The organism is Acidisoma sp. 7E03 (genome assembly GCF_054665075.1).
In genome coordinates this window covers 168,923-224,400 of record NZ_BAAFHE010000005.1, presented here as the reverse complement: position 1 = coordinate 224,400, position 55,478 = coordinate 168,923, and the positions used below count along the sequence as shown (strand labels likewise).

Sequence of the window (55,478 nt, the reverse complement as noted above, 5' to 3'; positions counted from 1 at the left end):
GGCGTGATCGGGTCGAAGCCGCCGAGCAGGGCCTCCGTCGCGTCATGCAGCAATTCGCGCCGCGCTTCCGCCGGCGTCAGCGGCCGCTCTGCCGCCGTTTCGCGCAGCGCCAGCACCGTCAGGCTGTGCTGTGCGACCGAGAGCGGATGATTCCAGGCCGAATAGCCCGCCCACCGGAAGGTGCGGGACAGACCGATCGCTAGATCGCGGTCCGTCCAGGCATCCGGGTCCGGAGCCAAGAGATTGAGGCGCTTGCCCGACGGCAACAGCACCCAGGCGCGCACCGGCTCCATGCTTCCTCCTTCCCGACCCGTCACCTCTGGCATGGATCTTGGATGATGACCAGCCATGACCTCTGCGATCCAGGCCAGCCCCTATCCCTTTCCCTTCGATGGCGTGATCAGCCCGGCCGACACGGCCCTGGTCATCATCGACATGCAGACGGATTTCTGCGGCTTCGGCGGATATGTCGATCGGATGGGCTATGACCTGTCATTGACGCGAGCGCCGATCGAACCCATCGCACGCCTGCTCGCTGCCATGCGGCAGGGCGGATACCCGATCATCCACACCCGCGAAGGCCATCGCCCCGACCTGTCCGACTTGCCTGCGAACAAGCGCTGGCGCTCCCGCCGCATCGGCGCCGGGATTGGTGATGACGGGCCCTGTGGCCGCATCCTGGTGCGCGGTGAGCCGGGCTGGGAGATCATCCCCGAACTGGCGCCTCTTCCTGGTGAAATCATCATCGACAAGCCGGGCAAGGGCTCCTTCTACGCCACCGACCTCGAGCTTCTGCTGCGCACGCGGGGCATCCGCAATCTCATCCTCACCGGCATCACCACCGATGTCTGCGTTCATACCACCATGCGCGAGGCCAATGATCGCGGCTTCGAATGCCTCATCCTCGCCGATTGCTGTGGCGCGACGGATGCCGGCAATCACGCGGCGGCGCTCAAGATGGTGACGATGCAAGGCGGCGTCTTCGGCGCCGTCGCCGAAAGCGGCGCGGTGCTTGCCGCGCTCGCAGCGTGAGCGCGCGGCGCAGCCGATGAAACGATTCGTCCGCATCGCAGGCAAGCGGCTGCTCGGCGCGGTGCCGAGCCTCATCGGCGTCGTCATCGTCACCTTCCTGCTATCCCACGCCCTGCCGGGCGATCCCGCCGTGCTCTTCGCAGGGCCGGCGGCGGACGCCGCCTCCGTCGCCCAGGTGCGCGCGCATCTCGGTCTCGATCACAGCCTGCCGCAGCAGTTCCTCACCTATGTCTGGCAGCTGGTGCACGGCGATCTCGGCCAGTCTTTGACGACAGGACAGCCCGTGCTGACGGATCTCATTCAGCGCCTGCCGGCATCCTTGGAACTCACCTTCGTCGCGCTGATCTTCGCCATCGGCGTCGCGGTGCCTTTGGGCATCTGGGCGGCAACGCGTCCCGATAGCTGGATTGATCATCTCTGCCGCGGCACCGTCACCATCGCCGCCGCCTTCCCCACCTTCTTCGTGGCGCTCCTGCTCGTCTATCTCTTCTACTTTCTGGTTCCGCTCGCGCCAGAGCCTGTCGGCCGCCTGAACGACGTCTATTTCACCGCGCCCGATCCGATCACCGGCTTCTATCTCGTCGACTCCCTGCTCGAAGGCCAATGGCAGACCTTCGGCGGCGCGCTCGCGCAAATCATCCTCCCCGCGATTTCTCTCGGTCTCTTCGCGCTCGCCCCCATCGCGCGCATCACCCGCGCCGCCATGCTCCAGGCCCTCGCCAGCGATCATGTCCGCACCGCCCGCGCCTGCGGCCTCTCCCGCCGCCGCATCCTGCTGACCTACGCGCTGCGCAACGCCATGCTGCCCGTGGTCAACGTGCTCGGCATGGTCTTCTCTTTCGTCCTCGGCTCCAACGTTCTCATCGAAGACGTCTATGGCTGGCCGGGTGTCGGTGCCTATGCGGTGAAGGCCGTCATCTCCTCCGATTATGCGGCGGTACAGGGCTTCATCCTGATGATGGCGGTGCTCTACATCTTGCTCAATCTCCTGGTCGATCTCGTCAGCATGCTGGTCGATCCCCGTGTCCGGTTCGAGGGCTGAGCGATGAGCGGTACAAGCGTCCTGGCCCGCACGCGCTATGCCCTGTCGGAAAACAAGCTGACGCTTCTTGCGGCAGTTCTCTTCGGTATGCTCATCTTCTGCGCGATCTTCGGACCGCTGCTCGCGCCCTACGGCCCGCTCGTGACGAGCGAGAGCGCCCGCATGCAGCCGCCTTCCTGGGCGCATCTCTTCGGCACGGACTCACTGGGGCGGGACATTTTCAGCCGTGTCCTCATCGCGACGCGCCTGGATCTTGGAATGGCCATTTCCGCCGTCTGTCTCTCCTTCGTCATCGGCACCGGGCTGGGCGCCATCGCCGGCTACTGGGGCGGCTGGGTGGATACGATCTTCGGCCGGGTGATGGACACCATCATGGCTTTTCCACTCTTCGTCCTCGCCATGGGCATCGTGGCGGCGCTCGGCAATAACGTGACGAACATCATCATCGCGACGGCGGTGATCAATCTGCCCTTCTACGGCCGCTTCGCGCGGGCCGAGGTGAATGTCCGCCGCGACCTCGCCTATGTCGAGGCTGCCCGCATGGGCGGCAATGGCGCGCTCCGCATCCTCTGGGGCCATATTCTGCGCAACATCCTGCCCACGATGCTGGTGCAGGCCTCGCTCAACATGGGCTGGGCCATCCTCAACGCGGCCGGCCTCTCCTTCATCGGCCTCGGGGTCCGCCCACCCACGCCGGAATGGGGCATCATGGTCTCGGAAGGCGCCAGCTACATCATCTCCGGCGAGTGGTGGACCTTCGTCTTCCCCGGCGCCGCGCTCGTCATCGCCGTTTTCTGCTTCAATCTCCTCGGTGACGGATTGCGGGACATTCTCGACCCGAGGCGCCGCACATGAGCCCGCCCCTGCTCACGGTCGATGACCTGGTGCTCGATTTCCGCACCCGCAGCGGCACGGTGCATGTGCTGGACGGCGTTTCCTTGGAGCTGCAGCGCGGCGAGATCCTCGGTATCGTCGGCGAAAGCGGCTCGGGAAAATCCGTGCTCGCCTATGCCATGATGGGACTGCTCGATCCCGCGGCCCGCATTCCGCGCGGCGGCATCCGCTTCGCAGGGCGGGACATGCTGGCGGAAAGCGAGCGCGCGTTGGCGGAGACGCGCGGCCGCGAAATCGCGATGATCTTTCAAAGCCCGCGCACCGCGCTCAACCCCATCCGCCGCGTCGGCCATCAGGTGCAGGACGTGCTGCTGCGCCACGCCAATGTCTCGAAGACGGAAGCGCGCAGGCGAGCGATCGAGGCCCTCGCCCGCGTGCGCATCCCCGATCCCGAACGGCGCTTCGATGCCTATCCTTTCGAACTCTCGGGCGGCCTCTGCCAGCGTGTGATGATCGCCATGGCCATGGCCTGCAATCCCTATCTGCTGATCGCCGATGAGCCGACGACGGGGCTCGACGTCACAACGCAGGCGGTGGTGATGGATCTGATCCGCGACCAGGTGCGGCAGAGCCATGCCTCCGTTGTGCTCATCACCCATGATCTCGCCCTCGCCGGGGAATATTGCGACCGCATCGCCGTCATGCATGCCGGCCACATCGTCGAATCCGGCACGACCGACTCACTGCTGACGGCGCCCCGTCATCCCTATACCGCCCGGCTGATCGGGGCTACGCCCGGCGGCCATGCCCGCATCGAAGATCTCGCCGCCATTCCAGGTGCGCTGCCCGATCTCCGGCGCGATCTGCCGCCCTGCCGCTTTCTGGAGCGGTGCGACCGGCGGGAAGACCGCTGTGACACCCTGCCGCTGCCCGCGACCGCCGTGGCGCCGGATCATCTCGTGCGATGCTGGAACCCGCTATGACGCAGGCATCTCCCATCATGGAGGCTGTCGGCCTCAGCAAGCGGTACCCGGCCGGCGGCGGCACGCTGCATGCGGTGGATGCGGTGGATCTCACCATCCGCGTGGGCGAAAGCGTCGGCCTCGTTGGGGAATCGGGTTGCGGAAAATCGACGCTGGTGCGCCTCCTGGGCCGGCTCATCGAACCTTCAGACGGCGCCATCCTCTTCGAGGGACAGGACATCGCGCCCGTGCCGCTGCGGCGCTTCGTGCATGAGCCGGCGCGTGGCCGCATCCAGGTCGTTTTCCAGGACCCGACGGAAAGTCTCAATCCGGCACTTACCGTCTTCGACTCTGTCGCGGACCCGCTGCGCCGCTTGGGGAACGTTCGCAACCGCGCGGTGCTCGCGGCCCAGGTGCGCGAGGCGATCGCCCTCGTCGGCTTGCCAGCGGAGATGGAAACGCGCCTGCCGCATCAGCTCTCGGGCGGTCAGCGCGCCCGCGTCGGCATCGCGCGCGCCATCGCGCTGCGGCCCTCGCTCCTCATTCTCGACGAGCCGACGAGTGCGCTCGACGTCTCGGTCCAGGCCGTCATCCTGCGCCTGCTCGCCGATCTCCGCGCCAAGCTCGGGATGAGCTATCTCTTCGTCTCGCATGACTTGAACGTCGTGCGGCTGCTCTGCACGCGCATCGTCGTCATGTATCTCGGTCGCGTGGTGGAGGAAGGGCCGACCGAGGCGCTCTTCCACGCGCCGCGCCATCCCTATACCCGTGCCCTGCTTGCCTCCATCCCCGATCCCGCCCGGCGCGGCGCCACACCCTGGCGGCTCGAAGGCTCCGCCCGCAGCCCGATCGATCCGTCCCCCACCGTCTGCCGCTTCTATGGCCGCTGCCCGCGCCAGGAGGCGCGCTGCGCGGAGGTGATGCCGCAACTGCGTCTGGTGGGGCCATCCAGCCACAGCGCCGCCTGCCATTTCGCCGAGGAGATGCCCGCATGAGTGCGTCCAATGACATTGCCCGCATGGATGCGGGAAGCCTCGCCGCCGCCATCCGCGCGAAGGAACTCTCCGCCATGGAGGTGACGGAGGTGGCCCTCGCGCGCATGGAGGTGCTGGAGCCGCATATCCACGCTTTCTGCACGCCGACACCGGAGGTTGCGCGGTCCGCGGCGGCGGCCGTGGATGAGGCCATCGCCGCCGGCGAGCCGGTCGGGCCGCTCGCCGGCGTGCCGATCGGCATCAAGGACCTCGTTGCTACCAAAGGCATCCGCACCGTCATGGGCTCGGCGGTCTACCGGGATTTCGTACCCGATGAGGACGACGTGGTGGTGGAGCGGCTGAAGGCCGCTGGCGCGGTCATCCTCGGCAAGACCAACGTGCCGGAATTCGGCTATAGCGGCGTCGGCCACAACCCGGTCTTCCCCACCACCCGCAACCCCTGGAACCTTGCGCTGACACCCGGGGGATCGAGCGCCGGTTCCGGCGCCTCCGTCGCGTCCTTCGTCTCGCCCTTCGCCATCGGCAGCGATGGCGGCGGCTCCATCCGCATCCCCGCCGCCCATTCCGGCCTCGTCGGCATCAAGGCGTCCATGGGCCGCGTGCCGCTCTATCCCGGCTGCAAGGACGAGCGCTATCCCGGCGTCTCCAGCTGGGAAAGCCTGGAACATATCGGTCCGATGAGCCGCACGGTTGCGGACTCCGCCCTCATGCTCAGCGTCATCGCCGGGCCCGATCCGCGGGATCGGCTCTCCATCCCCTGCGCGGACGTGGACTGGATCGCGGCTGCGCGGCCTGCCGATCTGCGTGGCCTGCGCATCGCCTATAGCGCCGACTGGGGCTATGCCGCGGTCGACCCCGACGTACGCCGCGTGGTGGGTGAAGCCGTTTCCGTCTTCGAGCGCGATCTCGGCTGCATCGTCGAGGAAGCGCATCCGGGATGGGAGGACCCGGCGGAAGCCTTCTGGTCCTTGGTTGCGATGGAAAGCGATCTCGTCGGGATGCGGGCCATGGTCGAGGGCCGGCGGCGGGAGATTTCGCCGCATCTTCTGGCCTTGCTGGACCGGCCCTGGACGGCCGAGGATTTCACAACGGCCAATATGGTGCGCAAGAGCGTCGCGAACCGCATGTGGCGCTTCATGCAGCGCTACGACCTGCTGCTGACGCCAACCCTCGCCGCACCCCCCTTCCCCGTCCATATGCAGGGGCCGGAGATCATCGAAGGCCGCATGGTGCGCTCGGCGGACTGGCTCTGTTTCACCTTCCCCATGAACATGACGGGTCAACCGGCAGCCTCCGTGCCCGCGGGCTTCACCACCGATGGCCTGCCGGTCGGCCTGCAGATCACCGGACGGCATCTGGCCGATGCCAGCGTCATCACCGCCGCCGCCGCCTTCGAGGCCGCGCATCCCTGGGCCGGCCGGGAGCCGCCTCTCTTGGCGGAGCTGGGTCTGTGAGCCCATGGCATCCTGAGACCGGCAGTCTCGACTTCGCGACCCTCACGCGTGCCTATGACCAGGGGCTGACGCCGACCGAGGTCGTCCGCGCCGTCTTCGCGCGGATCGATGCCCGGGGCAAGGATCCCGCCTGGGTTCTGCTCATGCCGCGGGATGTGGTGATGGCGCGGGCCGCGGCACTGGAAGCGGAAGGCCGGCGCGGCCGCCCGCTCTGGGGCCTGCCCTTTTCGGTCAAGGACAATTTCGACATCGCGGGCTACCCGACGGCCGAAGCCTGCCGCGCCTATGCCCGCATGGCGGAGCGGACGGACCCAATGGTGCAGCGCCTCGTCGATGCCGGGGCCATCATCATCGGCAAGACGAACATGGATCAGTTCGGTGTCGGCATCAACGGCACCCGTACGGATTACGGCATTCCACGCAACACTTTCGATCCGCGCTTCATCTCCGGCGGATCGACCTCGGGTGGCGGTGTCACCCTCGCCGCCGGTCTCGTGAGCCTCGCCCTGGGCGGCGATGCAGCCGGCTCCGGCCGTGTGCCCGCGGCGCTCAACAATGCCGTCGGCCTCAAGCCCACGCCCGGGCTCGTCCCCCTCGGCGGCGGCTCGCGCGCGGGCATGAGCGCCAGCCACAATGTCATGACGCTGACGGTGCCGGATGGTGTCATCGCAACCCGGGTGATGATCGGCTACGATCCGGAAGACCCGCTCTCCCGGCCAGAGGCCGATCGCTTTCATCTGCACCTTTCCCCGCTTCCGGAAACCTTCCGCTTCGGCGTTCCGTCCCGCGCCACGCGTATCTTCGCGGGCGATACCGAGGCCGAGCGGCTGTTCGATGCCGCGATCGCACGGCTCGAAAGCCTCGGCGGCACGGCGGTCGCGCTCGATTTCACGCCCTTCTACGCGGCGGCGAAAATGCTCTACGAGGATGCCTTCATCGCCCGGCGCTATGCCAATCTGCAGAGCTTCTTCGATGCGCATGAGGCCGAGATTTTTCCGGCCACGCGCGAGATCATCGGCTGGGGCCGCCGCTATTCGGGTGCGGATGTCTTCGTGGCCCAGCAGAGCCTGGCGCGGCATGCGCAGCGCATCCGCCATGCCACCGCGGATCTCGATGTCATCGTGACGCCGACGACGCCTACCACCTTTACGGTGGAAGAAATGCTGGCCGACAACATCGCCCACAATGCCCTGCTCGGCACCTATACGAACTTCGTCAACCTGCTCGACCTATGCGCCGTCACCGTGCCGATGGGCTTCCGCGCGGACGGCCAGCCGCTCGGCATCAGCTTCGTCGGCCGCAGCTTGGACGACAGCCGCGCCGCGAGTTTCGCCCACGCGTTCCATACCGCCCTCGGCGGCACCCTGGGTGCCACCGCAACCCCCCTCCCATCCCCTCTGGAAGGAGCCTTCGCATGACGCCGATCAGTCGCCGTGGCCTGCTCGCCGGGTCCATCCTCTCGCCGGTTCTCCTCGCTGTGGGCGGCCGGGCCGCCTTTGCCAAGACACCGGCCGATGTTCTGGTCGTGGTCGGCGAGCAGGGCACCAATTCGCTCGACACCATGGTGCCCGTCGCCAATGACTATAGCCGCATGGTCAACTGGCAGGTCTATGACCGACTGGTGACCCATGGCGCCAAGACCCTGCCGAACGGCACCGTCACCTACGACGTGACGAAGGTGGAGCCGGAGCTCGCCGAAAGCTGGGAGATCCAGGATGACGGCAAGACCTTCATCTTCCATCTGCGCAAGGATGCAGTCTTCCATGATGGCGCGCCGGTGACGGCGGATGACGTCAAGTGGTCATTCGATCGCGCAGTCTCCGTCGGTGGCTTCGCCGCCGTGCAGATGGGCGCAGGCGCCATGACGAAGCCTGAGCAATTCTCAGTCGTCGATCCGCATACCTTCAAGATCACCTTCGACGAAGCGAACAAGCTGAGCCTGCCGGATCTCGTCGTGCCCATCCCCTGTATCGTCAATTCCAAGCTCGCCCTCAAGCACGCGACTGCCTCCGACCCATGGGCGCTCGATTGGGTGCAGCACAATGATGCGGGCGGCGGCGCCTTCAAGGTGGCGAGTTGGCGACCGGGCACCGAAATCGTCTTCACCCGTTTCGAGGACTGGAAATCCGGCCCGCTGCCGAAGCTCAAGCGCGTCATCTACCGGCAGATCCCCTCCCCCGGCACCCGCCGTGCCCTGTTGGAGAAAGGCGACGTCGACATCTCCGTCGGCCTGCCGCCGAAGGACTACGCGGAACTCGCCAAGATCGGCAAGCTGCAGGTCATCGGCACGCCGATCCAGAACGATCTGCTCTTCATCGACATGAACGTGAAGATGAAGCCCTTCGACAATCCCCTGGTGCGCCAGGCCATCGCCTGGGCGGTGCCCTATCAGTCGATCATGGATGCCGCCCTCTATGACCGCGGCGTGCCCATGTTCGGCGGCGACCCGTCGAAGCCTTATCCGCCGGAATGGCCCATCGTCTCCCACTACAACACCGATCTTGATCGCGCCAAAAAGCTACTGGCGCAGGCCGGGTTCCCCAACGGCTTCGAGACCACCGTCTCCTACGACCTCAGCCAGGCGACGACGCGCGAGCCCATCGCCCTTCTTCTGCAGGAAAACCTCGCGAAGATCGGCGTGAAGGTGACGATCAACAAAGTGCCTGGCGCCAACTAGTTCGCGCAGATGGCTTCGAAGACCATGCCCTTCGTCATCACCGAATTCTACGGCTGGCTGGTGCCGCCGGAGTATTTCTTCTACTGGAATTTCTACGGCAAGAACAACGCCGTCTTCAACACGGCGGATTACAAGAATCCGAAGCTCGATGCGCTGATCGAGGATGCCCGCTTCCAGTCCGATCCGGCGATCTATGCGGCCGATCTGGTCAAGATGAACGACATCGTCATGAGCGACCTGCCGCGCATCCCGCTCGCCCGGCTCTTCTGCGACGTCGCCATGCAGCAGAACGTCCATGGCTATGAATACTGGTTCCACACCCATCTGGACTTCCGCAAGATCTCCAAGTCATGAGCCATCCCCTGCGTGCGCCGAACGATGCTTTCGGCGCTTTCATCCCCGGCTGCCCAGTCTGGGCCACGGGCGCCGCCTCCGGCCCGCTTGCGGGCCGGAGCTTCGCCGCCAAGGATCTGTTCGACGTCGCCGGTCTCGTCACCGGCTGCGGCAACCCGGACTGGGCCGCGAGCCATCCGCCGGCCATCGCCCATGCCGATGCCGTCCGGGCCCTGCTCGATGCCGGCGCAACCCTCGTCGGCCGCACCGTCACGGATGAAATTTCCTTGGGCCTCCTCGGGCGCAACCAGTTCCACGGCACGCCGGTCAACCCGCGCGCGCCCGAACGGCTGCCCGGCGGTTCTTCCAGCGGCTCGGCGGCCGCCGTGGCCGGCGGTCTCGCCGATCTCGCCCTCGGCACGGATTCCGGCGGCTCCGTCCGCGTGCCTGCGAGCTTCTGCGGCCTCTACGGTCTGCGCCCCACCCATGGGCGCATTTCCGTCGCCGGGCTGATGACGCAATCGCCGAGCTTCGACACGGTGGGCCTCTTCGCGCGCGATGCCGCCTTGCTCGCAAAAGCCTATGGTCTGCTGCTGGATGACGAGGCCCGCACCGGCGCGGTCGAGCGTGTGCTCATCGCCTGGGATGCTTTCGCCATCAGCGATGCCGCGGTGCAGGCGGCCTTGCAGCCCGCCCTCGCACGGGTGAAGGCGGTCTTTCCGGCCGAAGAGATCACCTTGTCCGAGGAAGGCCTGCCGGCATGGGCCGAACGCCAGCGCCGGTTGCAGCAGCATGAGTTCGGTCGCACCTTCCGCGCCTGGATCGATGCCTTCAATCCGCGTTTCTCTTTCGAGGTCGGCCGTTCCCTGGCGCTGGCAGCGCTGGTGACGGAGGAGGATCTCTCGGCCGAGCGCGCCTTCCGCGCCGAGGTGAAGACGCAGATCATCGGCCGGCTGGAGGGCCGGCGGCTGCTCTGCCTGCCGACGACGCCCATCCTGCCGCCGCCGCGCGGTATTGCGCTCTCCGCCATGGCGGAAGCAGGCCGGCGCATCACGGAGCTGACCGGCATCGCCGGCCTCACCGGCTTGCCGCAGATCAGCCTGCCCCTCGGCGAAACGCCGGACGGCATTCCGGTTGGCCTGTCATTGATCGGCTGGCCGGGCGCGGACGAGGTCTTGCTGGAGACGGCGGAGCGGCTGCAAAGCGGAGCCTAAGTCACTGGCCCTCGTGGCGGAGCCAAGCGCGGTTGCGCCGCACGGCGGCTGCGGGATCGGCCGCAGCCGTGGCCGATTCCTCCTCCACCACCACCCAGCCATTGAAGTGCGGCGCCTGGGCCACGGTCTCGATCACGACGGGCACGTCGCACACGCCCTCGCCCAGCATCGCCCAGGCGCCCGCCTCATCGACGTCCTTGAGGTGCAGGTAGCGGATGCGGGAGGCGTAGCGGCGCAGCACATCCAGCATGTCCGCGTGCCCGCGCAGGATATGTCCCGTATCCGGCACCCAGCCGATCAGGGCCTCGTCGACGCGCGCGAAGATCGCATCGTAATCGGCGCGCGTGAAGAGCAGCGTGTCGTGATGCGAACTCGGATGCAGCACCGTGGGCACGCCGGCGCGCCGGCCCGCCTCCCCAGCCGCATTGTAGAAGGCCGCCGCCGCCGCAAATTTCTCCGCCCGCGGCCCGGGGGACATGATGGTCGCGCTGCCGAAGGAGAGAAGGGCGCCTGGGAAGGCGGCGACGAAGCGCATCGCCTCCTCCGCTACCGCGAGATCGGCGGCGAGCCGCGCGGGCTCGGTGAAGCCGCTGTCGCTGCCCATGGCGAAGGCCACCAGCGTCAGCCCGTGATCCTTCAGTGCGCGCGCAAACTCCACGGGTCGGCCGGCATAGGGGCCGATCATCCGATCGGTAATCTCGATCCCTTCATAGCCGGCCTCCGCGATCATGCGCAGCAGGGCATCCGGCCCGTCCCGGTAGGACTCGCCGAGCATCTCCCAGGTGTAGGTCTGGCAGCCCACTCGGATCTCAGCCATCGCGCGTTACTCCTTCAGCCCGCCCATGGTCAGGCCCTGGATGATGTGGCGCTGAAAGAACAGCACCAGGATGATCAGCGGCAGCGTCACCACCATCGAAGCGGCCGAGATATCCCCCCAGGGCACGTAGTAGATGTCCGTAAAATTGGCGATGCCCACGGGCACCGTCTGGTGCTGCTCGTTGGAGGTGAAGGCGAGGGCGAAGAGAAACTCGTTCCAGGCGGCGATGAAGGCGAGGAGCCCGGTGGTGACGAGGCAAGGCAGCGAGACCGGCAGAATGATGCGGAACAGCAGGCCGAGCGTGGAGACCCCGTCCACGCGCCCGGCCTCGTCCATCTCCCGCGGCAGGGTCTCGAAACAGCCGAAGAGCACCCAGGTGACGAGCGGCAGGCCGAGCGCCAGATAGACGATGACGAGGCCGCGATAGGTGTCGAGCAGGTCGAAGCTCGATGCGATGAGATAGAGCGGTCCCACGATCGCGATTTGCGGAAACATCGAGACCGAGAGAATCACCATCAGCAGGCCGAACCGCCCGCGCAGGTTGAGGCGGGAGAGGGCGAAGGCCGCGAGGATGCCGAAGAAGAGGCAGAGTGCTGTCGTGAAGACCGCGACGATCAGCGAGTTGCGCAGATAGAACAGCAGGTGCCGGTGGAAGAAGGCGTTCTCGTAATGCACCCAGGTGAAGGGATGCGGAATGAAGGCAGGCGTCGCTGCCGTCAGCGCACGGTCGAGCTGGAAGGAGGTCGAGAGTTGCCAGAGGAACGGCCCGGCAGACCAGATCAGCATGATGAGCGCGCCGCCATAGACCAGCCCGCCGCGCAGAGCCGTCTGTCGCCGGGTCATCGGTTGACCCTCAGCTGCCGGATGATGAAGACACAGAAGCCGAGCGCGATCACCCCTTCGGTCAGGAAGGTCGCCATCGTCATCGCCGAGCCATAGCCGAAGCGCAGCGTCGAAAAGAGCACCTTGTAGCTCAGGGTCGAGAGGGTTTCCGTGGAGTCGGCGGGGCCACCCCCGGTCAGCACATAAACGAGGTCGAAGATGCGGAAGGCATCCAGCGCGCGAAACAGCCCGGCGATGAGCAGAGTGGGCCAGAGCAACGGCAGCCGCACATGCCAGAAGGTGGACCAGGCATTGGCGCCATCGATGCGGGCCGCATCCGTCAAGGTCGGCGAGATGGTCTGCAAGCCGGCAAGCAGCAGCAGGGCCATGAAGGGCGCGGTCTTCCACACGTCGGCGAGCACGATGGTGCCGAGCGCCGTCTGCGCCGACCCCAGCCAATCGACATTGGCCGACAGCAACCCCGCCCTGACGAGAAGGTAGTTGATGATTCCATGCTGACCATCGAAGAGCCAGCCGAACATCTTGGAGCTCACCACCGTCGGCAGGGCCCAAGGCACCAGCATCACGGCGCGCAGCAGTGCACGCCCGGCGAAGCGTTCGAAGAGCAGAAGGGCCATCAGCAGGCCGATCACCGTCTCGAGCAGCGTGGAGGCGACGGTGAAGAGCAGCGTATGGCCCCAGGCGTTCCAGAACTGCCCGTCATTGACGAGGGCAATGTAGTTGCGCAGGCCGACGAAGGCATTGGCATTGGTGATCAGCGAGGTATTGGTGAAGGACAGCCATATGCCGTTGGCGATGGGGTAGAGGGATACGGCTGCCAGGGCCACCAGGGCCGGAAGCAGCAGCAGCCAGGCGACGAGGGCCAGGCGCAGCCCGCCGCCCAGAAATGGTCCGCGCGGCGCACGGCGCTGCGCGGTGAGCGCTCGGCGCTGGCTGACCCGCAGGTATCGGGTGGGCCCGGCCGAGACGGCGTTTTGCACCCCGGGCATGGCGTTGCTCCCCTCGTGCATGGTCTTGCGCCACGTCACGACGGCAGGTTCTCGCAAAGCCCATGCACGGTTAAGCGTAAAGCTGCGCTTTTGCGCATCATCCCCTTGTGATTTTACGGCGGTTGGCGCAGAAAAGCGCAGCCCGAGCATAACGGGGGACAACAGGCCATGAAACGGCTGGGAATCGGCATTGTCGGCTGCGGCAATATCGCGACCATCTACATGCGCAATGCGGCGCTCTTTCCTGGCCTGGCGCTGCGCGCCTGCGCCGATCTGCGCCCCGAACAGGCGGCCCGCCGCGCCGCCGAACACGGCATCCGCGCCGCCTCGGTGGACGCCCTGCTGGCGGCGCCCGACATCGATCTCGTCATCAACCTCACCGTGCCCGCGGCGCATGCCGCGATCAGCCAGGCGGCCCTCGCCGCCGGCAAGCACGTCTTCACCGAAAAGCCGCTCGGCGTTTCGACGGCGGAAGGCCGCTCCCTCCTGGCCCTGGCGGAAACGCGCGGCCTTCTTCTGGGCGCCGCACCCGATACCTTCCTTGGGCCCGCCGGCCGGCTGGCGCGGCAGATCATCGATGCCGGGCGCATCGGCCGGGTCGTCACCGGCACCGCCTTCATGATGGGTCGCGGCATGGAGCATTGGCATCCCGATCCGGCCTTCTACTACCAGAAGGGGGCCGGGCCGGTGCTCGACATGGGTCCCTATTACGTCACCATGCTCGTCCATCTCCTGGGGCCGGTGCGGCGGGTGATGGCCATGGGCACGAGCAGCGCGGAGACGCGGCTGATCACGGCCCCAGGGCCGCTGCAGGGCACGCACTTTGCCATCGGCACGCCGACGACGCATCTCGCGCTGCTCGAATTCGCCTCCGGCACCATCATCACCTTCGGCGCAAGCTGGGATGTGTTCCGCCACAGCCATGCGCCGATCGAGCTGCACGGCACCGCGGGCTCCCTCCGCCTGCCGGACCCGGATACCTTCGGCGGCACCGTCTCGGTCAGCGATGCCGGAGCGCTGTGGGAGGACACGGCAACCGAGACGCGTCCCTATGGCCAGATCAACTGGCCCGATGCCGCGCCGGATCGCGCGAATTACCGCATGCTGGGCGTCGCGGATCTGGCTGCCAGCCTCCGCGAGGGTCGCCCGCCGCGCGCCTCCGGCCGTCTCGCTCTGCATGTGCTGGAAACGCTGGAGGCCATTCTCGTCGCGAGCGAGACCGGGGCGCCCGTCTCCCTCACCACCACGGCGGACCAGCCGGCCCCGTTCGACGAAGCCGAGGCGCGCGCCCTCCGCGGCTGATCTCTTGCGAAGGAAGATCGATGGCCCAGCTTTCCCAGGATGCCGCGACGGTGCTGCAGCTGATGGCGGCAGCAGGCGCGCCGCGCATCGAAACCCTGCCGCCGGCCGAAGCGCAGCGGCAATTCCTCGAAAACGCCCCGCAGCTGCAAAGTCCGCGCGAGCCGGTCGCGGCCGTCACCGACAGCAGCCTCGCTACGCCGGCCACGGAGATTGCGCTGCGGATCTATCGCGGCCATGGCTGCCCAGAGGAAGGCGCGCCTTGCCTCGTCTATTTCCATGGCGGCGGCTGGGTGCTCGGCAGCCGCGATACGCATGACGGCATCTGCCGCTGGATCGCCAATCTCGCAGAAGCTTGCGTCGTCTCCGTCGAGTACCGGCTGGCGCCCGCAGCGCCCTTTCCGGCGGCGATCGAGGATGCGATGGCGGCCGTCCGCCACGTCGCCGCGCAGGCGACCATCCTCGGCGTCGCCCCCGGCCGCATCGCGGTGGGCGGAGACAGCGCCGGCGGCAACATCGCCGCCGTCATGGCGCTCGCCGCGCGCGCGGGGCAGATCCCGCCGCTCGCCTTCCAGATGCTCTTCTATCCGGTGACGGATCTCTCGGGTGAGCAGGAAAGCTACCGCAGCCGGGCCGAGGGCTACGGCCTCACCACCGCTGCCATGCTCTGGTTCCACCGCCAGTACCTGCCCGATCCCGCCCTGGCGGCGGACTGGCGGGCCTCCCCGCTCCGCGCGCCGAACCTCGGCGGTCTCGCCCCGGCCTTCGTGCTCACCGCCGGCTTCGATCCCCTGCATGACGAAGCTAGGGACTATGCGGCCCGCCTGCGTGCGGCGGGCGTGGCCGTGGTGCTCGACGAAAACCCCGATCAGATCCACGGCTTTCTGAGCATGGATCGCTTCATCCCGGCGGCGCGGCCAAGCGTCGCGCGCGCGGTCGCCGCCTGGCGGCGGACGGAGGACTGACGGCTTTCCTTCCCTAACAAGAATCTCTGCAAAGGAGACATCCATGATCCATTCGCATCCGCCGCGTTCCGCCGGTGGCCTTGGGCGCCGCGCGGCGCTGGCAACCGCAGGCGCCGCCCTCAGCACCAGCCTGCTGCCCCGCCGCAGCCGGGCGGCCGACCGCACCGAAATCACTTTCGCCAGCGCGAATTTCTATGGGCGGCAGACGATCGCCCAGGTCGTGGACGTCTACAACCAGTCGCAGGGCAAGGTGCACGTCACCTTCGTGCAGCTGCCGCCACCCTCCTCCTCCACCCAGGTGCATCAGGCCCTCGTCCAGCAGCTCGCCCGCCGCAACGGCACGCCCGACGTCTTCACCCAGGACGTGATCTGGATCGCGGAATTCGCGAGCGCCGGCTGGGCGCTGCCGCTCGATCAGTACGTGAGCAAGGCGGTTCAGGGCCAGTATTTCCCAGGCTTGATCCAGGCTTGCACCTTCGACGGCAAACTCACGGCTCTGCCCTGGCACGTCGATTCCGGCATGCTCTACTATCGCAAGGATCTGCTCGCCCAGGCCGGCGCCGCGGTGCCCACCACCTGGCAGGACCTCACCGAAACCGCGCAGAAAATCCAGAAGGCGGGCGGCGCCAAATTCGGCTATCTCTGGCAGGGTAAGCAGGCCGAGGTTCTGGTCTGCGACACGGTGGAGGTCGTGGGCTCGGCCGGCGGCGCCATCCTGGCGCCCGATGGCAAAACCGTGCTGATGGCCGAACCGCCCGCGGTTCAGGGCGTGCAATTCCTCCATGACACCATCCACACCTCCAAGATCAGCCCGCAGGACGTTCTGAGCTGGGACGAGGAGCCCTCCCGCGGGCCCTTCACCGCCGGTGAAGCCGTGTTCCTGCGCAACTGGTCCTACGTCTACAAGATCGCGCAGGACCCCAGCGCCTCCTCGGTGGTGGACAAGGTGGGGGTGGCGCCGCTGCCGCATTTCCCGGGGCATGCGAGTGCGGCCTGCCTCGGCGGCTACCAGTATGGCGTCAACGCCCATAGCAAGAATCGCGAAGCGGCGATCGATTTCATCACCTGGATGTCCTCACCCGAGACGCAGCTGCGCTTCGCGACCGGTCTCGGCCTCGCCCCGACACGGCCGAGCGTCTTCGACCAGCCTGCCTTGATCCAGAGCCAACCCTTCATGCACACGCTGCGCGACGTTTTCGTGGGCGCGACCCCGCGGCCGGTGACACCGCAATATCCGCAGGTGACTCTCGCGCTCCAATCAGCCGTCTCCCGTGCGCTGGTCAACGGCCGGGTTCAGCAGGAACTCAGCCGGGCGAAGACCGAGCTTCAGGGCATCGTCGGCTAAGCTGCGCCGCCGCCGGGGACGACGACGAGTTCGACCCCCGCCTGGGCCACCGCCTCGGCAATCTCCGGCGGCGGTGGCGCATCCGTGACCAGCGCATGGATGCGCCCGAAGGCCGTGACATGGGCGAAGGCAGCCGCCCCGAATTTCGTGCTGTCGGCAAGCACGATGACGCGGCGCGCCGCTTCCATCATCTCGACCGTCACCTGCGCCTCTTCCAGCCGGCTGATAGACAGTCCCGTGGGATCGACGCCGGTCACCCCGACGACGGCGGTATCGACGCTGATGCGCGCCGATCCCGCGATTTTCACTGGCCCCACCGTGATCTGCGCGCTTTCCCAATAGGCGCCGCCCAAGATGTAGACGGCGCGGGCCACGCCGCGCGGCACCAGGGGCGGCAGCATCAGGTTGTTCGTGACGATTGTGAGATCCTGCAGCCGCCCGAGTTCGGCTGCGAAAGCGCAGGTGGAAGAGCCGCCGTTGAGGATCAAGGTCTCACCCTCGCGGATCAGCGCGGCGGCGGCCCGGCCGATGCTGCGCTTGGCGGCAGTATGTTCGCCCACCCGCGACTGAAAGCGCGTCTCGCGGCCCACCAGCCCATCGCCCGGCAGCGCGCCGCCATGGGTGCGCGTGAGCAGGCCCTGGCGTTCGAGCAGTTGCAGGTCGCGGCGGATGGTGTCGCGCGACACGCCGAACATCGCCGTCAGCTCCGCGACCGTCACATGCCCCTTGCCGCGCATGACGTCGACCAGCCGTCGCTGTCGTGAGCCGGGAAGCAGGACATCGTCGCTGGTATCCATCTCGGCCTCGTCTTTCACCACGCTGTCTTCACCGCCCTGTTATCGCATAATTTTGCAGATTTCCAATTGACCGTGCGGCGTTCTGCGTTGAATGTTGCATAAAACCGCAGCGATCCACCAGAGATCGTTGGAGAGCCAGCGTGCGGCGGGGGATGGAAGCGTGCAGAATTCATGGTGTGAGGCCTATACGAGCTTGCAGCGGCGCACCACCGGCTATGTGCGCGAGGCGCGTTGGACGATGTGCGGCCTCTCGCTTTGCGTCGACGCCTTCACGCAGCTTGAGGACTCTACCCTCACCTGTCTGGCAGATGGGCCGCCACAGGCGCAGGCACTCGCCGCCGAACTGCGCCAGCGTGCCCTGAAGGGAATCGGCGGCGAGCTCCGCGTCGATTGGCCGGAGGGGCCGGCCTGGCTCAATGCGCATCTGCCGCTGCGCATCGCGCTCGGCGGCACGGCGGCCCACGCCGCGCGGGTGCTCACTTTGCTGGGCGCGCCGGCTCTGCTCGCCCTCGAACATCGCACGCCGGAACAGCTCGCCGTGCTCGACCCCGACATGCTGCTCGCGGCCGACAGGCCGATGCGCGCAGCCGAGGTCGCCCCGGGCGGCGAAGACCGCCCGCGGGTCTATGTCTTCGAATACATGGCAGGCGCCGTGCTCGGCGGCACGCCGCTTCCCCGTTCCTCGCGCATCATTCTGCGCTGCCACGATTTCGACCTGGAGCAGGATGCCGCCTTCCTGCGGCTGAGCCCTGATTTGCTGCGTCAGGATGGCGGCCTCGGCGCCGGCGTTCTGGCGGGCTTCAGTTCCCTCGGCGGCGGCGCGCGGCTCGAGGCCGGACTCGCCCAGGGCCGCGCCCTCGCTGCCGCCTGGGCGGAGGCCGGCATCGGCCTCATCCATCTCGAACTTGCGGGCTACGAAACCCCGGCCTGGCGCGACCAGGCGATGGCGGGCCTCGCCGGCAGCGTGACCTCGATCGGCATGAGCCTGTCCGAGTTTCGCGATCTCCTGCCGGGGGCCGTCTCCCTCGAGGATGGCCTGCTCGAAATTGCCGCGCGCTTCCGTGTCGATCGCATCGTGGTCCATGCCGATGACTGGGCCATCGCCGCGACCCGCAGCGACCCTGAGCGTGAGCGCGAGGCGCTCATGATGGGCTGCCTGCTGGCCAGCGCCCGTGCCGCCGCCGGCCGGCTGACCGTGCCGGACGGTTTGCCCGCCGGCGCACGGTTCGCGGACCCACCGCCCGAAAGCCGACGGGGGGACTGGCACATCGTCTCCTGCCCTAGCCCCTATCTCCGCCAGCCACGCACCACGCTCGGTCTCGGAGACACCTTCATGGCTGGCTGCCTGCTCGTTCTCGGCCAGCCCAAGCACCCCACAGTCGGCCGCGCCCCGGCGCCGCCGTCCCCGCATCACCCTGCCGACCCTTGGGAGTCCTCACATGACACGCCTTGACGAAAAACTCAGCCGCATCCGCGGCGGCCAGTATCGCCGCTCGGATTTCATCATCGCCGACGCCAAGGACGGCGACATGGGCTCCGGCATCACTACCTGCGGCCCCCGCTATGATGGGACGGGCGAGGCGCGCGGATGGAAGACGCGGCGGGAGTATCTCGACCAGATTGCCGCCGTGGTGCGGCAGGACATCGTCGACATCATGCTGACCTCGGCGTCCAATCTCGAAATTCTGCGCGCGGAGGGTGTCTATGCCGGGTCGCGGGTGAAGCCCGCCATCCGCGCCAATGACGCGACGGATTGCTGGGGCGGCGTGCAGGGCGGCAGCTACACGGCGCAGATGTCGCGCCCCTTCCGCAGCGCAAACCTGTCGCACGTCATGTATGGCCGGCCGGAGGCGCCGGCGGGCAGCCCCATCACCGGCACCGATCTCGGCCTCTACTCCATCACCTTCAACAACGATCTGGATGCCGATCTGCGCTCGCTCGAAGCCTTCGCAGCCTTTCGGGCCGAGGCTGGGCGGCTGGGCTTCAGCTATTTCCTGGAGGTTTTCAATCCCAATGCACCGCAGGGTTTGAGGAAGGAGGCGATACCTGCCTTCGTCAACGACTGCCTATTGCGCTGTCTCTCCGGCCTCACCCAGGCGGAACGTCCACGCTTCCTCAAGATTCCTTTCAACGGACGCGCGGCGATGGAGGAATTGGCGGCCTATGATCCTTCGGTCGTCATCGGCGTGCTGGGCGGCGGGGCCGGCACCACGCGCGACACCTTCGAGCTGTTGTTCCAGGCGGAGAAAGCGGGCGCCCGACTCGCACTCTTCGGTCGTAAGATCAACCTGGCCGAATCGCCCCTGGCCATCGTCCGCTTCATGAGAGCCGTCGCGGATGGGGAGATCGCGCCGGCGGAGGCCGTGCGTGCCTATCACGCGGCTCTGGAGGCAGAAGGCGTGCGGCCACGCCGCCCGCTCGATCAGGACCTCGAAATCACCGAGGCGGTCTTGCGCGCGTGACGGATGGGAGCGGTGCGTCCGGCAGAAGAAAGGAGAGCGCCGCTTCACAGGGCGCTTCCAGCTTGAGCGCCGCCAGATCGTCGGCCCGGGAGCGGCCGAGATTGACGACCGCAATCGGCAGCCCTGCTTCCGCCGCGGTGAGCACGAAGCGAAAGCCCGACATGACCATCAGGGAGGATCCCACGATCAGCATGGCGTCCGCTTGCGCCAGATGGGTCCGGGCGCGCTCCACCCGCAGAAGCGGCACGTTCTCGCCGAAGAAGACGACGTCGGGCTTCAGCACGCCGCCACAGCGCGGGCAAGGCGGCACGGCGAAGCTTGCACTGTCGACCTCAACGGCCGCATCACCGTCCGGCGCTTGGGCGGCCTCCACCTCGGCCCAATCGGGGTTCAGCTCCGTCAAGGCCCGTTGCAAGGCCGCACGCCGCAGCCGATGCCCGCATGCCGTGCAGATCACCTGGTCGAGCCGTCCGTGGAGATCGATCACCCGCTGGCTGCCTGCCGCCTCGTGCAGACCGTCGACGTTCTGCGTCAGCAGCACCTCGCAGCGGCCTTGGGCCTCGAGCGCGGCGAGGGCTCGATGCGCACGGTTGGGCTTGGCGCGGGCAACCTGCGGCCAACCGGCCATGCTGCGTGCCCAATAGCGCTGCCGCTTGAGTGGATCGCCCATGAAGGCCTGATAGGTCATCGGCTGGGCGCCCTTCCAGTTCCCCTCGCGGTCGCGATAATCGGGAATGCCGGAGGGGGTGCTGCAACCCGCACCCGTCAGCACGAACAGCCGCCGCGACCGGGCAATGAACTCCTCGAGATCGGCAGGGCTCGTCATGACTCGAGCTTAGCCGGCTTCGCGCCGCATCTCCAGCCCGATGGTCAAGCCCTCCGAGCTCGGATAGGCTTGCCTGTCCCAGGAGCACCTCCGTCATGAGCCGCCTGCCCGACCCCACGCATGCCGATCGCATTCTCGCCGCCGTCGACCGCAACTTCGAGCGCCAGCTTGCCGACACGGCAGCGCTCGTCGCCGTGCCGAGCACGCGGGGCGCCGAAAGCCCGGCGCAGGACCTCATGGCCGACCTGCTGCGTCGCCGCGGCTATGCCGTCGATGACTGGGCGATCGCGCTCGACGATGTAAAGGACCTGCCGGATTGCGGAGTCATCCAGCATGATTTCTCGCGCGCCCGCACCGTCGTCGGCACCTATCGCCCTGCCGTCGAAAGCGGCCGGTCGCTTATCCTGCAAGGCCATTGCGACGTCGTGCCGACGGGCCCGCGCGCAATGTGGCACAACGCGCCCTTCGACCCGGTGGTGAAGGACGGCTGGATGTACGGGCGCGGGGCTGCGGACATGAAATCCGGCACCATCGCGGCCCTGTATGCTCTCGACGCGATCCGCGAGGCCGGCCTGGCGCCGCAAGGCCGCATCCATCTGCAATCGGTGATCGAAGAGGAAAGCACCGGTGTGGGTGCCCTCTCCACCTTGCAACGCGGCTACCGCGCGGATTGCGCACTGCTGCCGGAACCGACCGATCAGCGCTTCAACGGCGTCTGCGTCGGCGTCATCTGGTTCCGTCTTAAGGTCAGTGGCGAGCCCACCCACGTGGCCGTCGCGGGCGAGGGCTCGAACGCCATCCGCGCCGCATACCACGTCATCCTGGCGTTGGAGGCACTGGAAGCCTCTTGGAACGAGCGGGCGCGGCACGATCCGCTCTATGGCGCGATGGAACATCCCATCCATTTCAACCCCGGCATCATCAAGGGCGGCGATTGGGCCTCGTCGGTTCCATCCTGGTGCGACGTCGACTGCCGCATCGCCATCCTTCCCGGTTGGGACGTCAATACCTGCCGCCAGGAGATCGAAGCCTGCGTAGCCGCCGCCGCCCGCAGCCACGCCTTCCTCGCCAACAATCCACCGCGCGTCGAATGGTCAGGCTACTTGTCTCATGGCTACGCCTTGAGTCCGCAACCTGAGCTCGAAGAGCTGATGCGCGCCGCGCATGAGGCGACGAGCACCCTGCCCTTCGAGCATCGCAGTTCGACGGCGCTCAACGATGCCCGCTTCTACACGCTCTACTACGGCATTCCCGCCTTCTGCTACGGCCCGCACGGCGAGAAGATCCATGGTTTCAACGAGCGGGTCGATCTGCGCTCCTTGCGCGAAACGACGAAGGCGCTCGCACTCTTCGTCGCGGGCTGGTGCGGTGTGAGCGAAGGCGGCTGAGGGTCTCCCGGCCCGGGAGACGACCCTTCCGCCGGCAACCCTAGGTCGCAGGAAGGGGCTTGACGGCGGAGGGCGAGCGCGCGCAGGTTGCCGCCAACGACCAAGAACGCCAGAGGAGCGCCATGAAGGTTAAGCGCTTAATCTGCCCGTCGTCCGGGCCCTGAGCGATGCCGACGCTGAGTGACGTGGCGCGACGCGCCGGTGTCACGACCGCGACCGTCTCCAACGTCATCCGGGGGCGCGGATCGGTCGGCGCCGAAACTGCGGCGCGTGTCCGCGCCATCGTCGCCGAGCTTGGCTACCGTCCTAATCTCACCGCGCGCGCACTCGCAGAAGGGCGGGCGCCGACCCTCGCCCTGCTCGTCGCCAGCATCGCCAACCCCTTCTACCCGGAATTCGCCCGCGCGGCCGAGCGGTGCGCACGCGCTGAAGGCCGCTTCCTCATCGTCTGCCACACGGATTCCGATCCCGACATCGGCCTCGCCTATCTCGATCGTGTCTCCGCCGGCATCTCCGAAGGTGTGCTCGCAATGGCGGGCAATATTCGCCTGCAGGATCTGGCAGCCGTCACCGCGCGCGGCGTGCCCGTGGCCCTCGTCATGTGGGAGGAAAGCGACGAAGCCATCCCCCTGCCTGCGGTCACGGTGGATTTCGTCATGGCCGGCCGCCTAGCGGCAGAGCATCTCCTCGCTCTCGGGCACCGGGAGATCGGCATCGTCACCGCGGGCTCGGCAGAGGGAATCAAGCCGCACGCCAAGCGCCTGAGCGGCGCACTGGCCGCCTTCGCCGCGGCCGGCTGCCCCGTGCCACCCGAACGGCAAAGCTTCACCAGCGACACGATCGCCGGCGGCTATGCCGCCACCTTGGCGCTTCTCGAAAAAGCCCCCGCGATCACGGCAATCTTCGCGAGCAACGATCTCATCGCGATCGGCGCCATGCAGGCCGCCGCCGCTCTCGGCCGGCGCGTTCCGGCGGATCTCTCGGTCATCGGCATCACCGATATCCAGCTGGCTGCCCAGATGAACCCCTCTCTCACCACGGTGTCGTTGCATGCGGCCGAGGTTGCCGAATCCTCGGTCCGCTTCCTGCTCGACATCGTCAAGACGCCGGCGGACGGGACCGCCGCCTGCGAAGGACCGAAGCCGGTGCTCAAGCACCGGCAGTCCACCGCGCCACCGCCCGCCTCAGAACCATAACGCAGAACCGGATAACCGGGCTTCAACAAGGGAGGAAGGATATGGACGATTTCAGCAAGCGCATCCGCGATCGCGGGTTGAGCCGCAGACAGGCCCTGGCCGGCGCCGGGCTCGGGCTGCTTTCGGCGGCGTCGTTCGCCGCAAGCCCCGCCGCGCGCGCAGCCGACCCCGTCACGCTCACCATCTGGTCCTGGGTGCCCAACATGCAGGACGAGGCCAAGCTCTACATGCAGGCCAATCCGGGCGTGACGGTCAACGTCGTCAACGTCGGCCAGGGCAATCCGCACTACGCCAAGGTGCAGAACGCCTTGCGTGCGCATCACGGTGGTCCGGACCTGGTGCAGATCGAGTTCGACAAGGTTCTGACCTTCCGCCAGCTCGACGCCTTTTCCGATCTCGCCCCCTACGGCGTCAACGATTTCAAGAAGGACTACGTCGACTGGGCCTGGCAGCAGGTGAGCGACGGCACGCATGTCTATGCCATGCCCTGGGACAGCGGCCCGATCGGCCAGATCTACCGCAAGGACATCTTCGACGCCCACCAGATGACGCCGGCGACGAGCTGGGATGCCTTCGCCGAACAGGCGCTGAAGCTCCACAAGGACACGCCGGACACGCTGCTGACCAACGCCACCTTCACCGAAGGCGCGTGGTCCAATGCGCTGCTCTGGCAGATGGGGTGGCGTCCCTTCACCGTTGATGGAACGACCATCGGCATCGATTTCTCGAACGATGTCAGCCGCCGCTTCGCCGCCTATTGGCAGAAGCTGCTCGATGCGGGTGCCGTGGATGCGAAGCCGGGCTTCGTTACGGAATGGTACCAGTCCTTCGACAAGGGCCGCTACGCCATCTGGATCGTCGGCGCCTGGGGCCCTGTCTTCCTGGAGCAATTCGCCAAGAGCAGCGCCGGCAAGTGGCGGGCTGCCGCCATTCCGCAGTGGAGCACGAGCGGCGCGCCGGTCTCCGCCAACTGGGGCGGCTCCACCCTCGCCCTTCTCAAACAGAGCCGCCATCAGGCGGAAGCGGCCAAGCTCGCCATCTGGCTGCTGCACAGCGCCAAGTCGACGCGGCAATTCGCGACCGAGCAATATCTGTTCCCGACCAGCCTTGCCCTTCTCAATGACCAGTCGTTCCTCAACACGCCCTATCCCTTCTACGGCAACCAGCCCGTGAATCAGGTCTTTGCGGAGTCCGCCAAGAACGTTCATGCGGACTTCCAGTGGAGCCCGTTCCAGGAATACGTGCAGACGCAGATGGCGAGCGAATTGGGCGCGGCCGCCAATGGCCGGGGCACCTTGCAAGCGGCGTTCGACCGGCTGCAGAAGCGCTTCGTCTCCTACGCCCAGCAGCAGGGCTTCACGGTCAAGACCTGAAGCACCCGCGCAGGAAGCGGCACGGCCAGAGGGAGGATGGGATGACGGATCTACGGACATCTTCGATGACAGGAAGCCTGCGCCGCAAGCGCAGGCGCGTCGCTCTCACCCCATACCTCTTTCTGGCCCCCTTCCTGCTGCTCTTCGCCCTGGTTCTCGTCCTGCCGCTGGCCATGGCGCTCGATCTCAGCCTCTTCCGAGACACGCTCGCGCGCGGGACGATCTTCGTCGGCCTCGCCAATTACGCAGACATCCTGAGCGATCCCGGCCTGTGGCAGGGTCTCGGCCACGTCCTCCTCTTCGGTCTCGTGCAGATCCCGGTCATGCTGGGCCTCGCCTTGGGGCTCGCGCTCATCCTCGACAGCGGCGTGCTCTGGGGCCGCAACCTGTTCCGCATCGTCTTCTTCCTGCCCTATGCGGTGCCGAGCGTGATCGGCGCCTTGATCTGGGCCTATATCTACGGACCGTCCTTCGGCCTCTTCACCCGCGTCGGCCATGCCTTGGGCGTCGCCATGCCGAACTTCCTCGGGCCGCAATGGATGCTCGCTTCCCTCGGCAACGTCGTCACCTGGGAATACACCGGCTACAACATGATCGTGCTCTACGCGGCGCTGCAGGCCGTGCCGCGGGACGTGGTCGAGGCTTCCTGGCTCTGCGGCGCCACGCCCTGGCAGGCGGCGCTGCGCATCCGCGTGCCGCTGATCGGCCAAGCCTTCCTGCTCACCCTCGTCTTCTCCATCATCGGCACGCTGCAGCTCTTCAATGAGCCGTCCATGTTCCGGCCTCTCGCGCCTGACATCGTCAGCGAGTCCTACACGCCCAACCTCTACGCCTATGCGCTCGCCTTCACCGATCAGCGCTTGAACGCGTCAGCCGCCCTCTCCTTCATCCTCGGCGCGATCGTCGCCGTCTTCTCCTATGTCTTCATGCTCGCCGTCGGTCGGCGGGGGACGGAAGCGGCATGAGCATGACCGTCGACAGCCAGCAGGTCACCGGCATGACAGCCCACGCCCCACATCGCTCCGCCGCCGCCCGCCAACTCCGCCGCACCCGGATGCTGACGACAAGCCTGCTCGGCCTCTTCCTCGTCTATACGCTCGTGCCACTGCTCTATGTCGTGATCTCGGCCACCAAGACGGATCAGGGCCTGTTCGAGAGCTTCGGCCTCTGGTTCGCGCCGCACTTCGCGCTCTTCAGCAATCTCGAACGGCTCTTCACCTTCCAGAGCGGCGTCTTTGGCCGATGGCTGGTCAACACCGCCTTCTATTCCGTCACCTCCGCCGTCGGCGCCACCCTGCTCTCGGCCGCCGCCGGCTACGCCTTTGCAAAATTCCGCTTCCTCGGCCGCCGCGCCCTCTTCGCGCTCACGCTCGGCGCCATCATGATTCCGCAGACGGCGCTCGCCATTCCGCTCTTCCTGCTGATGAGCCGGATCGGTCTGGTCGATACGCCCTGGGCAGTCATCCTTCCCTGTCTCGTCAACCCCTTCGGCGTCTATCTGATGCGGGTCTATGCCGAGCAATCGGTGCCGGACGAGCTGCTGGAAGCAGCGCGCATCGATGGCGCCAGCGAAGCGGCAATCTTCTTCGGCATGGTGCTGCGGCTGCTCTCGCCGGCACTCATCACCGTGCTGCTGCTCTCCTTCGTCAGCACCTGGAACAACTACTTCCTGCCCCTCGTCATGCTGGAATCGAACCAGCTCTTCCCGCTCACCGTCGGTCTCGCGACCTGGTACCAGAATGCGAGCGCGGGCGAAGGCGGCCAGGCGCTCTTCTCTCTCGTGCTCACCGGTTCCCTCGTCTCGATCGTTCCGATCGGCTTTCTCTTCCTCACCATGCAGCGCTTCTGGCAGGGCGGTCTCGCCGCCGGCAGCGTGAAGTAACGCCGTATCCGCGCCAGGAGGCTCGTTTTGTCCACTCATCTCTTCCGCTTCGGTGTCGACTACTATCCCGAACAATGGCCCGAAGACCGCTGGCCCACCGATGCCCGCATGATGCGGGAAGCAGGCTTCAACACCGTCCGCCTCGCCGAGTTCGCCTGGAGCCGGATGGAACCGCGCGAGGGTCAGTTCGACTTCGCCTGGCTCGATCGGGCAATCGCGGTCCTCGCCGCCGAGGGGATGGACGTCGTCCTCGGCACGCCCACCGCCTCGCCGCCGATGTGGGTCATGGCGAAATACCCTGATGCCTATCGCGTGCTGGAGGATGGGCGGCGTCTCACCTTCGGGCATCGCCGGCACTACTGCCCCAACCATCCCGGCTTCCAGGCGCTGTCCCGAGTCATCGTCACCGCCATGGCGCGGCATTATGCCAACAATCCCGCCGTCATCGGCTGGCAGACGGACAACGAGTTCGGCGATCGCTGCTACTGCGACAACTGCGCCCGTGCCTTCGCGCAATGGCTCGGGCGGCGGCATGGAGACGTGGAGACGATGAACGCCCGTTGGGGCACCGTCTTCTGGAGCCAGGAATACGCGGATTTCGCCGAGGTCGTGCTGCCCAGCCGCATCGCCCGCGCGCCCAACCCCGGTCTGCAGCTCGACTATTTCCGCTTCGCCTCCGATTCCTACGTCGCCTATCAGGACATCCACATCGACATCCTGCGCCGCGAATGCCCGAACCAGTTCATCACGCACAACCTGATGGGCTTCAAGTTCGACCAGATCAACTATTTCGATCTCGCGGCGCCGCTCGATTTCGTCTCCTGGGACAATTACCCGCGGCTCGCCTGGACGATGGTGGAGGAGGTGGACGTGCCGGGCGTGGCGCTTGCGCATGACACGATGCGCGGTCTCAAGAACCGCGGCTTCTGGGTGATGGAAGCACAGAGCGGCTCTGGCGGATGGGAGGATGTCTCCGTCATGCCGCGGCCGGGGGAAGTGCGTCTCTGGGCGTGGCAGGCCATCGCCCATGGGGCGGATGGCATCATCTTCTTCCGCTGGCGCACCGCCCGCTACGGCGCGGAGCAGTATTGGCACGGCGTGCTCGACCATCACGGCGAAGCTGGGCGGCGCTATCGCGAGGTAGCCGGCATGGGCGCGGAACTCGCCCGCCTTGGCAGCGCGGTGCTGGCCACCGCGCCGGCGCCGAAGGTCGCAATGATCCTATCCTATGACAGCCGCTTCGCCTTCCAGGTCCAGGGCAACAATCCCGGCTTCTCCTACCCCGCGCATCTCCAGTCGCTCTACGCGGCCTTTCACCGCCTCGGCATCGAAGTCGCCGTGGTGCCGCCGGAGGCCGACCTTTCTCCCTACCGTATCGTGCTCGCACCCGCCTTGCACGTTCTGCCCGAGGGCGTCGCCCAGTCGCTCGCCGCCTACGTCTCCGGGGGCGGCATTCTTCTCGGCACCGCCCGCAGCGGCGTGAAGGATATCCACAATGCCGTCGTCAACGCCCATCTGCCCGGGCTGCTCCGCGGCGTCTTCGGTCTTTCCGTCGAGGACTATGATTCGCCGGCGATCGGCGTCAGCATTCCACTCGGTCCCGCGGAAGGCGCAGGCGGCCTCGGCCACAATGCGGGCTCTGCCGCCTTGGCCACCGGCTGGGCGGATGTCCTCGCTCTCGAAGGCGCGGAAGCCGTGATGACCTATCAAGCCGAATACTATGCCGGCCGCACGGCCGTCGCGCGGCATCGGCTGGGCCAGGGCCAGGCAATCTATGCCGGCACCTTCGGGGATACGGCGCTCCACGCGGCCCTCGCCGGCCTGTTGCTGGAGGCCGCCGATCTCACGGGCGAAGCCATCGCCTTGCCGCCCGGGGTGGAACTCTGCCGGCGCGAAGGTGCCGCGGGGGGGCCGCCGCTCGTCTTTCTGCTGAACCACGGGGCGGAACCCGCGTCCCTCACCCTCGTGAGGCCGCACGAGGATCTTTTGAGCGGCACGGCCGCCGGCACCACCATCACCATTCCGCCGCGGGACCTGCGCCTGTTGCGCCCCGCCGTTTGAGCTTCATCTGCATCGCACGGAGGCCGCCATGCTTGGCGTCTGCTACTATCCCGAACATTGGCCCGAAGAGAAATGGGCGACCGATGCGGCGGCGATGCGCGCCCGCGGCATCACCTATGTCCGCATCGGTGAATTTGCCTGGAGCCGCATGGAACCGCGCCCCGGTCAGTATGACTGGGCCTGGCTCGATCGCGCCATGGCCGTGCTGGGCGACGCCGGCTTGCGTATCGTCCTCGGCACCCCCACCGCGACACCGCCACAGTGGTTGACCGATCTCTATCCGGGCATCCTGCCCGTAGGCGCGGATGGCCGCGTCAAGGGCTTCGGTTCCCGCCGCCAGTATACGACGAGTTCGCCCGACTGGCTGCGCGAGACGCGGCGGATCGTGACGGCGATGGCCGAGCGCTACGGCACCCATCCCGCCCTTGCCGGCTGGCAGACCGACAACGAGTTCGGTTGCCATGACACTACGCTGTCCTACGGCCCGCATGATCTCGCGGCCTTCCGCGACTGGCTGCGCCGCCGCTATCAGACTCCGGAGGCGCTGAACGAGGCCTGGGGCAACGTCTTCTGGTCGATGGAGGCGCGCGGGTTCGAGGACGTGCCGCTGCCCGTCGCTGCCGTGACGGAAACCAACCCTGCCGCCCGGCTCGATTATCACCGCTTCGCTTCCGACCAGATGATCGCCTACAACCGGCTGCAGGTGGAGATCATCCGCGCCCATTCCCCGGGCCGCTTCGTCACCCACAACTTCATGGGCTTCTTCCGTGCCTTCGACCATTTCAAGATGGCCGAGGATTTGGATTTCGCCTCTTGGGATTCCTATCCGCTCGGCGCTCTGGAAGTCTCCAGCCTGCCGGAGGCAGAGCGTCTCAGATGGGCCGAAACCTCGCATCCCGACGTGCCCGGCTTCAATCACGACGTGTATCGCGCCGTCGGGCGCGGCCGCTTCTGGTTGATGGAGCATCAGCCGGGGCCCGTGAACTGGGCGCCGTGGAACCCGGTGCCGGCGCCGGGCATGGTGCGGCTGTGGAGCTGGCAATGCTTCGCCCATGGCGCGGAGGTGCTGAGCTATTTCCGCTGGCGACAGGCCCCCTTCGCGCAGGAGCAGATGCATGCCGGGCTCAACCGGCCGGATGGTGCGCCTTCGGCGGGCGGGCTGGAAGCGGCCGAGGTCGCGCGCGAACTGGAAGCGCTTGGGCCGCTGCCCGCCATGGCACAGGCGCCGGTCGCACTTCTCTTCGATTACGAGGCCGGCTGGATCACCGACGTGCAGCCACAGGGGGCGGATTTCCGCTACATGGATCTCGTCTTCCAATGGTACAGCGCGTTGCGGCGCCTGGGCCTTGACGTCGACATCGTGCCCCCGGGCGCCTCGCTCGCCGGCTACCGCTTCGTCGCCGCCCCATCCCTGCCCCATGTCAACGAAGCGGCGGCCGCGGCCCTTGAGGAGGCAAGCGGCGTTCTGCTCATCGGCCCGCGCAGCGGCTCCAAGACGCGCTATTGCACCATCCCGGAGACTTTGCCGCCGGGACCCCTGCAAACCCTGCTTCCGCTGCGCGTTGCCCAGGTGGGCTCGCTGCGCCCCGGCCTCACCGTGCCTGTCTCGGGCGATGGTCTATCGGGCCAGGCCACACGCTGGCGCGAATGGCTGGAGACCGATCTGCCCGCCCGCCTCAGCTTCGCCGATGGCGGCAAGGCGCTGGTAAGCCAGGGCAACCGCCACTATCTCGGCGCCTGGCTGGACGAAGCGCTGCTGCAATCCGTCATGCGCGACCTGCTCACCGAAGCGGGGGTCGAGACAGTGGCGCTGCCCGATGCCATCCGCCTGCAGCGGCGCGGCCCCCTCACCTTCGCGCTGAATTTCGGAACCGAGGCCTGGGCGGTGCCGGAGGCCGCGTCCAAGCACTTCGTGCTCGGCGGCGGCACCGTGCCGCCGCGCGGCCTCGCCTGCTGGCGGGGGTGAACCGGGTGAAGGGGTGAGCCACACTCACCCCTTCACGGCGCCGGCGGTCAGCCCCTCCACGATATAGCGTTGCGCCAGCACGAACATCAGGATCGCGGGCAGGATGGTCAGCGTGATGAAGGCCAGCACCAGCTGCCAGGCGGTTGAGTATTCACCCTGGTAATCCATCAACCCCAGCGGCCAGGGGTAGAGATGGGCGCTGTCGAGCATGATGAGCGGCACGAGGTAGTTGTTCCAGCTGCCGACGAAGGCGATGATCCCGACGGTCGAGAGGATCGGGCGTGACAGCGGCAGCGTGACGTGCAGGAAGTAGCGGATATAGCCGCAGCCATCCACCAGCGCCGCATCCAGCAATTCGCCCGGCAGTTGCCGGAAGGCGTTGCGCATCAGCAGCACGCCCATCGCGAGACCGAAGGCCACCTGCGGCAGGATGACGCCCCAGGGCGTGTCGACGAGGCCGAGCTGGCGAACGCGGATGAAGAGCGGCAGGATGGCGGCCGCCGCCGGGAACATCAGTCCGAGTACCATATAGTTGAAGAGGAAACGTCGGCCGAAGAATTTCAGATGGGCGAAGGCGAAGGCCGCGGTCGAGGCCAGGCACAGCGTCAGCACCACGGTCAGGCTCGCGAAGAGCAGCGAATTGCCGAGCACGCGCCAGTAGCGCAGGCTCGCCAGAATGTCCCAGTAGTTGCGCCACAGCCAGAGCCGCGGCAGGCCGAGGGGATTGGTGCGGAGCTGCCCGAGATCCTTGAACCCGCCGAGCACGGTCGCGGCCAGCGGCAGCAGCACGATGCCGGCGACGATGATGAGAATGCCGAGGCGCCACACGGCAAAGGCCCGCGCCTGGCGACGCCGGCTGCGGAGGCGGTCGGTGGCTCTCGGCACCGCTTGCGGTTCGCCCATGGCGTGATGTCGGGACAAGGGAAGATCACTCATCGCGCATCAGGATCCGCTGGTAGAAGAGGGCGAAGGTGACGCAGACGAGGAACAGCACCACGCCCACGGCGGAGCCATAGCCCACGCGCATGCGGGTAATGCCGAAGCTATACATGAAGGTGACCATGGTGTTGGTCTTCTCGAACGGCCCGCCGCCCGTCAGCGGAATCACCATGTCGAAGAGCTGCAGGGCGCCGATGACCGAGAAGAACACCGAAAGTTTGATCATCGGCGCGAGCTGCGGCAGGGTGATGGCGCGGAAGCGCTGGAAGGCACCGGCACCGTCGATTTCCGCCGCCTCATACAGCTGGCGGTCGATTCCCTGCAGCCCCGCGATGTAGAGCATCATGTGAAAGCCGAAATACTTCCAGACGACGACGATGATGATCGCGGTGAAGGCGAGGCTCGGGCTTGCGAGCATGAAGAGCGGCGCGCCGCCCATGGCTTGCGACAGCGCCGAGACCGGCCCGTAATTGCCGTCGAAGATGAAGCGGAAGATCAGGCCGGCCGCGACGTCGGCCAGCACATAGGGCAGGAAGAAGATCAGCCGGAAGGCAACCGCCCCCCAGGCGCGGCGGGCGAGGAGCAGGGCCATGCCGAGACCCAGGGGAAGCTGCGCGGCGATCGAGAAGACGATGATGAGGAGATTGTTGGTGAAGGCGGTGCGAAAGGCGCCGCTCTCCCACAGCCGCAGGTAGTTGCGCAGGCCGATGAAGTCGTGTGGCCAGCCGAGGCCATTCCACTTGAACAGGCTGAACCACGCCGCCTGGCCAAGCGGCAGGATGACGAAGATGGTAAAGAGCAGCACGGCCGGCGGAACGAAGACGAGGGCGGTGACGAGCGCGCCATGATCCCGCCGGATGGTCTGGGCCGTCGCCATGGCTTTCTCCCGCTTCCGCCTCAGCCGCGCCTCACTGCTCGTCTTCCCAGGCCTGCTGCACGGCGGCGGCGCCCGCTTTCGGCGTCATCTGTCCTGCCGCAACCGCGACCGACATATCGTTGACGACACGGCCGACCGACGGGCCGAGCGCCTGGTCGAAGAAAATCTGCAGCGCCGTCGCATGCTCGAGCGAAGTTGCGATCTCGCGGATGATCGGGTTCTTGATGGCCGCACTGGTGCCGGCGAGAGCCGGGATATAGTAGCCCTCGGCCGCGGCTTCGTCCTGATATTTCTTCTGGAAGAAGAAGGCGAGGAAGTCGTCGGCCGCAGGCGGCGCGTTTTTCGTCACCAGCCAGCCATTGACGCCGCCGAGCACGTCGGTCGCGAGGCCTGGCGTGCCGGCGATCACCGGGAAGCCGAAGATGCCGATGTCGGATGTGGCAAGCCCCTTGCCGTCCGCCGCATTGGTCGCCTGTGTGTTGAGCAGCCAATTGCCCATGAGCTGCATGGCGGCCTTTCCGTCACCGAACTGCCCCGCGGATTGCAGAGCGAGGGTGCCGACATAGCCGGGCTGAAAGGGCTTGAGGGCGGCCAGTTCCTGCAGCCGCTCGCCCGCTTCGACGAAGGGAGGTGCGGTGAAGCCGCCGTCCTTCCCAGCCTGCGCCTCCTTCACCACGTCGGCCCCGCCTTCCCGCATCGCGAGATAGGACCAGTAGAAATGCATCGGCCACTTCTCGCCGGCACCTACCGTGATGGGCGTGATGCCGGCTGCCTTGATCTTCTTCACGGCGGCGAGCAGGTCGCTCCAGCTCTTGATGCTCGCCGCGTCCACCCCCGCCTTGGCGAAGAGGCGCTTGTTGTAGAAGAAGCAGACGTCGCTGTGCAGAATGGGCAGGCCGTAATACTGGCCATCCACCTTGTAGGCCGCGGCATCCGCCGGGTTCATCTGCGGCACCACGGCTTGCGCTGCGGCGCCGAGCGGGCGGAGATAGCCGGCGTCGATCTGCGCGCGCATCACCCCGCCGCCCCAGCTCCAGATGATGTCCGGACGGTCGTTGCTCTGCAGCATGGTTGGCAGCTTCGCCTTGTAGGCCTCGTTCTCCAGATACTGATATTGGATGGTGACGTCCGGATGGAGCTTCTCGTAATCCGCCGCTATCCTTTGCCATAGGGCGACTTCGCCCGGCGTCGTCTCCTCATGCACGATCTTGATGAGCGTGCCTGCCTCGGCCGACAACGGCGCGAAGGCGCCGAGCAGGAGGGCGGCCAGCGACGCGGTGCCGAGGAACGCTTTGAGCATGACGTTGTCCCCATCGATGGCGCCCTGGGCGCTCTTATTTTGTGACGCGTATTAATTCTGCCGAGCACAGCCCCCTCGTGTCAAGCAGCGAAGCGTTCTTCGCGCATGCATCAACGTTTCTGTCGTTGACAGGCTTTGCCGCCCCGGCACTTAATGCGGACCACGATGAAAACCGCCGATCCAGAGTTGATGCGCGCCATCAATCGCTTCCACGTGATGGATGCCATCCGTCGCGAAGGGCCGATCGCGCGCGTGGAACTCTCCGACCGCACCCAGCTCAGCCCCACCACCGTCTCGGCCATCACCGCCGCCCTGCTGGATGACGGGCTGATCGTGCCGCGCGCGGTCGGCACGCTCCGCGCCTCCCCGAACGAAGCGCGCGGGCGCCCGCGTGTGCTGCTGGAACTCAATCCGCGCGCCGCCTTCGTCGTCGGCGCCAAGCTCGCGCCCGATCACGTCACCGTCGCCACCACCGATTTCTGTGCGGAGACGCTGGCGAGCCTGACCATGCCCATCCGCATCAGCCGCCAGCCCGTCTCCGTCATTGCCGATCTCCTGGAGGACGGCGTGCATCGCTGCATCGCCGATGCCGGGCTCGCCATCGAGCGCATCGCCGGTCTCTGCGTCGGCCTGCCCGGGCGCGTTGAACGCGCAACGGGCCTTTGCCAGGCGAGCCCCATCTTCAGCGAGAGCAACGTGCCCTTCGCCGCCCATCTGCAGGAACGGCTCGGCATCGGCACCATCATCGAGAGCAACGTCAACCTCGTCACCATGGCGGAAAACTGGTTCGGCGATGCCCGCGGGGTGGAGGATTTCCTCGTCGTCAGCCTGGAGCACGCGCTTGGCCTCGGCATCATGTATCGGGGTGATCTCTTTCGCGGCGCCCAAGGTCTCGGGCCGGATCTCGACGGGCTGATCCTGGCCCCTGCCACCGGCGGCGGGGCGCCGCAGCGGCTCCAGGCCGTCGCCTCGGAAGCCGCCATCCTCGCGGAAGCCGAGACGCTGCTCACCACCGCTGGCCATCGCGCCGCCTTCCGCGCCGGCCGTGGCATGGCCGTGGTCGCCGCCGCGGCCGAAGCGGGGGAGCCGCGCATCCTCGCCCTTCTGCAGCGCGCGGGGGAGGCTCTGGGCTTCGCCATCGCCAATCTCGTGCAGCTCTTCGCCCCGCGCATGGTGGTGCTGGCCGGCGAAGCCATCGCAAGCGCGCCGGCGCTGCTCGAAGCCGTGCGCAGCCGCCTCGCGGAGCTGCTGCCTGCGGCCTATCAGCCCCTGCCCGAACTCGTCGTGCATCGCTGGAGCGAGGATTCCTGGGCGCGCGGCGCCGCCGCCCTCACCTTGCGCGATCTCTACGGCGCCCCTTGGAACACCACAGGCCCGGCAAGACCCGGCTGACGCCGGCCACGCGGGGAGGAAAGAACAAGACCATGACAGAGCAAATCGGTATCGGCATCATCGGCTGCGGCACCATCAGCGCAGCCTATCTCAAGGCGGCCTCGGCCTTTCCCATTCTCGCCATCCGCGGCCTCGCCGATCTGCGCATGGAGGCGGCGGAAGCGCGCGCCGCGGAATTTGGCCTCCGCGCCATGACCGTCGAGGCGCTGCTGGCCGATCCCGCCATCGACATCGTCGTCAACCTCACCATCCCGGCCGCCCATGTCGAGGTCGGCCTGCGCGCCCTCGCCGCCAGCAAGCACGTCCATTCCGAAAAGCCGCTCGCCATCACCACCGCGGATGCGCAGCGTCTTCTCGCAGCGGCGGAAGCCAAAGGGCTGCGTGTCGGCTGCGCGCCGGATACCTTCCTCGGCGGCGCGCATCAAACCTGCCGCGCCCTGGTGGATGCAGGCGCCATCGGCGCCCCCGTCGCCGGCACCGCCTTCTTCCTCTGCCCCGGCCATGAGCGCTGGCACCCGGCGCCCGCCTTCTACTACGCCGAAGGCGGCGGCCCCATGCTCGACATGGGCCCCTACTACATCACCGATCTCGTCAACCTGCTCGGCCCGGTCGCGCGCGTCGCGGGCGTCGCCACCATGCCACGGGAAACTCGCACCATCACCAGCAGCCCGCTCGCGGGCACCGCCATCCCGGTCAGCGTGCCCACGCACGTCGCCGGCACGTTGCACTTCGTCTCGGGCGCCGTCATCTCCATCGCCATGAGCTTCGACGTGCCGAAGCACCGTCATCTGCCGCTGGAACTCTACGGCACGGCGGGGGCGATGATCGTGCCCGATCCGAATTTCTTCGGTGGGGACATCGAAGTCGCCAAGACCGGTGAGGACTGGGAGAAGGTCAAGACACGGCACGCCTATGCGGACGGGAACTACCGCATCCTCGGCGTCGCCGACATGGCCCAGGCCATCCGCGAAGGCCGGCCGCACCGGGCCAGCGGCGCGCTCGCCTATCACGTGCTCGAAGTCATGGAAGCCTTCACCCGCTCCTCGGACAGCGGGGGCTTCGTCACCATCGAAAGCCGGCCGGACCGGCCCATGCCGATGCCGGAACACGGTTTCTCATCTTGAAAGGACAGAAGACGATGCGTGAAGCTCTGATCGTCTGGGGCGGCTGGGCCGGGCATGAGCCTGAGCAGGGCGCCCATATCGTGAGTGAGATGCTGCGCGAGGCCGGGTTCACCACCTATCTCGAAAACACGACGGAAGCCTTCGCCGATCCGGCCATCGCCGAACTCAGCCTCATCGTGCCGATCTTCACCATGTCGAAGATCGAGAAGGAGGAGTTGGACAATCTCACCCGCGCCGTGGAAGGGGGCGTCGGCCTCGCCGGCTATCATGGCGGCATGGGCGATGCCTTTCGCGAGGCGGTGGAATACCAGTTCATGGTGGGCGGCCAGTGGGTCGCCCATCCCGGCAACGTCATCGACTATACGGTCGACATCACCAAGCCGGAGGACCCGGTGATGCAGGGCCTGCCGCGCCAGTTCCCCTATCGCTCCGAGCAGTATTACATGCATGTCGACCCGTCGAACGAGGTGCTCGCAACCACTACCTTCAGTGGCGAGCACGCGGCCTGGATCGAGGGCGTGGTGATGCCGGTGGTGTGGAAGCGGCGGCATGGCCGCGGTCGCGTCTTCTATTCCTCCCTCGGGCATGTCGCGCAGGAATTCGCGGTGCCCGAGATGCGCGAAATCCTGCGCCGCGGCATGCTGTGGGCGGCGCGGGACTAAGGGCGGCCCGGCCGCCGGTCGAGTGCGAGGTAGAGCGCGCCGCCCAGCACCGCCGCGCTGACGAAGGAGAGGTCCACGCCATGCGCGAGATGGGCCAGGGGCCCGGCGAAGAAGGCGGTGTCTGAGAACAGCAGGCCAACCACGATGGCCGCGAGCCAGGAGAGCACGGCGGCCGGGTTGAAGCCACCGGCATACCAGTAGCGCCCGCGCGGCCCGCGGCTCTCGAAGGCTTGCAGGTCGGACACTGCGAAGCGCCGCCCGTGGCGGAGATAACCTATGACGTTGATGATGCTCCAAGGCGTCACCAGCACAGTGACGATGGAGCAGAGTGCGAGAATGGCGCTCGCCGCGTTGAAGACGATGAGGCCGAGATAGGCGAGGACGAGGCCCACCAGGCTGAAGATGATGCCGACCTGAATGCGGGTAAGCCGCCACAGCACCGCCTGCAGGTCCAGCATGCCGTTATAGACCACCATGCCGCCATTCGCGGCATTGCCGATGAAGCCGATGAGGACCAGCGGCAGGATCAGCGCATGCGGCAGATGCAGCAGCATCTGCGCCGTCGGGTCGAAGGGATCGCTCACCGCAAAGCCGATCACCACGCCGCAGCCGCAGGCGATGAGGCAGCCCAGCACCATGCCCCAGAAGGGCCAGTGGAAGACGCGGCGGCTCGGCGTCGCGCTCGGGATGTAGCGCGCATAGTCCCCGGCAAAGGGCGCGTAGGAGATCGCATTCGCAATGGTCACCGTCACTGCCAGCGCCCAGCTCGGCCACCAGCCGCCCAAGACCAGCGGCGTGCCGTGCGGCGCCGCATGCGGCAGGCAGAAGCCGGTCAGCACCAGCAGGCCGAGAAGGCCCGACCAGGCGGCGAAACGCTCGCCGGCCACCAGGGTCGCATGGCCGAAGATGCCGAGACCGAGGACGACGACGGCGAGGAAGAGCAGCGCCACCGTCAGCGGCGTCTGCCCCGTCGGCAGGCCGAAGAGCAGATGGGCCGCCTGCACCAGCGGCGGTGCGCTGATCCATAGCACCATCGCGAAATAGCCGAGGTCGATCACCTGCGTGATGAAGGAGCCGACGTAGCGGCCGCGAATGCCGAAGAAGGCGCCGCTCGTCACGGTGCCGTTGGTCCCCGCGCGCGGACCCATCACCGCCATGGCAGCGACGAGCAGGGAACCGATCACCGTGCCCAGCAGAATGCTGGAGAGGGCACCGAACCAGCCAAGGCCGAAGGCGACCGGCAAGGCACCGATGACGATCGAGCCATAGGTCATCTGCGTGCCGAAAAAGACGAAGCCCATGTCGTGCGGCCGGGCGTGCCGTGCTGCCTCGGGAATGAAGCCGATGCCGCGCCGTTCGATCCGCCCGACCGCCTCTCCCTCCCGCAGTCGTTCGGCATTCGGCTCAGGCATCGGTCACTCCCTCTTCATCCATCCGCACGGGGTCTGGACGGGCGCGCGCCTGCAGCCGCATCGTGGTGCCCTCTTGCGAGAGGGTGACGCGGCCTTGTTTCGCGAGTTCCAGACCAGCGGCAAAGGTGCTGGTCCATCGCGACCGCGCGCGCAAGCCCCGGCCGGGTTCCGGCGGCGGCAGAAGATCGGGCAGAGGAAGCCCCCCGGGGGTCGCCTTCAGCCGCTGCAGAATGCGGGCAGCGGCGTCCGCGACGCTATGCAGCGGCGGGAGCTGCGGGCTGTAGACCGGCGCAGCCACGGTCTGGAAGCCCTCGAAAACCGCGATGCTGGCCCAGAGAAACTCGATGACGTCCGGCTCGGCGGCTGCGCCGGACCCTGCCTCGCCCAAACGCGCAGGCCACAGATCGCGGCCCAGCTGCGGCCGATTGTCCAGCCAGGCGGCGAGGCGGCGGGCTGCGTCGAGCGCCAAAAGCCGGTCGCGCAAGATCACGGCGTCCGCCTCTGCCGCGCGGCGCTCGTCGCTCTCCGCCGGGAGCAGCAGGCGCGCCCGCCATTCGACGATGCGCGCGGCCATGATCAGCCAGTCGGCCTTCTCAGGCAGCGGCACCGGCGCCTGCATGGCCTCCAGCAATTGCGTCACCAGCGCATGGACGGGCAGGTGCTCCAGCGCGCGTCCTTCCGTGCGAACGCGATCGAGCAGGAGGCCGAGCGGCCCGTCGAAATCGCCGACCGCGACATGCGGCCCCTGCCAGGCGGCTACCTCGCCGGCTTGGGTCATGCGTGGCTGGAGAAGAGGAGCATGGGCCAGCGCGCGCGGAGGGCGTCGAGCTTTAGCGCAGCGCCGCCGCGCGCCCAGAAGTCGTAGCCGATGCGCTCGGCGCGCTTTTGCTGCGGCCGAGCGGTCTCCGCGACAAGCGTCACCCGGCGGAGTTCCAACACGCCCCAATGGGCGAGGCACCAAGCGACGGCCTGATCATCACTCTGGCCCAAGGTCAGAACCGCCGCAGGCACGGGCAGCAGGCGATGAAGATCCAGCGGACAGACGACACGCGCGGCTGGCTGCGTCACTACCTCGGTCGAGACCCGCGCCTGATGCGCCAGCACGGCCTCGCGATAATGCCGGGCCAGGCGCCGGCACCCTTCGAGCGAGAGGTTTCGTCCCTCTGCCGGCACGCGCAGCGCGGTGTGAAAAACGTCCTCCTCCAGGCGCTCTGGGTCCATGCTCCAGGGCGTGATGCCGGGGCCCCGCGCCGCCTGTGCGAAAGCGTCTCGATCGGCGTGGGGGCCTTCGACGAACAGCCGGCCGTGCTGCCACGCGGTCGCCCCGTCAGCCGCGCGGGCTCGCCGGCGGCCGCGCGGCCGCGGCGAAGAGGGCCGTGGCACGGACGCCGTCTCCGCGGCATCCGGCGCCGGCGCCGGCGCCCAGGGAAAGCGAATCTCCATCACGCGGCCCCTAGGCCGGCAGCGCGCAGGCTGCGCCGGTCCTTATATCGGGTGTGGCGCATGATCTCGGCCTTGCCCAGGCCGCGCTCCTGCGCTTCGGCAACGAACCCGGCGCGCAGGGCATGCGCACTCAACCGTCGAGCCTCCTCGGCGTCGAAACCGGCAAGCGCCACCCGATGGTTCAGAATGCGGCGCACGGCGTCTGGATGCAGGCTGCCGCCGCCGATCCGCCCACTGCGGCTGATCGGCCGGAACAGCGCGCCGGCCGTGCGGCGGGCCAGGGCCTGCCAGGCGCGCCAGGCACGCACGGGGCAGAGCGCGTCCTCCTCGCTGCGCGGCAAAGCCACCGCCGCCGCCGCCGATGCGCCCTCCCCTCGTCCACGGATCTGCAGCACCAGGCCCCCGGGTTGCTCTACGACGTCCTCGACACGCAGGGCGACGATTTCGGAGCGGCGCAGCGCGCCGGCGAAGCCGAAGAGCAGCACGGCACGGTCACGCCGTCCCCGCGCGGTCTCATCGCAGGTCGCGAGCAGACGGTGCAGCAGCGCGCGGGTGAGCGGTGCGGCTTTGCCGGAGGGGGCGCGTGCCCGCAAAGCCGCATCCCGAAGGGCCGCGCGCAGGGCGGGATGGCGCGGGTCCCAGGGCAAGGCGTTGAATCTGTGCATCGTGCCGATCGCCGCGAGGCGTCGCCGAATGGTGCTCGCCGTATGGTCCGGCGCGAGATCTGCGAGATAAGCCGTGAGCGTGCGCATCGCTGCGGGAATGGGCGTGTGGCCATGGGCGCTGCACCAGGCGGCGAAATGGGCCCAATCGGCGCGATAGGCGCGTTGGGTTGCGCCGGCCAGAGCGGCGGACCGAGGCGCATCCTTGGCCTGGTGAGACTCGTCGATCGAAGAGCTCGGCATGCCGAAATTTCGCCGTGGACTATGAGGATGACAAGCGGAATTGCGTTAGGCGCGATAATTCTTATTGTATCGCTCGCTACCAATGAGGCGCTACGGTGCCAACGCCGCAGGCCCATCATCCCGATCCGCCATGGCGGCCTTGGCGTCCCGAGCACCCTGCCCTATATTCTGCCCCAGATTAGGGCAATATGTGAGGCACACCCGTGTCAGCGACCACCTTCATCCATGACACCGCCACGCCGGACGGCATGATCGCCGCTGACCGGCTGAGCTCCATGCTACACATCACGCGGGCGGAGCTTGCCGTCAGCCTGGGCCTGTCGCGCGATGCCATCGCCAAGGCCGCCCGGGTCTCCACCCCGTCCACCCAGGCGCGGCTGCGCGACATCGTCGAGATCCTCAACCGGGTCTGCCCCTGGGCCGGATCGCCTCAGCAAGCCTACGCTTGGTACCGCTCGCAGCCCCTGCCCTCCTTCGGGGATCAGACCGCGGAAGCCCTCGTCAAGGAAGGCCGCGCCGAGGCGGTGAAACGCTATCTCGATCGGATCGCGGTCGGCGGCTACGCGTGAGGTTTCGCGGCCAGGTCTTCCGCGCCCATCATCCGCGTTGGGCCTTCTCGCCGCTCTCCGGCGAGGGCGCGGCGCGCCATGGCGGCCGTTTCAACCCGCCGGGCATGCCGGCGCTCTACACCGCGCTCCGAATGCAGACGGCCTGGGCCGAGGCTCAGCAGGCCTTTCCCTTCAAGGCCCAGCCGATGACGCTTTGCGCCTATGAGGTGGACTGCGCGGAGGTCGCAGACCTCACCGATCCAACCCAGAGGACGGCGCTTGACGTGGGGCAGAGTGACCTCGCCTGCCCTTGGGAAGATCTCGCCTCCCGCCGCCTCATACCCCCCTCCTGGGCGCTTGCGAGGCGCCTGGCAGCTAAGGGTATCGCCGCCATCGTGGTGCCGAGCTTCGCCGCCGGCGCCACCGCCGCTGACGTCAACATGGTCTTCTGGCGCTGGGGGCCGGAGCTGCCGCACCGGGTGGTCGTCATCGACGACGAAGGCCGGCTGCCGCGGAACGACCGATCCTGGGAGCCTGCATGAGCGGTTCCGAGTCGAGTGAGCAGGACGCGCAAGGCGGCGGTGATTCGGCCATCCGCGGCGTGGACTTTACTGGGAGACGTCCCCAGCCCTGGGGTGGACTTTACTGGGCGGGGGCGTGGACTCTGCCGGTACGCCCGATTTCGGAAGACGAAGGGAATCAAAGCTCTAGGCGATTCCGTCCCGTGGACTTTGCTGGGCATAGTACAAGTATAAAAATCAAATAATCCAAACCAGTAGCTTGCCCCGCTAAAGTCCACGGTGACATTCGTCCCGTAATCGCTCAATCTGCATCGCATGGGGAAGGTGCACGACATTCTGGAGGCGAAAGGCAAGCAAGGCGCTTTGCTGGCCGACTTCGAACGCGTCGTGGTGGAAGCCGCCGCACAGTATCTGGGCGACGAAGAAAACAGCATAGGGTTTCTGTACTCCGGCTGGTGCCAGGCCGCCCTGCCCCACCGCAAATTGGCGAATGACGCAGGCTGGCAGATCGAAAGCGAGCGGATGGCTCTGGTGGTGGAGCCGGGCATGCGCCCGACCCCCAGCGGCCGCCCCGAAGCCGTCGGTGTTCCCTATGGCAGCCGTGCTCGACTGATCATGATCTATCTGCAAAGTGAGGCCATTCGCACCCAATCCCGCGAAATCTTGCTCGGCCGCTCGCTGCGGGAATGGCTGACGAAGATGGGGATTCCCGTCGGCGGCAAAAGTCTGAAGGACGTGCGGGACCAGTGCGAGCGCATCAGCCGCTGCCGCCTGAGCCTCACGATCCGCCAGGGCAGCCGCATCGGCATGACGAACCAGAACGTAGTCGATACCGCGATGTTCCTGGAAACAACCGAACCCGGCCAAGGCAGCCTTTTCGTCGAAACAGCGCGGCTCTCTGAGGGCTTCTACGAGCAGTTGCAGCGCCATCCGGTGCCGCTGCAGGACGCGGCTATCCGCGCAATCGCCAATAATTCCATGGCCTTGGATGTCTATGCCTGGCTCGCCTATCGGTTGCATTCGCTCGACAAACCGCGGCCGATCTCCTGGAAAGCCGTGAAGACCCAGTTCGGCGCCGGTTATGCGCGGATGGACCACTTCAAGATGAATTTCCGCCCCACCTTAGCCTTGGCGCTCGCCGTCTATCCGGATGCCCGGGTGGAAGAGGACGCGCATGGCGGGGGGCTGGTGCTCTACCCGTCGCGTCCGCCGGTGCCAAGCCGGCTGGTCGCCATCCCCGGACGGGGCGGCTCCCAGTAAAGTCCACGAGGCCGAGCAAGCCGCTCAGGCGGGGCTGACCCAAGGGTCAAGCCCCGTTTTTTGTGCTTGATAGGGTTGAAATCGCTGGTGTTTTCGGGGGGCTGAGCAAGCAGCTCCCAGTAAAGTCCACATGCACACGGCCGGCTGTACGAGCCGGCACCCAGTAAAGTCCACGGGATCTGACGGCCCGTCAGCGGCTCATCGAGAAGCCGAAATTCGGCTTTTTGCGGGGCCCGGCCTGGTATTCTTCGTAAAGCGCATCCAGCCGTTCCAGCAGAAAGGCGCCGAATTCGGGCGCCACAGCCCGGTCGATCGCGAGCGTGAAAGCCTGGGCGCTTTCGGTGACCATGGCGACGCGCTGGCCGTTGCGGGCGACCCAGGGATGCGGCTTGCTGCGCGGGCTGACTGTGGCGGCGCGCGTCAGATGCTGGAACAGCATCTCGAAGCGACGGTCGGAGGGGGCGGCAGTGAAGCGTTCGCTCTCCAGCAGCGGATCGACCGGCCGTTCCCGCACCCGTTCGACATAGGCCTTGGACAAGGCGAGCCAGCGATCTCGCCCGGCGGAGGGCGCCGGCCCCACCGCTTCCACGATGTCGGTCGGCAGACGGTTGACGACGGAGATGAGGCGCGAGAGCGTCGTTTTGTCGATGGAGAGCGCCTGCATGATCGTCTCCCGATCGTGCCCCGCCTCTTCCAGGGATTGGGCAAATCGCCCCCGCTCGATGAAGGAGAGATCGGCACGGGCGCTGTTCTCCTGGCCCTGGGCGATGACGAGGTCGCGGTCGGTCAGCGGCTTGACGACGGCGCGCACGGGGCGGCCGAGTTCGGTCGCGGCGGCCAGCCGGCGATGGCCGAAGGCCACTTGGTAGCGGCCCTTCACCTCGGGATGCGGTCGGACGAGGATCGGGCTTTCCTGGCCCTTTTCGGCGATGCTGTCACGGAGCGCCCGGTAGCTGTCGTCTTGCGGCTCCATGCGGTCGGCGATGGGTGACCGGTCGATGAGCGCCGTATCGATCTCGACGATCATCTCCCCTGAGGCGAGCTTCGCCTCGAGCGTCCGCGCCGCCTCCGCCCGGGCCGCCAGGTCGTCGATGGTGCGCGTCACCGCGCCGAAGGCGCCGCGGCTGGAGAAGGCGGAGGAGGGCGCGCGTGGAGCGGTGGGTGCAGAGGGAGGAGCGGCCGGCGCCGCTTCATGCGGCGCAGCCCCCTCCCCTTCCTCGGCCGGCTTCTTCTCGGTCAGGCTCGCCAACAGGTTCTTTCGTGCCATCAGGAGCGCCCCCAGGTTGCGTGAATGAGATCTTCGATCTCGCCATTGACCGCATCGAGCGATTCCATCGCGCGGTCGTAGGTCGCCGCGGTGAACTGCCGCCGCTCGACCTCGTAGAGTGTCTGCTTGGTGATGCCGGCGTCGGAGATGGCGACGCTCTTGAGCATGGGGTTGATCAGCACGTGCTGGCCGAAGAGGGACCGCAGGAAGCCCACCATCTGGGTCTGCGGCCCGTCCGACGGCTCGTAGCGCGTGACGAGATAGCGCAGCCAGTCAAAGCCCATGTTGCCCCCTGCCCGCTTCAGATGGCCGAGGAGATCGCCCATCATCAGCAGGAACTGGCACATGGACATCACGTCCAACATCTGCGGATGGACGGTGATGAGCACCGCGGTCGCCGTACAGAGGGCCGACATGGTGAGGTAGCCGAGCTGGGGTGGGCAATCGATGACGACGACGTCATAGTCGTCCGCCACCCCTTCGAGCGCGGCATTGAGGCGGGCGAAGAAGATGCTGTCCCCTGCCCCGCCGTTCCTGAGGGCGAGTTCCCGCGGCGTGTCGTATTCGAACTCCATCAGCTCGATGTTGCCGGGGACGATGTCGAGGCCGGGAAAGTTGGTTGGTTTGATGACCTCCCTGAGCGGGCGCCGCTGCTCGTCATAGCGGATGGCGCCATAGAGGGTTTCGTTCTCGCCAATGTCGAATTCGGGCTGGAAGCCGTGCAGCGAGGAGAGGCTCGCCTGCGGGTCGAGGTCGATCGCGAGCACGCGGTGGCCGCGCAGCGCCAGATGTTGCGCGAGGTGGGCCGCCGTCGTCGTCTTGCCGCTGCCACCCTTGAAGTTGACGACCGCGACGACCTGGAGGGCTTCACCGTCCCGCCGGTGGGGCACGTAGCGTTTGCTCGAGCGGCCATTGGCATCGAGATAATGCCGCAGATCCTGGATTTGCTCGGCGGTGTAAGAGCGGCGGCCGCCGGCGGTGACCATGGGGTCTGGCCCCTTGCCGTCCAGCGACAGGTTGCGGAGATAGCCGGGCTTGACGCCGAGGAGCTTCGCGGCTTCGCTCACCTGGAAGGGACGAAGCGTCTTGTGGGCGGCGGGCGGGAAGAGTTCCAGCCGGTGGGCCTGAAGCTTTTCCGAGAGATCGCGCGCATGGTGGCTGATGATCGCGTCGATGTCTTGGGTCAAAGAGCGGGCAGGGGTGGACTGCCGGGTATCTGCTTGGCTCATGCTTTGGAATCGCACATGCGGTTTAAACTCGAAATGGGGTTATAAGCGCATTTAACGAGCTACCTGCTTTCCCGCAATGATTTCCGCGATCCCAGGCAAAATCTCCACAATCAGAAACGGCCGGCAGAGCGGTTGACGGCTGTCAACTCGTCGCATTTCGGCCCTAATGGCGTGGGCGGATGAGCGGTGGTGGGTCCGGGTGCTACGAGTTGACAGCCGTCAACTCGTAGCAGCGTCGCCCTGATCTCGATGGTAGGGGCGGTAGCCCCGCCGAAGCTTCGCGGACAGAAGCCTCTGCAGTGCCGCCATCGCTGCGGCGCCATTGGGATATGGATCATGCCGCCGGCGACCATCGGTGCCGATTCGCCCCCACTGGCGCAGCAGCAGCACGTGGCCAAAGAGGTCGCTGGTGATCGCCAAGCGATAGAAGCGTCGCGCGTTCCGCTCGGGCGCGATGCGGCGCAGCGTCAAGCTCTGGTCCTGTGGCCCCGCCATGGCTCCCGCTCCGAGGCTGTCCTCTGCACTGCTCCGAGTCTACAGGCTTGCGGAAGAGGGGAGGGGAGTCCTTTGCGAATCCCGGCGATTCCTCCACCGCATGGCGCCGGTGCTGCAACCTGCCCGCGGAGTGGTGCGTGGCCCGAGGCTGTCCTGGCCTCCGATCAACGCGCCGTGCAGCGAGGCGGGGCTGGTGCGTGTGTGCTCCCCAACCTCCCCACGGGGCATGGAGGGAATACCCATCAGTCGGGCTGGTTCTCAGGGTGTCGCCAGTCTTGTCGCCCGAGGCCGGTTGGCGACCATGACCCGTCTCCTGCCAACTTCGTCATCGGCGTGCGGCCGGGATGCATCGTCGGCGCAACCGGAAGCCGAGGTCGCACTCTGGCGGGTCGCCGCGGTCTTTGCGCTGCTCGCCATGGGCCTCGTCGCCGCTGTCCCGTTGGACGCATCGCCCGGATGCGCGAACCGCGATGATCCGGGTGGGGAAGGAGAGGAGGGGAGGGAAGGGAAAGGGCTGCGCCGAATGATTTCGTCCGCGAGCGTCGTCACCGCATCCGCGCGCGGGGATGATCTGGATAGGTTTGCCAGCCGTCAGCGCCGGGTTTCAGGCCGTCCATCTTCTCTGCGTCAGGAGTTATCGCGCCTATCGTAATTACCGGCTGAGGTGCCCAGAAACCGTCGTCCGCCGCTCAATCCGCATGGTCCGGCGCCGCCGTCGGATCATCGATCATCTGCGCCAAGCGCCGGCCACCCTCGGCCAGAGCCCCCTCCCATCGCTGCCGCTCCTCCGGCGCCCGCCCGCGCGGCACGATCATGCAGAGGCAGCCGAGCGCCACATCGTCCCTGCCGCGCACGGGCACCGCCAGGCAATCCGCGAAATCATCCACCAGTCCGCTGGTGCTGAAGAAATTCATCCGGCGGGCCTCCGCCACTTCCCGGCAGAACTGCGCAATGTCCAGCCTCTCACCGTCCGGCAGCACGAAGTCCTCACGCGGGATGAAGGCTTTGATCGCGTCCTCGTCCAGGTGATCCACCAGGAGACGCCCGGACGCTGTCCAGGGAATGGGCATGTCCCGCCCTACATCCGAGCTGATTTTGAACAGCGCCCGCCCGGTCTTCATGTGCAGCACGGTGAACTTGTTGCCGTTGAGCGTGCAGAACTGGCTCGTCTGCCCCGTGGCTCTGGCGAGCGCCGCAACCGCCTGACCGGCCATCCGACTGACCCTGTGATTGTTCAGATAGTCGGCGCCGTAGAAATGCAGCGTCCGCCCGAAGAAGACGCGCGATTGATCATCATAGACCTCGAGCAAGCCAGCATCGAGCAGGCGGTTGACGAGATCGTACGTCGTCGACCGCGGTGCGTCGAGGCGCCGCGCCAATTCCCCGATCCGCAGCGGCTGACCGGCGAGATGGAGTGTCTTGAGCAGATCGAGCACGCGATCCACACCGCGGACCCGAGACCCTTCAGTCGAATTCGCCACGTCGAATATCCGAAATGTCGTTGCGCCGTTTTAGCGCTTATCGTAGGCTTGTCCAGTATACAGAACCACAGTCCAGTCTGTTGGACAATTCTTCGCCTAGCAGGGTCTCGACGGCGCAACGGCCTTTCATGGACCGATGCGGCGACGAACCATCTGCATCTTCCGTGCCATCCGCTTCTCGTCTGCAGGTGAACATGAAACGTCTCGCAGGAAAGGTTGCAATCGTCATCGGCGGTGCGCGCGGCATCGGCGCCGGCATCGTCACGCGATTTATCGAGGAAGGAGCTTCGGTCGTCATCGGCGATCGCGACGCGCGCTCTGCAGAGGCCTTCATCGCCAGCCTGGCGGCGCCGGGCACCGTCCGCTTCGTGCCGATGGACGTGATGTCGGCGGCGGACAACGCGCAGATTGCGCAGGTCGCCGAGAGCGCGTTCGGCCGGCTCGACATTCTCTGCCAGAACGCCGGGATCTATCCTTGGACGATGATCGAGGATGTCAGCGAGGAAGAGTGGGACCTTGTCCTCGACGTCAATCTGAAGGGGGCCTTTCTGGCGCTGCGCGCCTGCCTGCCCGCGATGAAGCGCCAAGGTGCGGGCCGCATGATCTTCACCTCCTCCATCACCGGTCCGCGCGTCAGCAGCCCCGGCCACAGCCACTACGCAGCCAGCAAGGCCGGCATCGTCGGCCTGATCCGCAGCGCCTGCATCGAGCTTGCGCCCTACGGCATCACCGTCAACGGCGTCGAACCCGGCAACATCCTCACCGACGAGATCAAGCGGTCGCGCTCGCAGGACTTCATCGCGGGCATGGAACGGTCTGTTCCCCTGGGCCGGTTGGGCACCCCCTCGGACGTCTCCAATGCCTGCCTCTATCTCGCGTCCGACGAGGCGAGCTACGTGACCGGCACCACCATCGTCGTCGATGGCGGGCAGATCACCTGCGAGAGCAAACCCTAGACCAGCATTCGCCGCGCCCGTCTCCCTATCGAGAAGAACCACCACCGACCATCGCAACAAGGAAAAAGGACGATGATCTCGGCTATCCTCCACCGGATCGGCGGGCGGCGGCTTCACCGCACCGCGCTTGCCCTGGGCAGCCTCCTCAGCCTTGGCGGTCATGCAGCGCTCGCACAGACGGCAAGCGCCGCCGACGCGCAGTCCGCGAAGCTCACCTTCTGGTTCTGGGGTGAGAGCGACGTGCCGGGAATCGACAAATGGCTGGCCGGCGCGGTGCAGAAGTATGAGGCGCTCAACCCCAAGGTCAGCCTGACCGTCGTCCCCCAATCCTCGGACACGCTGATCGGCGCGTTCCGCCTGGCGGCCCAGAGCAAGTCCGGCCCTGACATGGACACGCAATGGGCAACGCTGCCGACGCTCACGCCCTATTGGACGGGGGCGGCGGTGCCGATCTCGGACTATGTGCCGGCGAGCGAAACGGCGCAGTGGCTCAACACCAACGAGAACACGACGGGCGGCAAGATCATCGCGATGCCGCTCTATCTGATCGGCGTTCCGCTGGTCTGGAACAAGGATCTGTTCAAGCAGGCGGGCCTTGACCCGGACAAGGCACCCAGAACCTGGACCGAGTTCCTGGCGGATTGTGCCGCCCTGAAGGCCCATGGCATCACGCCCTTCGGCATGGGCAACAGCGACGGGTTCTTCGGCGCCTGGATGTTCGCGATCTACGCCAAGCAGCAGTTCGATTCGCTCGACCAGCTCAAATCCGCGATTGCCGGCACCGGCCCTTATACGATGGCCGACCTCGATGGGGTTCTGCGCAACCTCTACACCATGATGCAGGACTTCGTGGCCAAGGGCTATGTCAACTCCGACATCGCCTCCCTCAGCCTCACCCAGGGTTGGACCTTGTTCCCGCAGAAGAAGGTGGCGATGTCCTTCGCGACTGATGGCAACGTTCTCTCCTGGGAGCAGACGCTCGGCGCGAAGGCGATCGGTGTCGCCGCACCGCCGATCTGGGGCCATGGCAAGCTCGCCGACACCTACGACGTAACCCAATCCTCGGACGAGTTCATCACGAGCTGGTCGAAGAACAAGCAGGCGGCGGCGGACTTCCTTGCCTGGCTGCATCAGCCGGAAAACCTGAAGACGCTCTACAGCCAGACCAACGCCTTCCCAGCCGACAAGCGCTTCCCCGTATCGGAGATTTCCGATCCTCTCGCCAAGCAGCTCTACGCGTTGGACACGGCGCCAGTCTCAATCTGGCTCGAGAACTACCTTCCCCCGCAGATCGACAACAATGCGGACATTCCGGCCGGACAGCTGATCGCCTCCAAGGCTGGTACGCCGGATCAGGCGGTCGCGATCTGGGACCGCGTGATCAAGCAGTGGCGCTTGCAGCAGGTGCAGGAATTCCGCCAGTTCAAAGCCTGGGCCGGCACGCATGGCTGAGACGGACCATCTGGTCCTGCCGCGTCTCGGCAAGGACGGCGAAGCGACCCTTCGCCGTCTCCCAAGCGTTAAGTCGCGCCGCTTCCACCACCTCTGGGCCTATGGCTTCGTCCTGCCCGCCGTGCTGGCGCTGCTGGCGACCTTCGGCTATCCGCTGATCGCCGTGATTCGCTTCAGCTTTTATTCCGGCACGGTGGGGGACCTGACCTATGTCGGGACAGCCAATTATGAGGGCCTGTGGCAGGACCCGATTTTCATAGGCTCCCTGCTCAACAACCTGAAGCTCCTCGCCACCGTGCCGATCATGACAGTGCTCGCGCTGATCATCGCCCTGATTCTGAATGCCCAGGTGCGCGGCTGGCAGTTCTACAGGACGATCATCTTCCTGCCCTATATTCTGCCAGCAACCGCGATCGGCCTCGCCTTCAGCTTCCTGCTCGAGCAGCGCGGGGTTCTCAACACGCAGCTGCTGCACTGGCATCTGGGCTTCCTGGCCGCCGACTGGCTTGGCTCTGCGGTCAATGTGGTGCCCACGATCGGTGGCGTCATCATCTGGCAGCAGCTCGGCTTCGGCGTCGTCGTCTTCGCCGCCGCCCTCCTTGCCGTGCCGCAGGAACTGGTGGAGGCGGCGCGGATCGATGGCGCGAGCGGCTGGCAGATCCAATGGTCGATCCTGCTGCCGCAGATCCGGCGGGTGATCGAGTTCTTCATGATCGTCGAAGCGATCACCGTGCTCTCGGCGATCTTCACCTATGTCTACGTCCTGACCAAGGGCGGCCCCGCGGAAGCCTCCAGCGTGCTCGAATACTATATCTTCGAGAACGGATTTCAGAACGGTGCGATCGGCGTCGCTTCCGCCGCGGTCGTCGTCCTGCTCTGCCTCGCGAGCGTGCTGATCTTCGTCTATCTGCGCATGCGTGGCCAGGCGGCCGAGGGCCGGGCATGAGACACCGACTCCTCCCTGGTCTGCAGCAGCTCCTCCTGATTGGGCTGACGCTCGTCTCGGTCTATCCCCTGTGGTTCGTCCTGCAGACCGCGCTGAAGACGCAGCAATCCTATCTGCGCGACCCGACCGGACTGCCGAGCCCGCCGAGCCTGCGCGGATTCCTCGACGTTTTCGCGACCATGCCCTTCGGCCATTGGACTCTGAACAGCATGTTCGTGGCCGTGGTTGCCGTCGTGGCGGCAACCGCGATCGCGGTCTTTGCCGCCTATGCGATCGCTTTCGGCCGCTTCGTCGGAAAGCATACCTTCTTCAACGTCAACATCGCCCTGATGGCACTGCCGCCCGTGGCCCTGGTGGTGCCGCTGTTCACGGTGATGGTGCAACTTGGCCTCATCAACACCTTGCCGTCGGTGATGCTGGTCTATACCGGTCTGCTAATTCCGTTTTCGATCTTCTTCCTGACCAACTTCTTTCGCGAGCTGCCGCAGGAGCTGATCGAAGCGGCGACGATCGACGGCGCCTCGCATACGCGCATCCTGCTGCGGATCGTCATGCCGCTTTCGGTGGCGACCACCTTCACCCTGGTGATCGTCAATACCATCTGGGTGTGGAACGAGCTTCTCTTTGCGCTCGTCTTCCTGCAGGACGAGCGGCAGCGCACCGTCATGGCGGGACTGGCGCTGTATCAAGGCCGCTTCGCGACGAACGAGCCGATGATGATGGCGGGCGCGCTGCTCTCCATTCTGCCGCTTCTCGTTCTCTATCTCGCCAGCCAGAAGTTCTTCGTTCGCGGCATGACGGCGGGGATCGGCAAGTAAAAGGCCGGCAGGGGGGGCGCGTTCCGCCTTGGGTCGGCCTGAGGCAGACCAGCTGCCTCGGCCCCTTCCCGGCCGCCGAGCAGCCGAGACTCGACCGTCAGCGTCAAGAGGCGTCTCCGGTCAGTGCGGCGGTAATCGTGCCCCCATGGATGGTCAGCCGGCCGAGAGAGATCGGCAGCGAAAGGCGGCGCGGACCTGCGCTGCCCGGATTGACATAGAGCACGTCATCCTTTCGCCACTGGATCGGTTTGTGAGAGTGACCATAGACGACCACCTGAAAACCTGCCGCGGCCGGATCGATCGCGAGGGTGTCGATGTCATGCAGCACGTAGATCGCGGTGGTTGCTCCAAGCTTCAGCATCGCGGTTTCCGGAAAGGCACGCGCCCAGGGTGCCGTGTCGATGTTTCCGCGCACCACCGTGACGGGGGCCAGTTCACTCAACGAGGCGATGATCTCGGGGCGGCCGACATCTCCCGCATGGATGATGAAATCGCTTCCCTCGAGGTATGCGCGCGCCTGTGGGCGCAGCAGCCCGTGGGTGTCCGAGATCAAGCCCACCTTGATTGGGCGCACGACGCTAGCCTCCCGTCTGGCTGAACAGGCTGGCCTCTGCCGCCTCATGCCGCCCGAACTGGGAGAGGGTGACGCCCACCAGGCGAATGCCGGTTCTCAGCGGGTACAGGCTCCGGACGAGGGTGAGGCTATGGTCATGCAGACCCTCGCGCTCGATCACCGGGCTGCCGATCGTGCGGCTGCGGGTGCAGATCTGAAAGTCCTGCCATTTCACCTTCACGGTGACCGTTCTTCCCCGGGCGCCGGTTTTCTCGCACCAATCCCACACGTCATCCGCCATCCTCAACACGCCGCGTTCGATGGCCTCGGGATCTGTCAGATCCTTCTCGAACGTCGTCTCCGAGCCGGAGGATTTGCGTTCGCGATTGGCGACCACCGGCCGGCTGTCTTCGCCCCGGGCGATCTCGTAATACCAGGTGCCAGATCGCCCAAAGTGCTGGGCCAGAAAGGGCAGGGTCTTGGCGCGCAGGTCAGCCCCGGTGTTGATACCCAAGCGCGTCATCTTCGCGGCCGTGACGGGCCCGACGCCATGAAACTTGGCCACCGGCAGCGCCTCGACCCAACCGGGCCCCATCTCAGGCGTGACGACGAACTGGCCGTTCGGCTTGCGGTGGTCCGACGCGAGCTTGGCCAGGAACTTGTTGTAGGAAATGCCTGCCGATGCCGTGAGGCCCGTCTCCTCGAAAATGCGGCTGCGGATCTCCTTCGCCGTCAACCACGCGGATGGCAGGCGCTTCGTATTGGCCGTGACGTCCAGATAGGCCTCGTCCAGGGACAAGGGCTCGATCAGCGTCGTGTATTCGGCAAAAATGGCCTGGATCTGCCGAGAGACGGACCTGTAGACCTCGAACCGGGGGGGAACAAAAATCAGATCAGGGCATCGGCGCTTGGCAATGGCGGATGGCATGGCCGAGCGCACACCGAAGGCCCGGGCTTCGTAACTGGCGGCGGCCACGACCCCGCGCCGTTCCGCATGGCCGACGGCCAGCGGCCGCCCGCGCAGGGAGGGATCATCCCGCTGCTCGACCGAGGCGTAGAAGGCATCCATATCGATATGGATCACTTTCCGGATGGGCGTGCCGGCCATCTGGCCTTCGTAGCAGGGATGGAACAGAAAGGGAACTCAGCCCACGGAGTCTCTTGCGAACAGCTGCATCACCTGATGCCCCAGTGTCGCGATCCTGACGCGGCAGGATGAGCCCTGTCCGGAGACGGGCCTTCACGCGCGCACGCGCAGCTTCTGCGGATCGTAATGCGGGAAGGGCACGATGGTGGCGGAGAGGCGTTTGCGGTGCCCATCCAGCTTGCCAATCTCGACCGCCGCGCCCACCGCCGCCTGGGCGATGTCGAGGCGTGCGAGGGCGATGCTGTTCCCAAGCAGGGGAGAGCGTGTGGCACTGGTGACGATGCCGATCTGTGCCCGGCCGACAAACACCGGGTCCCCATGGGCGGCGGGCTCGTCACCCGCCAGCGTCAGCCCGACCAGCTTGCGCGCCGGCGCGGCGCGGCGGCGGTTGAGGGCCGCGCGGCCGACGTCTCCCTCCTTCTCCGCGACCGTGAAGCCGATGCCGGCCTCGAAGGGATCGGTCTGGTCGCAGAAATCATAACCCGCGAAGACGAGCCCGGCTTCGATGCGCAGCATGTCGAGCGCCTCCAGCCCGAGGGGCGCCAGGCCATGCGGCTGGCCGGCCTGCCAGATCGCATCCCATACCGCTTCGCCATCGCGCGGGTGGCACCAGATTTCGTAGCCGAGTTCCCCAGTATAGCCGGTACGCGAGACGAGGACGGGCCGGCCGGCAGAGCCGCCCAGGCGGCCGATGGTGAAGCGGAACCAGCCGAGATCCGCAAGCGACGGCTGATGCGGTGGGGTCCAGACGAGCGGGGCCAAAATTTCCCGGCTTTTCGGCCCCTGGACGGCAAGGTTATGCAGCTGGTCGGTGGAGGAGCGGACCCAGACGGCCAGGTCCCATTCGGCGGCCTTCTGGCGCAGCCATAGGCCCGTTGCGTCGTCCCCCACGACGAGGCGGAAATTAGCGGGCCCGAGGCGCAGGATGGTGCCGTCATCGATCATGCCGCCATGGTCATAGACCAGCGCGGTGTAGACGACCTGGCCGACCGCGAGCTTGGCGATGTTGCGCGTGGTGCAGCGCTGCAGCAGCTGCTCGGCATCGGGTCCGGTGATTTCGAATTTGCGGAGGGCCGAGAGATCCATCACCACCGCGGCCTCGCGGCAGGCCCAGTATTCGGCGATGGCGCCATAGGCCGGAAAGCGCGCCGGCAGCCAGAAGCCGCGGTATTCGGTGAAAGCCTGGGTGAGGGCGCTGGTGCGCGCGTGGAAGCCGGTTTCCCGCGTCAGCCGCGGCTCTGCATCGGGGGTCATGCGATAGGCCGATCCTTTGGGAAACGCCGCCGAACGATCATAGACCCTGACGTGGATATCCGTGGGCTGCCAGCCGTTGGCGGGGTCGATATCATCGGCGCAGGAGGAAGTGGCGCAGACGAGATCCGTCAGGGCACGCAGCAGAACGTAGTCTCCGGGCCTGGACCATGGTTCGTCCATGGTCAGCTGGTTCTGCGCATCAACCTGGGTGTTGTAGAAGAAATTGATCGCGGGCCAGCCCTTGCGCGGTGCGACGCCATAGGGCGCGAGGGCCGCGTTGAAGTTGTCCGAGCAATTGGCATGGCCGGGATAGCCGGCATCCTCGTAATATTTCGCGGTGCAGGCAAGGGCGAAGGTATCGTGCCGGCCCACCGTATCCTGGATGATCTCGACGAGCGGCCGCATCTCGGCATCGAAATACTTAGAATGCAGCCCCGGGCCCGGATAGGCCGCCCCCATCAGGGTGCGGGTGACGGTCGGATCGAGCCCGCGTTCCACGCCGCGCGCGAGATCGGCCGCTTCAAAGGCCAGAAAATCCGAACACTGTTTGCCTTCGACATCGATGATCTGGATGTAGTCGCCGGCGCGCACGGTGAAGGCGCGGGCGGTGGCGGCCGTGATCCGCAGGTCGAGCAGGGGAGGGGCAAGCGGCGCGGGCAGGGGCGGCGCATCCGCCGTCGGCCGCTCGATCTCGACGCGCAACTCGGTCGGAGGGTGCTGCGCGTCAGGCAGCATTGGCGCGCCC

General features: G+C 66.7%; 52 protein-coding genes (2 of these 52 running past the window's edge). 32 read left to right on the top strand and 20 right to left on the bottom strand.

Translation table 11 applies throughout. The features are described 5' to 3' along the window. Positions 1 to 293 carry the 5' end (the start) of an HD domain-containing protein gene (locus ACYQ6W_RS09970; RefSeq protein ID WP_459675077.1) on the bottom strand. 319 nt of this gene lie to the left of the window's left edge, so the window shows 293 of its 612 coding nt (coding positions 1-293); the start codon lies at positions 291 to 293; the stop codon falls past the left edge of the window. Between the two features lie 55 nt (positions 294 to 348). Between ACYQ6W_RS09970 and biuH the strand changes: the two genes are divergently transcribed. Genes biuH through ACYQ6W_RS09920 form a run of 10 tightly spaced genes read left to right on the top strand, consistent with a single transcriptional unit; the run spans position 349 to position 10,543 of the window. After that, a complete protein-coding gene (gene biuH, locus ACYQ6W_RS09965) occupies positions 349 to 1,032 on the top strand; it encodes a biuret amidohydrolase (RefSeq protein ID WP_459675076.1) in 684 nt (227 codons plus the stop codon). A 16-nt stretch (positions 1,033 to 1,048) separates the two neighbouring features. After that, on the top strand, positions 1,049 to 2,074 hold the full coding sequence (locus tag ACYQ6W_RS09960) for an ABC transporter permease (RefSeq protein ID WP_459675074.1): 1,026 nt from the start codon (positions 1,049 to 1,051) through the stop codon (positions 2,072 to 2,074). Positions 2,075 to 2,077: 3 nt separating this feature from the next. Continuing rightward, a complete protein-coding gene (locus tag ACYQ6W_RS09955) occupies positions 2,078 to 2,929 on the top strand; it encodes an ABC transporter permease (RefSeq protein WP_459675073.1) in 852 nt (283 codons plus the stop codon). Next, on the top strand, positions 2,926 to 3,891 hold the full coding sequence (locus ACYQ6W_RS09950) for an ABC transporter ATP-binding protein (protein WP_459675072.1): 966 nt from the start codon (positions 2,926 to 2,928) through the stop codon (positions 3,889 to 3,891). The genes ACYQ6W_RS09955 and ACYQ6W_RS09950 overlap by 4 nt, the downstream gene beginning before the upstream one ends. Next, a complete protein-coding gene (locus tag ACYQ6W_RS09945) occupies positions 3,888 to 4,865 on the top strand; it encodes an oligopeptide/dipeptide ABC transporter ATP-binding protein (protein ID WP_459675071.1) in 978 nt (325 codons plus the stop codon). The genes ACYQ6W_RS09950 and ACYQ6W_RS09945 overlap by 4 nt, the downstream gene beginning before the upstream one ends. Next, entirely contained in the window at positions 4,862 to 6,319 is a 1,458-nt protein-coding gene (locus ACYQ6W_RS09940; RefSeq protein WP_459675070.1) for an amidase, read from the top strand. The genes ACYQ6W_RS09945 and ACYQ6W_RS09940 overlap by 4 nt, the downstream gene beginning before the upstream one ends. Next, positions 6,316 to 7,737 (top strand): amidase family protein, encoded by a 1,422-nt coding sequence (locus ACYQ6W_RS09935; protein ID WP_459675069.1) that lies wholly within the window; start codon positions 6,316 to 6,318, stop codon positions 7,735 to 7,737. The genes ACYQ6W_RS09940 and ACYQ6W_RS09935 overlap by 4 nt, the downstream gene beginning before the upstream one ends. Then, positions 7,734 to 8,996: an ABC transporter substrate-binding protein gene (locus tag ACYQ6W_RS09930; protein WP_459675068.1), complete on the top strand. Its 1,263-nt coding sequence runs from the start codon at positions 7,734 to 7,736 to the stop codon at positions 8,994 to 8,996. Before ACYQ6W_RS09935 ends, ACYQ6W_RS09930 begins: the two co-directional genes overlap by 4 nt. Positions 8,997 to 9,005: 9 nt before the next feature. Next, complete coding sequence (locus ACYQ6W_RS09925; RefSeq protein ID WP_459675067.1) at positions 9,006 to 9,350, top strand: hypothetical protein; 345 nt, start codon at positions 9,006 to 9,008, stop codon at positions 9,348 to 9,350. After that, positions 9,347 to 10,543, top strand: a complete 1,197-nt coding sequence (locus tag ACYQ6W_RS09920; RefSeq protein ID WP_459675066.1) for an amidase — start codon at positions 9,347 to 9,349, stop codon at positions 10,541 to 10,543. Before ACYQ6W_RS09925 ends, ACYQ6W_RS09920 begins: the two co-directional genes overlap by 4 nt. 1 nt (position 10,544) lies before the next feature. On the opposite strand, the gene ACYQ6W_RS09915 is transcribed toward ACYQ6W_RS09920, so the two are convergent. Genes ACYQ6W_RS09915 through ACYQ6W_RS09905 form a run of 3 tightly spaced genes read right to left on the bottom strand, consistent with a single transcriptional unit; the run spans position 10,545 to position 13,192 of the window. Then, on the bottom strand, positions 10,545 to 11,360 hold the full coding sequence (locus ACYQ6W_RS09915; RefSeq protein ID WP_459675064.1) for a sugar phosphate isomerase/epimerase family protein: 816 nt from the start codon (positions 11,358 to 11,360) through the stop codon (positions 10,545 to 10,547). A gap of 6 nt (positions 11,361 to 11,366) precedes the next feature. Continuing rightward, positions 11,367 to 12,203, bottom strand: coding sequence for a carbohydrate ABC transporter permease (locus ACYQ6W_RS09910; RefSeq protein ID WP_459675063.1), 837 nt, complete (start codon positions 12,201 to 12,203; stop codon positions 11,367 to 11,369). Beyond that, entirely contained in the window at positions 12,200 to 13,192 is a 993-nt protein-coding gene (locus ACYQ6W_RS09905) for a carbohydrate ABC transporter permease (protein ID WP_459675061.1), read from the bottom strand. Before ACYQ6W_RS09905 ends, ACYQ6W_RS09910 begins: the two co-directional genes overlap by 4 nt. A 168-nt stretch (positions 13,193 to 13,360) precedes the next feature. On the opposite strand from ACYQ6W_RS09905, the gene ACYQ6W_RS09900 reads away from it, so the two are divergent. Genes ACYQ6W_RS09900 through ACYQ6W_RS09890 form a run of 3 tightly spaced genes read left to right on the top strand, consistent with a single transcriptional unit; the run spans position 13,361 to position 16,801 of the window. Further along, positions 13,361 to 14,494 carry a Gfo/Idh/MocA family protein gene (locus ACYQ6W_RS09900; protein WP_459675060.1) on the top strand — a complete coding sequence of 378 codons (1,134 nt, stop codon included), beginning with the start codon at positions 13,361 to 13,363 and terminating at the stop codon, positions 14,492 to 14,494. A 20-nt stretch (positions 14,495 to 14,514) separates the two neighbouring features. Further along, on the top strand, positions 14,515 to 15,456 hold the full coding sequence (locus ACYQ6W_RS09895) for an alpha/beta hydrolase (RefSeq protein WP_459675059.1): 942 nt from the start codon (positions 14,515 to 14,517) through the stop codon (positions 15,454 to 15,456). A 43-nt stretch (positions 15,457 to 15,499) separates the two neighbouring features. Beyond that, the gene (locus ACYQ6W_RS09890; RefSeq protein WP_459675057.1) at positions 15,500 to 16,801 is read left to right on the top strand and encodes an ABC transporter substrate-binding protein; all 1,302 of its coding nucleotides are present in this window, start codon (positions 15,500 to 15,502) and stop codon (positions 16,799 to 16,801) included. Here the strand turns inward: ACYQ6W_RS09890 and ACYQ6W_RS09885 are convergent. Next, positions 16,798 to 17,598 carry a DeoR/GlpR family DNA-binding transcription regulator gene (locus ACYQ6W_RS09885; RefSeq protein WP_459675056.1) on the bottom strand — a complete coding sequence of 267 codons (801 nt, stop codon included), beginning with the start codon at positions 17,596 to 17,598 and terminating at the stop codon, positions 16,798 to 16,800. The genes ACYQ6W_RS09890 and ACYQ6W_RS09885 overlap by 4 nt on opposite strands. Before the next feature lie 160 nt (positions 17,599 to 17,758). Here ACYQ6W_RS09885 and ACYQ6W_RS09880 point away from each other — a divergent pair, with 160 nt between their 5' ends. After that, on the top strand, positions 17,759 to 19,051 hold the full coding sequence (locus ACYQ6W_RS09880; RefSeq protein ID WP_459675055.1) for an ADP-dependent glucokinase/phosphofructokinase: 1,293 nt from the start codon (positions 17,759 to 17,761) through the stop codon (positions 19,049 to 19,051). Continuing rightward, positions 19,038 to 20,060, top strand: a complete 1,023-nt coding sequence (locus ACYQ6W_RS09875; protein ID WP_459675054.1) for a hypothetical protein — start codon at positions 19,038 to 19,040, stop codon at positions 20,058 to 20,060. The genes ACYQ6W_RS09880 and ACYQ6W_RS09875 overlap by 14 nt, the downstream gene beginning before the upstream one ends. Here ACYQ6W_RS09875 and ACYQ6W_RS09870 read toward each other — a convergent pair. Then, positions 20,035 to 20,886: an NAD-dependent protein deacetylase gene (locus ACYQ6W_RS09870; protein ID WP_459675052.1), complete on the bottom strand. Its 852-nt coding sequence runs from the start codon at positions 20,884 to 20,886 to the stop codon at positions 20,035 to 20,037. The two genes, ACYQ6W_RS09875 and ACYQ6W_RS09870, sit on opposite strands and share 26 nt — an antisense overlap. Positions 20,887 to 20,981: 95 nt before the next feature. Here ACYQ6W_RS09870 and ACYQ6W_RS09865 point away from each other — a divergent pair, with 95 nt between their 5' ends. The 7 genes from ACYQ6W_RS09865 (at position 20,982) to ACYQ6W_RS09835 (ending at position 30,752) form a co-directional block, all read left to right on the top strand. After that, positions 20,982 to 22,274, top strand: a complete 1,293-nt coding sequence (locus ACYQ6W_RS09865) for an ArgE/DapE family deacylase (RefSeq protein ID WP_459675050.1) — start codon at positions 20,982 to 20,984, stop codon at positions 22,272 to 22,274. A 167-nt stretch (positions 22,275 to 22,441) separates the two neighbouring features. After that, positions 22,442 to 23,470 (top strand): LacI family DNA-binding transcriptional regulator, encoded by a 1,029-nt coding sequence (locus ACYQ6W_RS09860; protein WP_459675049.1) that lies wholly within the window; start codon positions 22,442 to 22,444, stop codon positions 23,468 to 23,470. 41 nt (positions 23,471 to 23,511) lie between these two features. After that, the gene (locus ACYQ6W_RS09855; protein WP_459675048.1) at positions 23,512 to 24,843 is read left to right on the top strand and encodes an ABC transporter substrate-binding protein; all 1,332 of its coding nucleotides are present in this window, start codon (positions 23,512 to 23,514) and stop codon (positions 24,841 to 24,843) included. Positions 24,844 to 24,908: 65 nt separating this feature from the next. Next, entirely contained in the window at positions 24,909 to 25,808 is a 900-nt protein-coding gene (locus ACYQ6W_RS09850) for a carbohydrate ABC transporter permease (protein ID WP_459675047.1), read from the top strand. After that, positions 25,805 to 26,725 carry a carbohydrate ABC transporter permease gene (locus ACYQ6W_RS09845; protein ID WP_459675046.1) on the top strand — a complete coding sequence of 307 codons (921 nt, stop codon included), beginning with the start codon at positions 25,805 to 25,807 and terminating at the stop codon, positions 26,723 to 26,725. Before ACYQ6W_RS09850 ends, ACYQ6W_RS09845 begins: the two co-directional genes overlap by 4 nt. Before the next feature lie 27 nt (positions 26,726 to 26,752). Then, on the top strand, positions 26,753 to 28,786 hold the full coding sequence (locus ACYQ6W_RS09840) for a beta-galactosidase (RefSeq protein ID WP_459675045.1): 2,034 nt from the start codon (positions 26,753 to 26,755) through the stop codon (positions 28,784 to 28,786). A gap of 28 nt (positions 28,787 to 28,814) precedes the next feature. After that, a complete protein-coding gene (locus ACYQ6W_RS09835; protein WP_459675044.1) occupies positions 28,815 to 30,752 on the top strand; it encodes a beta-galactosidase in 1,938 nt (645 codons plus the stop codon). 24 nt (positions 30,753 to 30,776) lie between these two features. On the opposite strand, the gene ACYQ6W_RS09830 is transcribed toward ACYQ6W_RS09835, so the two are convergent. The 3 genes from ACYQ6W_RS09830 to ACYQ6W_RS09820 are packed head-to-tail and all read right to left on the bottom strand — an operon-like array spanning position 30,777 to position 33,868. Beyond that, complete coding sequence (locus ACYQ6W_RS09830) at positions 30,777 to 31,688, bottom strand: carbohydrate ABC transporter permease (RefSeq protein WP_459675043.1); 912 nt, start codon at positions 31,686 to 31,688, stop codon at positions 30,777 to 30,779. After that, on the bottom strand, positions 31,681 to 32,568 hold the full coding sequence (locus ACYQ6W_RS09825; protein WP_459675042.1) for a carbohydrate ABC transporter permease: 888 nt from the start codon (positions 32,566 to 32,568) through the stop codon (positions 31,681 to 31,683). The genes ACYQ6W_RS09830 and ACYQ6W_RS09825 overlap by 8 nt, the downstream gene beginning before the upstream one ends. A gap of 31 nt (positions 32,569 to 32,599) precedes the next feature. After that, the gene (locus ACYQ6W_RS09820; protein WP_459675040.1) at positions 32,600 to 33,868 is read right to left on the bottom strand and encodes an extracellular solute-binding protein; all 1,269 of its coding nucleotides are present in this window, start codon (positions 33,866 to 33,868) and stop codon (positions 32,600 to 32,602) included. A gap of 165 nt (positions 33,869 to 34,033) precedes the next feature. Between ACYQ6W_RS09820 and ACYQ6W_RS09815 the strand changes: the two genes are divergently transcribed. From ACYQ6W_RS09815 to ACYQ6W_RS09805, 3 genes are read left to right on the top strand one after another with little or no spacing between them, the layout of a single operon-like run. After that, on the top strand, positions 34,034 to 35,260 hold the full coding sequence (locus ACYQ6W_RS09815) for an ROK family protein (RefSeq protein ID WP_459675039.1): 1,227 nt from the start codon (positions 34,034 to 34,036) through the stop codon (positions 35,258 to 35,260). Positions 35,261 to 35,292: 32 nt separating this feature from the next. After that, on the top strand, positions 35,293 to 36,384 hold the full coding sequence (locus tag ACYQ6W_RS09810) for a Gfo/Idh/MocA family protein (RefSeq protein WP_459675038.1): 1,092 nt from the start codon (positions 35,293 to 35,295) through the stop codon (positions 36,382 to 36,384). Positions 36,385 to 36,398: 14 nt separating this feature from the next. Then, entirely contained in the window at positions 36,399 to 37,046 is a 648-nt protein-coding gene (locus ACYQ6W_RS09805) for a ThuA domain-containing protein (protein WP_459675037.1), read from the top strand. On the opposite strand, the gene ACYQ6W_RS09800 is transcribed toward ACYQ6W_RS09805, so the two are convergent. The 4 genes from ACYQ6W_RS09800 to ACYQ6W_RS09785 are packed head-to-tail and all read right to left on the bottom strand — an operon-like array spanning position 37,043 to position 40,806. Then, complete coding sequence (locus tag ACYQ6W_RS09800; RefSeq protein ID WP_459675035.1) at positions 37,043 to 38,458, bottom strand: purine-cytosine permease family protein; 1,416 nt, start codon at positions 38,456 to 38,458, stop codon at positions 37,043 to 37,045. The two genes, ACYQ6W_RS09805 and ACYQ6W_RS09800, sit on opposite strands and share 4 nt — an antisense overlap. Then, complete coding sequence (locus ACYQ6W_RS09795) at positions 38,451 to 39,236, bottom strand: hypothetical protein (protein WP_459675034.1); 786 nt, start codon at positions 39,234 to 39,236, stop codon at positions 38,451 to 38,453. Before ACYQ6W_RS09795 ends, ACYQ6W_RS09800 begins: the two co-directional genes overlap by 8 nt. Then, the gene (locus ACYQ6W_RS09790; protein ID WP_459675033.1) at positions 39,233 to 39,901 is read right to left on the bottom strand and encodes a hypothetical protein; all 669 of its coding nucleotides are present in this window, start codon (positions 39,899 to 39,901) and stop codon (positions 39,233 to 39,235) included. The genes ACYQ6W_RS09795 and ACYQ6W_RS09790 overlap by 4 nt, the downstream gene beginning before the upstream one ends. Further along, positions 39,901 to 40,806: a tyrosine-type recombinase/integrase gene (locus ACYQ6W_RS09785; RefSeq protein WP_459675031.1), complete on the bottom strand. Its 906-nt coding sequence runs from the start codon at positions 40,804 to 40,806 to the stop codon at positions 39,901 to 39,903. The genes ACYQ6W_RS09790 and ACYQ6W_RS09785 overlap by 1 nt, the downstream gene beginning before the upstream one ends. 203 nt (positions 40,807 to 41,009) lie before the next feature. Here ACYQ6W_RS09785 and ACYQ6W_RS09780 point away from each other — a divergent pair, with 203 nt between their 5' ends. The 3 genes from ACYQ6W_RS09780 to ACYQ6W_RS09770 all read left to right on the top strand — a co-directional run bounded on the left by ACYQ6W_RS09780 (position 41,010) and on the right by ACYQ6W_RS09770 (position 43,135). Next, entirely contained in the window at positions 41,010 to 41,375 is a 366-nt protein-coding gene (locus ACYQ6W_RS09780) for an MbcA/ParS/Xre antitoxin family protein (protein ID WP_459675030.1), read from the top strand. Further along, on the top strand, positions 41,372 to 41,896 hold the full coding sequence (locus tag ACYQ6W_RS09775) for an RES family NAD+ phosphorylase (protein WP_459675029.1): 525 nt from the start codon (positions 41,372 to 41,374) through the stop codon (positions 41,894 to 41,896). Before ACYQ6W_RS09780 ends, ACYQ6W_RS09775 begins: the two co-directional genes overlap by 4 nt. A gap of 294 nt (positions 41,897 to 42,190) precedes the next feature. Next, positions 42,191 to 43,135: a replication protein RepA gene (locus ACYQ6W_RS09770; protein WP_459675028.1), complete on the top strand. Its 945-nt coding sequence runs from the start codon at positions 42,191 to 42,193 to the stop codon at positions 43,133 to 43,135. Positions 43,136 to 43,325: 190 nt separating this feature from the next. Here the strand turns inward: ACYQ6W_RS09770 and repB are convergent, their stop codons facing one another. From repB to ACYQ6W_RS09750, 4 genes are all read right to left on the bottom strand, one after another. Continuing rightward, complete coding sequence (repB, locus tag ACYQ6W_RS09765; RefSeq protein ID WP_459675027.1) at positions 43,326 to 44,402, bottom strand: plasmid partitioning protein RepB; 1,077 nt, start codon at positions 44,400 to 44,402, stop codon at positions 43,326 to 43,328. Next, the gene (gene repA / locus ACYQ6W_RS09760) at positions 44,402 to 45,631 is read right to left on the bottom strand and encodes a plasmid partitioning protein RepA (protein ID WP_459675026.1); all 1,230 of its coding nucleotides are present in this window, start codon (positions 45,629 to 45,631) and stop codon (positions 44,402 to 44,404) included. The genes repB and repA overlap by 1 nt, the downstream gene beginning before the upstream one ends. Positions 45,632 to 45,850: 219 nt before the next feature. Next, a complete protein-coding gene (locus ACYQ6W_RS09755; protein WP_459675025.1) occupies positions 45,851 to 46,126 on the bottom strand; it encodes a WGR domain-containing protein in 276 nt (91 codons plus the stop codon). A 689-nt stretch (positions 46,127 to 46,815) separates the two neighbouring features. Further along, on the bottom strand, positions 46,816 to 47,607 hold the full coding sequence (locus ACYQ6W_RS09750) for an IclR family transcriptional regulator (protein ID WP_459675024.1): 792 nt from the start codon (positions 47,605 to 47,607) through the stop codon (positions 46,816 to 46,818). 194 nt (positions 47,608 to 47,801) lie between these two features. Between ACYQ6W_RS09750 and ACYQ6W_RS09745 the strand changes: the two genes are divergently transcribed. From ACYQ6W_RS09745 to ACYQ6W_RS09730, 4 genes are all read left to right on the top strand, one after another. After that, positions 47,802 to 48,563 (top strand): SDR family oxidoreductase, encoded by a 762-nt coding sequence (locus tag ACYQ6W_RS09745; RefSeq protein WP_459675022.1) that lies wholly within the window; start codon positions 47,802 to 47,804, stop codon positions 48,561 to 48,563. Positions 48,564 to 48,635: 72 nt separating this feature from the next. Then, on the top strand, positions 48,636 to 50,015 hold the full coding sequence (locus ACYQ6W_RS09740) for an ABC transporter substrate-binding protein (RefSeq protein WP_459675020.1): 1,380 nt from the start codon (positions 48,636 to 48,638) through the stop codon (positions 50,013 to 50,015). Beyond that, positions 50,008 to 50,961: a carbohydrate ABC transporter permease gene (locus ACYQ6W_RS09735; protein WP_459675019.1), complete on the top strand. Its 954-nt coding sequence runs from the start codon at positions 50,008 to 50,010 to the stop codon at positions 50,959 to 50,961. The genes ACYQ6W_RS09740 and ACYQ6W_RS09735 overlap by 8 nt, the downstream gene beginning before the upstream one ends. After that, positions 50,958 to 51,779, top strand: a complete 822-nt coding sequence (locus tag ACYQ6W_RS09730; RefSeq protein ID WP_459675017.1) for a carbohydrate ABC transporter permease — start codon at positions 50,958 to 50,960, stop codon at positions 51,777 to 51,779. The genes ACYQ6W_RS09735 and ACYQ6W_RS09730 overlap by 4 nt, the downstream gene beginning before the upstream one ends. A 103-nt stretch (positions 51,780 to 51,882) precedes the next feature. Here the strand turns inward: ACYQ6W_RS09730 and ACYQ6W_RS09725 are convergent, their stop codons facing one another. The 3 genes from ACYQ6W_RS09725 to ACYQ6W_RS09715 form a co-directional block, all read right to left on the bottom strand. Next, positions 51,883 to 52,353, bottom strand: a complete 471-nt coding sequence (locus ACYQ6W_RS09725) for a metallophosphoesterase family protein (protein ID WP_459675016.1) — start codon at positions 52,351 to 52,353, stop codon at positions 51,883 to 51,885. A gap of 4 nt (positions 52,354 to 52,357) precedes the next feature. Next, the gene (gene dinB, locus ACYQ6W_RS09720) at positions 52,358 to 53,440 is read right to left on the bottom strand and encodes a DNA polymerase IV (protein WP_459675015.1); all 1,083 of its coding nucleotides are present in this window, start codon (positions 53,438 to 53,440) and stop codon (positions 52,358 to 52,360) included. Positions 53,441 to 53,572: 132 nt separating this feature from the next. Beyond that, positions 53,573 to 55,478 carry the 3' portion of a DUF1989 domain-containing protein gene (locus ACYQ6W_RS09715; protein ID WP_459675014.1) on the bottom strand. It continues 350 nt past the right edge of the window, so 1,906 of the gene's 2,256 nt are visible here — the last part of the coding sequence; its start codon lies beyond the right edge, outside the window; it ends in the stop codon at positions 53,573 to 53,575.

Bases quoted from the DNA above. Each gene is read 5' to 3' on its own strand.
- biuH (WP_459675076.1), top strand. From the start codon at position 349: ATGACCTCTGCGATCCAGGCCAGCCCCTATCCCTTTCCCTTCGATGGC.
- ACYQ6W_RS09960 (WP_459675074.1), top strand. From the start codon at position 1,049: ATGAAACGATTCGTCCGCATCGCAGGCAAGCGGCTGCTCGGCGCGGTG.
- ACYQ6W_RS09955 (WP_459675073.1), top strand. From the start codon at position 2,078: ATGAGCGGTACAAGCGTCCTGGCCCGCACGCGCTATGCCCTGTCGGAA.
- ACYQ6W_RS09950 (WP_459675072.1), top strand. From the start codon at position 2,926: ATGAGCCCGCCCCTGCTCACGGTCGATGACCTGGTGCTCGATTTCCGC.
- ACYQ6W_RS09945 (WP_459675071.1), top strand. From the start codon at position 3,888: ATGACGCAGGCATCTCCCATCATGGAGGCTGTCGGCCTCAGCAAGCGG.
- ACYQ6W_RS09940 (WP_459675070.1), top strand. From the start codon at position 4,862: ATGAGTGCGTCCAATGACATTGCCCGCATGGATGCGGGAAGCCTCGCC.
- ACYQ6W_RS09930 (WP_459675068.1), top strand. From the start codon at position 7,734: ATGACGCCGATCAGTCGCCGTGGCCTGCTCGCCGGGTCCATCCTCTCG.
- ACYQ6W_RS09925 (WP_459675067.1), top strand. From the start codon at position 9,006: ATGGCTTCGAAGACCATGCCCTTCGTCATCACCGAATTCTACGGCTGG.
- ACYQ6W_RS09920 (WP_459675066.1), top strand. From the start codon at position 9,347: ATGAGCCATCCCCTGCGTGCGCCGAACGATGCTTTCGGCGCTTTCATC.
- ACYQ6W_RS09915 (WP_459675064.1), bottom strand. From the start codon at position 11,360: ATGGCTGAGATCCGAGTGGGCTGCCAGACCTACACCTGGGAGATGCTC.
- ACYQ6W_RS09910 (WP_459675063.1), bottom strand. From the start codon at position 12,203: ATGACCCGGCGACAGACGGCTCTGCGCGGCGGGCTGGTCTATGGCGGC.
- ACYQ6W_RS09905 (WP_459675061.1), bottom strand. From the start codon at position 13,192: ATGCCCGGGGTGCAAAACGCCGTCTCGGCCGGGCCCACCCGATACCTG.
- ACYQ6W_RS09900 (WP_459675060.1), top strand. From the start codon at position 13,361: ATGAAACGGCTGGGAATCGGCATTGTCGGCTGCGGCAATATCGCGACC.
- ACYQ6W_RS09895 (WP_459675059.1), top strand. From the start codon at position 14,515: ATGGCCCAGCTTTCCCAGGATGCCGCGACGGTGCTGCAGCTGATGGCG.
- ACYQ6W_RS09890 (WP_459675057.1), top strand. From the start codon at position 15,500: ATGATCCATTCGCATCCGCCGCGTTCCGCCGGTGGCCTTGGGCGCCGC.
- ACYQ6W_RS09885 (WP_459675056.1), bottom strand. From the start codon at position 17,598: ATGGATACCAGCGACGATGTCCTGCTTCCCGGCTCACGACAGCGACGG.
- ACYQ6W_RS09875 (WP_459675054.1), top strand. From the start codon at position 19,038: ATGACACGCCTTGACGAAAAACTCAGCCGCATCCGCGGCGGCCAGTAT.
- ACYQ6W_RS09870 (WP_459675052.1), bottom strand. From the start codon at position 20,886: ATGACGAGCCCTGCCGATCTCGAGGAGTTCATTGCCCGGTCGCGGCGG.
- ACYQ6W_RS09865 (WP_459675050.1), top strand. From the start codon at position 20,982: ATGAGCCGCCTGCCCGACCCCACGCATGCCGATCGCATTCTCGCCGCC.
- ACYQ6W_RS09860 (WP_459675049.1), top strand. From the start codon at position 22,442: ATGCCGACGCTGAGTGACGTGGCGCGACGCGCCGGTGTCACGACCGCG.
- ACYQ6W_RS09855 (WP_459675048.1), top strand. From the start codon at position 23,512: ATGGACGATTTCAGCAAGCGCATCCGCGATCGCGGGTTGAGCCGCAGA.
- ACYQ6W_RS09850 (WP_459675047.1), top strand. From the start codon at position 24,909: ATGACAGGAAGCCTGCGCCGCAAGCGCAGGCGCGTCGCTCTCACCCCA.
- ACYQ6W_RS09845 (WP_459675046.1), top strand. From the start codon at position 25,805: ATGAGCATGACCGTCGACAGCCAGCAGGTCACCGGCATGACAGCCCAC.
- ACYQ6W_RS09835 (WP_459675044.1), top strand. From the start codon at position 28,815: ATGCTTGGCGTCTGCTACTATCCCGAACATTGGCCCGAAGAGAAATGG.
- ACYQ6W_RS09830 (WP_459675043.1), bottom strand. From the start codon at position 31,688: ATGAGTGATCTTCCCTTGTCCCGACATCACGCCATGGGCGAACCGCAA.
- ACYQ6W_RS09825 (WP_459675042.1), bottom strand. From the start codon at position 32,568: ATGGCGACGGCCCAGACCATCCGGCGGGATCATGGCGCGCTCGTCACC.
- ACYQ6W_RS09820 (WP_459675040.1), bottom strand. From the start codon at position 33,868: ATGCTCAAAGCGTTCCTCGGCACCGCGTCGCTGGCCGCCCTCCTGCTC.
- ACYQ6W_RS09815 (WP_459675039.1), top strand. From the start codon at position 34,034: ATGAAAACCGCCGATCCAGAGTTGATGCGCGCCATCAATCGCTTCCAC.
- ACYQ6W_RS09810 (WP_459675038.1), top strand. From the start codon at position 35,293: ATGACAGAGCAAATCGGTATCGGCATCATCGGCTGCGGCACCATCAGC.
- ACYQ6W_RS09805 (WP_459675037.1), top strand. From the start codon at position 36,399: ATGCGTGAAGCTCTGATCGTCTGGGGCGGCTGGGCCGGGCATGAGCCT.
- ACYQ6W_RS09800 (WP_459675035.1), bottom strand. From the start codon at position 38,458: ATGCCTGAGCCGAATGCCGAACGACTGCGGGAGGGAGAGGCGGTCGGG.
- ACYQ6W_RS09795 (WP_459675034.1), bottom strand. From the start codon at position 39,236: ATGACCCAAGCCGGCGAGGTAGCCGCCTGGCAGGGGCCGCATGTCGCG.
- ACYQ6W_RS09790 (WP_459675033.1), bottom strand. From the start codon at position 39,901: ATGGAGATTCGCTTTCCCTGGGCGCCGGCGCCGGCGCCGGATGCCGCG.
- ACYQ6W_RS09785 (WP_459675031.1), bottom strand. From the start codon at position 40,806: ATGCCGAGCTCTTCGATCGACGAGTCTCACCAGGCCAAGGATGCGCCT.
- ACYQ6W_RS09770 (WP_459675028.1), top strand. From the start codon at position 42,191: ATGGGGAAGGTGCACGACATTCTGGAGGCGAAAGGCAAGCAAGGCGCT.
- repB (WP_459675027.1), bottom strand. From the start codon at position 44,402: ATGGCACGAAAGAACCTGTTGGCGAGCCTGACCGAGAAGAAGCCGGCC.
- repA (WP_459675026.1), bottom strand. From the start codon at position 45,631: ATGAGCCAAGCAGATACCCGGCAGTCCACCCCTGCCCGCTCTTTGACC.
- ACYQ6W_RS09755 (WP_459675025.1), bottom strand. From the start codon at position 46,126: ATGGCGGGGCCACAGGACCAGAGCTTGACGCTGCGCCGCATCGCGCCC.
- ACYQ6W_RS09745 (WP_459675022.1), top strand. From the start codon at position 47,802: ATGAAACGTCTCGCAGGAAAGGTTGCAATCGTCATCGGCGGTGCGCGC.
- ACYQ6W_RS09740 (WP_459675020.1), top strand. From the start codon at position 48,636: ATGATCTCGGCTATCCTCCACCGGATCGGCGGGCGGCGGCTTCACCGC.
- ACYQ6W_RS09735 (WP_459675019.1), top strand. From the start codon at position 50,008: ATGGCTGAGACGGACCATCTGGTCCTGCCGCGTCTCGGCAAGGACGGC.
- ACYQ6W_RS09730 (WP_459675017.1), top strand. From the start codon at position 50,958: ATGAGACACCGACTCCTCCCTGGTCTGCAGCAGCTCCTCCTGATTGGG.
- dinB (WP_459675015.1), bottom strand. From the start codon at position 53,440: ATGGCCGGCACGCCCATCCGGAAAGTGATCCATATCGATATGGATGCC.